General features: G+C 62.3%; 61 protein-coding genes and 1 riboswitch (1 of these 62 running past the window's edge). Of the genes, 23 read left to right on the top strand and 38 right to left on the bottom strand.

Translation table 11 applies throughout. The annotated features are described in order from the left end of the window. The 15 genes from IE126_RS22585 to IE126_RS22520 form a co-directional block, all read right to left on the bottom strand. On the bottom strand, positions 1–1398 hold the 5' portion of the coding sequence (locus IE126_RS22585) for a hypothetical protein (protein ID WP_189382391.1). It extends 600 nt beyond the left edge of the window; only the first 1398 of its 1998 coding nucleotides appear in the window; the start codon lies at positions 1396–1398; its stop codon lies off the left edge, out of view. 270 nt (positions 1399–1668) lie between these two features. Then, complete coding sequence (locus IE126_RS22580; protein ID WP_189382389.1) at positions 1669–2655, bottom strand: ATPase, T2SS/T4P/T4SS family; 987 nt, start codon at positions 2653–2655, stop codon at positions 1669–1671. Beyond that, a complete protein-coding gene (locus tag IE126_RS22575; RefSeq protein WP_189382387.1) occupies positions 2655–3974 on the bottom strand; it encodes a TrbI/VirB10 family protein in 1320 nt (439 codons plus the stop codon). Before IE126_RS22575 ends, IE126_RS22580 begins: the two co-directional genes overlap by 1 nt. After that, the gene (locus IE126_RS22570; RefSeq protein WP_189382385.1) at positions 3971–4687 is read right to left on the bottom strand and encodes a TrbG/VirB9 family P-type conjugative transfer protein; all 717 of its coding nucleotides are present in this window, start codon (positions 4685–4687) and stop codon (positions 3971–3973) included. The genes IE126_RS22575 and IE126_RS22570 overlap by 4 nt, the downstream gene beginning before the upstream one ends. Position 4688: 1 nt before the next feature. Continuing rightward, positions 4689–5369, bottom strand: coding sequence for a virB8 family protein (locus IE126_RS22565; protein ID WP_189382383.1), 681 nt, complete (start codon positions 5367–5369; stop codon positions 4689–4691). 47 nt (positions 5370–5416) lie between these two features. After that, on the bottom strand, positions 5417–6433 hold the full coding sequence (locus IE126_RS22560; protein WP_189382381.1) for a type IV secretion system protein: 1017 nt from the start codon (positions 6431–6433) through the stop codon (positions 5417–5419). After that, positions 6415–6900, bottom strand: coding sequence for a hypothetical protein (locus IE126_RS22555; RefSeq protein ID WP_194678740.1), 486 nt, complete (start codon positions 6898–6900; stop codon positions 6415–6417). The genes IE126_RS22560 and IE126_RS22555 overlap by 19 nt, the downstream gene beginning before the upstream one ends. Further along, a complete protein-coding gene (locus tag IE126_RS22550; protein WP_189382377.1) occupies positions 6897–7694 on the bottom strand; it encodes a type IV secretion system protein in 798 nt (265 codons plus the stop codon). Before IE126_RS22550 ends, IE126_RS22555 begins: the two co-directional genes overlap by 4 nt. Next, positions 7691–8782 carry a lytic transglycosylase domain-containing protein gene (locus IE126_RS26350; RefSeq protein ID WP_308430001.1) on the bottom strand — a complete coding sequence of 364 codons (1092 nt, stop codon included), beginning with the start codon at positions 8780–8782 and terminating at the stop codon, positions 7691–7693. The genes IE126_RS22550 and IE126_RS26350 overlap by 4 nt, the downstream gene beginning before the upstream one ends. 31 nt (positions 8783–8813) lie before the next feature. After that, positions 8814–8948 carry a hypothetical protein gene (locus IE126_RS26305; RefSeq protein ID WP_268245842.1) on the bottom strand — a complete coding sequence of 45 codons (135 nt, stop codon included), beginning with the start codon at positions 8946–8948 and terminating at the stop codon, positions 8814–8816. A gap of 76 nt (positions 8949–9024) precedes the next feature. Beyond that, on the bottom strand, positions 9025–11367 hold the full coding sequence (locus IE126_RS22540; protein ID WP_189382373.1) for a VirB4 family type IV secretion/conjugal transfer ATPase: 2343 nt from the start codon (positions 11365–11367) through the stop codon (positions 9025–9027). Continuing rightward, positions 11357–11623: a VirB3 family type IV secretion system protein gene (locus IE126_RS22535; RefSeq protein ID WP_149143161.1), complete on the bottom strand. Its 267-nt coding sequence runs from the start codon at positions 11621–11623 to the stop codon at positions 11357–11359. Before IE126_RS22535 ends, IE126_RS22540 begins: the two co-directional genes overlap by 11 nt. A gap of 15 nt (positions 11624–11638) precedes the next feature. Continuing rightward, positions 11639–11938: a TrbC/VirB2 family protein gene (locus IE126_RS22530; protein ID WP_189382255.1), complete on the bottom strand. Its 300-nt coding sequence runs from the start codon at positions 11936–11938 to the stop codon at positions 11639–11641. A 21-nt stretch (positions 11939–11959) separates the two neighbouring features. Next, complete coding sequence (locus IE126_RS22525; RefSeq protein WP_229825826.1) at positions 11960–12574, bottom strand: lytic transglycosylase domain-containing protein; 615 nt, start codon at positions 12572–12574, stop codon at positions 11960–11962. Beyond that, the gene (locus tag IE126_RS22520) at positions 12558–12896 is read right to left on the bottom strand and encodes a hypothetical protein (RefSeq protein WP_141135736.1); all 339 of its coding nucleotides are present in this window, start codon (positions 12894–12896) and stop codon (positions 12558–12560) included. Before IE126_RS22520 ends, IE126_RS22525 begins: the two co-directional genes overlap by 17 nt. Positions 12897–13087: 191 nt before the next feature. On the opposite strand from IE126_RS22520, the gene IE126_RS22515 reads away from it, so the two are divergent. The 3 genes from IE126_RS22515 (at position 13088) to IE126_RS22505 (ending at position 15186) form a co-directional block, all read left to right on the top strand. Beyond that, positions 13088–13498: a hypothetical protein gene (locus tag IE126_RS22515; RefSeq protein WP_149143159.1), complete on the top strand. Its 411-nt coding sequence runs from the start codon at positions 13088–13090 to the stop codon at positions 13496–13498. Beyond that, complete coding sequence (locus IE126_RS22510; RefSeq protein ID WP_229825825.1) at positions 13495–14127, top strand: hypothetical protein; 633 nt, start codon at positions 13495–13497, stop codon at positions 14125–14127. Before IE126_RS22515 ends, IE126_RS22510 begins: the two co-directional genes overlap by 4 nt. A 216-nt stretch (positions 14128–14343) precedes the next feature. Next, positions 14344–15186: a hypothetical protein gene (locus IE126_RS22505; protein ID WP_189382371.1), complete on the top strand. Its 843-nt coding sequence runs from the start codon at positions 14344–14346 to the stop codon at positions 15184–15186. A 399-nt stretch (positions 15187–15585) separates the two neighbouring features. On the opposite strand, the gene IE126_RS22500 is transcribed toward IE126_RS22505, so the two are convergent. Next, a complete protein-coding gene (locus IE126_RS22500; RefSeq protein WP_089258439.1) occupies positions 15586–16023 on the bottom strand; it encodes a MerR family transcriptional regulator in 438 nt (145 codons plus the stop codon). Between the two features lie 89 nt (positions 16024–16112). Between IE126_RS22500 and IE126_RS22495 the strand changes: the two genes are divergently transcribed. The 5 genes from IE126_RS22495 to IE126_RS22475 are packed head-to-tail and all read left to right on the top strand — an operon-like array spanning position 16113 to position 20612. Beyond that, on the top strand, positions 16113–18422 hold the full coding sequence (locus IE126_RS22495) for a heavy metal translocating P-type ATPase (RefSeq protein ID WP_089258545.1): 2310 nt from the start codon (positions 16113–16115) through the stop codon (positions 18420–18422). Between the two features lie 4 nt (positions 18423–18426). Next, entirely contained in the window at positions 18427–19050 is a 624-nt protein-coding gene (locus tag IE126_RS22490) for a methyltransferase family protein (protein ID WP_089258441.1), read from the top strand. Beyond that, positions 19047–19532, top strand: coding sequence for a signal peptidase II (gene lspA / locus IE126_RS22485; RefSeq protein WP_089258443.1), 486 nt, complete (start codon positions 19047–19049; stop codon positions 19530–19532). The genes IE126_RS22490 and lspA overlap by 4 nt, the downstream gene beginning before the upstream one ends. Continuing rightward, positions 19519–19956, top strand: coding sequence for a disulfide bond formation protein B (locus tag IE126_RS22480; RefSeq protein ID WP_089258445.1), 438 nt, complete (start codon positions 19519–19521; stop codon positions 19954–19956). Before lspA ends, IE126_RS22480 begins: the two co-directional genes overlap by 14 nt. After that, positions 19953–20612, top strand: coding sequence for a DsbA family protein (locus IE126_RS22475; protein ID WP_089258447.1), 660 nt, complete (start codon positions 19953–19955; stop codon positions 20610–20612). The genes IE126_RS22480 and IE126_RS22475 overlap by 4 nt, the downstream gene beginning before the upstream one ends. Before the next feature lie 6 nt (positions 20613–20618). Here the strand turns inward: IE126_RS22475 and mntR are convergent, their stop codons facing one another. Continuing rightward, positions 20619–21071 (bottom strand): manganese-binding transcriptional regulator MntR, encoded by a 453-nt coding sequence (gene mntR / locus IE126_RS22470; RefSeq protein ID WP_089258449.1) that lies wholly within the window; start codon positions 21069–21071, stop codon positions 20619–20621. Between the two features lie 118 nt (positions 21072–21189). Here mntR and IE126_RS22465 point away from each other — a divergent pair, with 118 nt between their 5' ends. Beyond that, the gene (locus tag IE126_RS22465) at positions 21190–22515 is read left to right on the top strand and encodes an Nramp family divalent metal transporter (protein WP_089258451.1); all 1326 of its coding nucleotides are present in this window, start codon (positions 21190–21192) and stop codon (positions 22513–22515) included. Between the two features lie 83 nt (positions 22516–22598). Here the strand turns inward: IE126_RS22465 and IE126_RS22460 are convergent, their stop codons facing one another. Continuing rightward, positions 22599–23192, bottom strand: coding sequence for a L,D-transpeptidase (locus IE126_RS22460; protein WP_089258453.1), 594 nt, complete (start codon positions 23190–23192; stop codon positions 22599–22601). Between the two features lie 418 nt (positions 23193–23610). Here IE126_RS22460 and lnt point away from each other — a divergent pair, with 418 nt between their 5' ends. From lnt to IE126_RS22430, 6 genes are all read left to right on the top strand, one after another. Further along, on the top strand, positions 23611–25098 hold the full coding sequence (gene lnt / locus IE126_RS22455; RefSeq protein WP_229825823.1) for an apolipoprotein N-acyltransferase: 1488 nt from the start codon (positions 23611–23613) through the stop codon (positions 25096–25098). A gap of 274 nt (positions 25099–25372) precedes the next feature. Continuing rightward, positions 25373–25966 carry an SCO family protein gene (locus tag IE126_RS22450; protein ID WP_089258457.1) on the top strand — a complete coding sequence of 198 codons (594 nt, stop codon included), beginning with the start codon at positions 25373–25375 and terminating at the stop codon, positions 25964–25966. Between the two features lie 3 nt (positions 25967–25969). After that, positions 25970–26443, top strand: a complete 474-nt coding sequence (locus IE126_RS22445) for a copper chaperone PCu(A)C (protein ID WP_089258459.1) — start codon at positions 25970–25972, stop codon at positions 26441–26443. 38 nt (positions 26444–26481) lie between these two features. Continuing rightward, positions 26482–27024 carry an SCO family protein gene (locus tag IE126_RS22440; RefSeq protein WP_189382369.1) on the top strand — a complete coding sequence of 181 codons (543 nt, stop codon included), beginning with the start codon at positions 26482–26484 and terminating at the stop codon, positions 27022–27024. 16 nt (positions 27025–27040) lie between these two features. Further along, a complete protein-coding gene (locus IE126_RS22435) occupies positions 27041–28204 on the top strand; it encodes a M23 family metallopeptidase (protein WP_157791948.1) in 1164 nt (387 codons plus the stop codon). Further along, a complete protein-coding gene (locus IE126_RS22430; protein WP_089258465.1) occupies positions 28201–28671 on the top strand; it encodes a DUF411 domain-containing protein in 471 nt (156 codons plus the stop codon). The genes IE126_RS22435 and IE126_RS22430 overlap by 4 nt, the downstream gene beginning before the upstream one ends. Before the next feature lie 307 nt (positions 28672–28978). On the opposite strand, the gene IE126_RS22425 is transcribed toward IE126_RS22430, so the two are convergent. The 5 genes from IE126_RS22425 to IE126_RS22405 all read right to left on the bottom strand — a co-directional run bounded on the left by IE126_RS22425 (position 28979) and on the right by IE126_RS22405 (position 33299). Further along, positions 28979–30126 (bottom strand): IS3 family transposase gene (locus IE126_RS22425; protein WP_407646079.1). Its coding sequence is split into 2 segments (ribosomal slippage): positions 28979–29871 and positions 29871–30126, totalling 1149 coding nucleotides; the frame shifts between segments, so codons are not numbered across the junction. 566 nt (positions 30127–30692) lie between these two features. Beyond that, positions 30693–30830: a hypothetical protein gene (locus tag IE126_RS22420; RefSeq protein WP_189382367.1), complete on the bottom strand. Its 138-nt coding sequence runs from the start codon at positions 30828–30830 to the stop codon at positions 30693–30695. A gap of 11 nt (positions 30831–30841) precedes the next feature. Beyond that, a complete protein-coding gene (locus IE126_RS22415) occupies positions 30842–31363 on the bottom strand; it encodes a TlpA family protein disulfide reductase (RefSeq protein WP_229825821.1) in 522 nt (173 codons plus the stop codon). Positions 31364–31424: 61 nt separating this feature from the next. Beyond that, complete coding sequence (locus tag IE126_RS22410) at positions 31425–32900, bottom strand: multicopper oxidase family protein (protein WP_189382364.1); 1476 nt, start codon at positions 32898–32900, stop codon at positions 31425–31427. A 66-nt stretch (positions 32901–32966) separates the two neighbouring features. Then, positions 32967–33299 carry a hypothetical protein gene (locus IE126_RS22405; RefSeq protein ID WP_189382362.1) on the bottom strand — a complete coding sequence of 111 codons (333 nt, stop codon included), beginning with the start codon at positions 33297–33299 and terminating at the stop codon, positions 32967–32969. Positions 33300–33507: 208 nt separating this feature from the next. Here IE126_RS22405 and IE126_RS22400 point away from each other — a divergent pair, with 208 nt between their 5' ends. Together IE126_RS22400 and IE126_RS22395 are read left to right on the top strand one after the other, a co-directional pair. Continuing rightward, a complete protein-coding gene (locus IE126_RS22400) occupies positions 33508–34119 on the top strand; it encodes a hypothetical protein (RefSeq protein WP_149143153.1) in 612 nt (203 codons plus the stop codon). 98 nt (positions 34120–34217) lie between these two features. Further along, positions 34218–34685, top strand: a complete 468-nt coding sequence (locus IE126_RS22395) for a DUF411 domain-containing protein (RefSeq protein WP_149143152.1) — start codon at positions 34218–34220, stop codon at positions 34683–34685. 62 nt (positions 34686–34747) lie between these two features. Here IE126_RS22395 and IE126_RS22390 read toward each other — a convergent pair whose 3' ends face one another. The 11 genes from IE126_RS22390 to IE126_RS22340 all read right to left on the bottom strand — a co-directional run bounded on the left by IE126_RS22390 (position 34748) and on the right by IE126_RS22340 (position 43024). Next, complete coding sequence (locus tag IE126_RS22390) at positions 34748–35287, bottom strand: hypothetical protein (RefSeq protein WP_189382360.1); 540 nt, start codon at positions 35285–35287, stop codon at positions 34748–34750. Between the two features lie 113 nt (positions 35288–35400). Beyond that, complete coding sequence (locus tag IE126_RS22385) at positions 35401–36126, bottom strand: DsbA family protein (RefSeq protein WP_100196062.1); 726 nt, start codon at positions 36124–36126, stop codon at positions 35401–35403. 110 nt (positions 36127–36236) lie between these two features. Next, positions 36237–36662, bottom strand: coding sequence for a c-type cytochrome (locus IE126_RS22380; protein WP_229825819.1), 426 nt, complete (start codon positions 36660–36662; stop codon positions 36237–36239). 47 nt (positions 36663–36709) lie between these two features. Then, positions 36710–38662: a penicillin-binding protein 2 gene (mrdA, locus tag IE126_RS22375; protein ID WP_189382358.1), complete on the bottom strand. Its 1953-nt coding sequence runs from the start codon at positions 38660–38662 to the stop codon at positions 36710–36712. After that, positions 38655–39338 (bottom strand): ferric reductase-like transmembrane domain-containing protein, encoded by a 684-nt coding sequence (locus IE126_RS22370; RefSeq protein WP_229825818.1) that lies wholly within the window; start codon positions 39336–39338, stop codon positions 38655–38657. Before IE126_RS22370 ends, mrdA begins: the two co-directional genes overlap by 8 nt. 50 nt (positions 39339–39388) lie before the next feature. Beyond that, positions 39389–39880 carry a hypothetical protein gene (locus IE126_RS22365; protein ID WP_051294564.1) on the bottom strand — a complete coding sequence of 164 codons (492 nt, stop codon included), beginning with the start codon at positions 39878–39880 and terminating at the stop codon, positions 39389–39391. Further along, a complete protein-coding gene (locus IE126_RS22360) occupies positions 39870–40286 on the bottom strand; it encodes a FixH family protein (protein ID WP_161768477.1) in 417 nt (138 codons plus the stop codon). Before IE126_RS22360 ends, IE126_RS22365 begins: the two co-directional genes overlap by 11 nt. Before the next feature lies 1 nt (position 40287). Continuing rightward, positions 40288–41271 carry a cytochrome c gene (locus tag IE126_RS22355; RefSeq protein WP_229825811.1) on the bottom strand — a complete coding sequence of 328 codons (984 nt, stop codon included), beginning with the start codon at positions 41269–41271 and terminating at the stop codon, positions 40288–40290. 2 nt (positions 41272–41273) lie between these two features. Next, positions 41274–41918: a c-type cytochrome gene (locus IE126_RS22350; RefSeq protein ID WP_189382357.1), complete on the bottom strand. Its 645-nt coding sequence runs from the start codon at positions 41916–41918 to the stop codon at positions 41274–41276. 166 nt (positions 41919–42084) lie between these two features. Continuing rightward, positions 42085–42459 (bottom strand): hypothetical protein, encoded by a 375-nt coding sequence (locus tag IE126_RS22345; RefSeq protein WP_189382355.1) that lies wholly within the window; start codon positions 42457–42459, stop codon positions 42085–42087. 4 nt (positions 42460–42463) lie between these two features. Continuing rightward, on the bottom strand, positions 42464–43024 hold the full coding sequence (locus IE126_RS22340) for a L,D-transpeptidase (RefSeq protein WP_189382353.1): 561 nt from the start codon (positions 43022–43024) through the stop codon (positions 42464–42466). A 521-nt stretch (positions 43025–43545) separates the two neighbouring features. On the opposite strand from IE126_RS22340, the gene IE126_RS22335 reads away from it, so the two are divergent. From IE126_RS22335 to IE126_RS22325, 3 genes are all read left to right on the top strand, one after another. Next, on the top strand, positions 43546–44109 hold the full coding sequence (locus IE126_RS22335) for a L,D-transpeptidase (RefSeq protein ID WP_189382351.1): 564 nt from the start codon (positions 43546–43548) through the stop codon (positions 44107–44109). A gap of 2 nt (positions 44110–44111) precedes the next feature. Further along, a complete protein-coding gene (locus IE126_RS22330) occupies positions 44112–44873 on the top strand; it encodes a DsbA family protein (RefSeq protein ID WP_189382349.1) in 762 nt (253 codons plus the stop codon). Positions 44874–44985: 112 nt separating this feature from the next. Further along, positions 44986–45462 (top strand): cobalamin biosynthesis protein CobQ, encoded by a 477-nt coding sequence (locus tag IE126_RS22325; RefSeq protein WP_189382347.1) that lies wholly within the window; start codon positions 44986–44988, stop codon positions 45460–45462. Between the two features lie 8 nt (positions 45463–45470). Here IE126_RS22325 and IE126_RS22320 read toward each other — a convergent pair whose 3' ends face one another. The 3 genes from IE126_RS22320 to IE126_RS22310 all read right to left on the bottom strand — a co-directional run bounded on the left by IE126_RS22320 (position 45471) and on the right by IE126_RS22310 (position 48303). Beyond that, positions 45471–47417, bottom strand: coding sequence for a copper-translocating P-type ATPase (locus tag IE126_RS22320; protein WP_229825809.1), 1947 nt, complete (start codon positions 47415–47417; stop codon positions 45471–45473). 250 nt (positions 47418–47667) lie between these two features. Further along, entirely contained in the window at positions 47668–48084 is a 417-nt protein-coding gene (gene copM / locus IE126_RS22315) for a CopM family metallochaperone (RefSeq protein ID WP_189382344.1), read from the bottom strand. 30 nt (positions 48085–48114) lie between these two features. Continuing rightward, positions 48115–48303 (bottom strand): heavy-metal-associated domain-containing protein, encoded by a 189-nt coding sequence (locus tag IE126_RS22310; protein WP_112312896.1) that lies wholly within the window; start codon positions 48301–48303, stop codon positions 48115–48117. A 213-nt stretch (positions 48304–48516) separates the two neighbouring features. Here IE126_RS22310 and IE126_RS22305 point away from each other — a divergent pair, with 213 nt between their 5' ends. After that, the gene (locus IE126_RS22305; RefSeq protein ID WP_308430002.1) at positions 48517–50949 is read left to right on the top strand and encodes a heavy metal translocating P-type ATPase; all 2433 of its coding nucleotides are present in this window, start codon (positions 48517–48519) and stop codon (positions 50947–50949) included. Between the two features lie 13 nt (positions 50950–50962). Further along, positions 50963–51433 (top strand): Cu(I)-responsive transcriptional regulator, encoded by a 471-nt coding sequence (cueR, locus tag IE126_RS22300; protein ID WP_189382342.1) that lies wholly within the window; start codon positions 50963–50965, stop codon positions 51431–51433. A gap of 17 nt (positions 51434–51450) precedes the next feature. Further along, positions 51451–51659: riboswitch (cobalamin riboswitch) on the top strand. Here the strand turns inward: cueR and IE126_RS22295 are convergent. Next, the gene (locus IE126_RS22295; protein WP_456071389.1) at positions 51655–53016 is read right to left on the bottom strand and encodes an ISKra4 family transposase; all 1362 of its coding nucleotides are present in this window, start codon (positions 53014–53016) and stop codon (positions 51655–51657) included. (Overlaps the previous riboswitch by 5 nt.) Positions 53017–53159: 143 nt before the next feature. Here IE126_RS22295 and IE126_RS22290 point away from each other — a divergent pair, with 143 nt between their 5' ends. Further along, the gene (locus IE126_RS22290) at positions 53160–54440 is read left to right on the top strand and encodes a cbb3-type cytochrome c oxidase subunit I (protein WP_407646081.1); all 1281 of its coding nucleotides are present in this window, start codon (positions 53160–53162) and stop codon (positions 54438–54440) included. Positions 54441–54599 lie beyond the last annotated feature (159 nt).

The following is a 54599-nucleotide window of genomic DNA, read 5'->3' as shown; positions in this document are numbered from 1 at the left end:
CGCGAGATTTGCCGTTAAGCTCAGGACTGCATGAAGCGTCTCGCCGTGACCTTTTTCGAGTTTGGTCTCTTCATCACCGACGACCACCGCATTCGGTCTGATCGCCGTGCTGTAGAGCGTCGAACGGGGAGGGGCCTCGCGCCCGGCGTGATCTCTGTCGAGACCAAAGGCTGCCGCGGCTTCCTTGGCGATACCCAGCATTTCTGATCGAAGCTCTTCCTGTTGCTCGGACGGCAGTCGGTCGATCCGGGCATCCGACTGCGCCACCCAGGCGGAGATCGCCCGCGCGGGATCAGCCGTGAAGTCGCTGCGCAACCTTTCTTCTTCGACATAGGCCGCAAGAACCGGGCTTTCAGCCAAATGCCTGGCCAGCGTCTCACTCAGCGGCCCTTCATCCGGGAACTTGGCCAGAACCTCAGCGCTGCCATCACGGCCGTAAGAGGTGACGGCCAGAAGTTCCTCGGGCAGAAACCCTGCGGAGCCTTCGCCGTCGACAAACCGGCCAGTGCCAAGCGTGGCTTCGGCATCGGGGATATGCTCGGCCACCACCTTCCGAAACGCGGGATCGGCAACCAGCCGTTCGGCAAGATCACGGCTCGCTTCCGTGTCTCGGCCAAGGGTCAGGACCAGTTGGGCTTCTTCGCCCGCGTAGATCGCGGTTTCCGGGCGGGGGAATTCCGGCTGTTCGCGATGTTCGAGCACGAGGCCCGACGGCCTGCGGTCAGCATCGTCGCCCGTGTCGCGATCCATGGCCGCGGCCCGGCTGACGGCAATCTCGAGCCCCTCTTCGCCGCCTTCGTAGAAATCCCAGGCGTGACGCAGGGCATCCAGGCTGGTGGCAAAGGTCCGGTCCGAGAAGCTGATCTCCGCCTCTCCTTCCGGCAACCTTGCCTCGAACCCGGCATGCAACCCCCTGTCGGTCGCGACAGCCACCGGGCGCAATTCGACACTCTGGTCCGTGGTCACCCAATCTCCGGTCGCAACCACCTGCGGCTTCTCCGCCGTGACGACCTGACCAACCTGCGCTTCCGCTTCCACAACTCCTTCCCGGGCCTTCACCGCCGCCTGCAAAATGGGTCCCGGTGCAGGTTCCTCTGTCCGATCGGACCAAAGGCTTGCTGCCTTCTCGGGTTCGCGGCGCGCGAAGGCCTCGAGGTCGTCTTTCAGCCCGGCATCCAGCCGCTCGACGACATTTGCGCCATCGCGGCCATCTGCGACTCTCCCCAATCGCTCAGAGATCGAAGCCTCCATCGCTGCCAAAAACCCGGCCCGGAATTCCGCATCGGGGGCGTGCGAGTCCGGCAGCGACTTGAAGTACCGCGTCTCTCCCCCCTCTTGGACCCCATGGAGTTCCGTGCGGGCCATGGTCCGGGCGGTGTTGCCGTCGACATGGGTCACCGAAGGCCTCTCAGCCGGATCGGCCCGGAAGAAAGCCTCGCCTGCGAGACGCGGATCTTCGAACTCCTGCGCAGACCCGGAGAAGGTCAAACGGACGGAGAAATATTCCTTCTTCCGCTCCGTGGCCGCACCTGCCTCGGGCTCCGTGGCTACGTCATGCCGTGCGGGCCCGTTCCTCTGCAGGCCGTCAATGTCCTGATCCATGAATGCAACCTTTTGGCCCGCTGGCCGATCAAAAAGTGGGAAAGGAGGAGTGGAAACCGCAGCCCGTCAGTCCTCGAGGCCGGGGAAATACATCTCCATGATCCCGCGGCGGTCGCCCTGGCGGCCCATCTGCAGGATCACGTCGATCGAGGTCTCGAGGTAACGGATGACCTCAGCGAAGCTGAGCTTTGTGCCCTGTGCCATGACGAGAAGCGCCAGCCGGTCCATCGCCTTCCTCGCCGAATGGGCGTGGAGCGTGGTGAAGGAGCCGGAATGGCCTGTGTTGATCGCATCGAGAAACGTCGCGGCCTCGGACCCGCGCAATTCGCCGAGGATGATCCGGTCGGGCCGAAGCCGCAGGGTCGCTTGCAGAAGCTTGTCGGCCGAGCGGGGCGAGGCCTCGTCGCGCTGCGCGATCAGGCTCACGGTGTTCGACTGACCGGGCAGGAGTTCGAGGGAATCCTCGATGGTGATGATGCGCTCGTCTGGGTCGACCATTTCCAGAAGCTTGCGGCCAAGCTCGGTCTTGCCGGTCGAGGTACCCCCCGAGACGATGACGTTCAGCCGCTCGGAGACAAGACGCCCGAGGAAGGCTTCGACATCCGCCCCCTCGGACCGGGCGCGGATTTCCGCGACCATGACCCGCCGCTCCTCTTCCAGGGACTTCTCCTGTCCTCGCAGGAAGCTGAAGGATCGCGGTGCGCGCCTCTGATCCCCCTGCCGGGATCGAAACACCCGGATGCCAATCACCGTGCCGCCGGAAACGGCGGGCGTGCCAACCACCTGACAGCGCAGCATCAGGTCGCGGTAGCGGACTGCCGCCGAGACAAGGGGTGCGGCTTCCGTGAAGGTGTTCGCGGTCGAATTGGCGATCTGGGCCGCAAGGTCGCGCACCGACCGGGCGGGCAGGGGTGCAAGCCCGCTTGGCCCCATGTGGATCTGCCCCGACCGCTCCACCCAAATTGCGCCATCAGCATTGATTGCAAGCTCCATGACGCTAGTGTCAAAGAGCGCCGCGTCGAGCTGCCCGAGATAGGTGTCGAGGTAGCTCATCAGTAGAACTCGATATCGGCATCGACCCGGACCATGACGACAGCTCCCTGATTGACGCTGATCGTCGGCGGGATGCGCAGGTAATCGGCCATGACATCATTCACCGTCTCGCCAAGGTCATTGCCGACATTCTCGGCAGTGTCGGATGCCACCTCGTCGCCTTCGTATCGGCTGGCCGCGATCGCGGGGACAGCCCCGATCACCGAGATGAGGGCGGCGGTGCCGAAGCGCTGCAGGAAGTGGTTGCGCACCTTGCCGGGCAGGCCGGAGCGCCCGATCCGGTCTGTTCCATAGGCCGCGAGGTCCACAGATTGGCCATCGGTGGTCACAATCCGGTCCCAGGCGATCAGCACCCGGCGTTGACCGGCATCGACCTCGGAATCGTAGCGGCCAAAGAGGCGGGAGCCGCGTGGGATGAGGACGCGGGACATGTCAAAAGACCAGACATCGTGGCTGACGATGGCGGCGACATTGCCGGAGAGATCGGTGCTGACGGCAGTATCGAGCGAGGCCTCGATCAGGGTGCCCTGCATTACGGTATAGGCAGGGTTGGCGATCACCTCCGCTTGGCGGACCTCGGCCGACTTTGCGCCCGCGCGCCGGAAGGCCTCATCGCCAGTGGCAGCGGCACCTCCACCTCCTGGACCGGTCGGGGCTGCACCACCCGTCTCCCCGCCCATATCCATGGAAGAGCGCATCGCGACCATGTCGGAATGGATCTGGGCTTCCTTCAGCATTTCGGCTTCCTGGCGCTTGCGGGCCAGTTCCTCTTCGCGGGCCCGTGCCGCCTCGGCCGCTGCGTCGCCCTCGACGAGCGCCTTGGTTTCAAGCTCGGTCTGGAGCCGGATGTTCTCGCGTTCGAGGTCGGAGAGGGCGGCTTCCTGTGCCTTGGCATCCGCATCGAGGGCCGCGACCTGCGCTTTCAGATCCGCGAGCGCCGCCTCATCGGTGACGGTCACTGGATTGGCTTTCAGATCGGCGATCTGGGCGTTCAACGCCTCGATCTCGGCCATGAGCCGGTCCGCTTCGGAAGTGTCCGGGACGGCAGGGACGATCTGCGGCTTTTCCTTCGTGATCGAAAACCCGTCTGCCCCACCCGCACCCTGGAAATCACTGACCGAGGCGGTTTCCAGCGCGGGTGCCGGGGCAGGGGCATCCGGAGCGGCAAGGACAAGCCATGCCCCGACGCCGACGCCCGCCACAGCAGTCACGGCCGAAAGCGCGTAAGGGTTGACGCCGCGGCGGCGTTTCGGCGCCTCGGCAGGTTTCATGCGGGCCATGCGCGCGGCGAGTTTGCCGTCCTGATCTTCCTCGCTCATTGGCCGCCCCCCGTTTCCGCGGTTACGCAGGCATATTCATCGCCGTAGCGCAGAACCCAGCGTTCCGAGCGGGTGCTGACAGTGATCCTCGTGCCGCGTACGGCGGAGTTGACCGAATACTCCTGCCCCTTGGCATCAGCCCGGAAGATCGTTGGCATCGGCGCGCCGGGCGGGATGACAAAGGTGGTCTTCCGCCCGTCGTCAGAGATCGACACCGGCGTGAAGTCGGGGAGCCGCTTGCCCTTTTTCATCACCTTGTAGGTCATCGGCAGGGCCGCCGGAATGTCGGTCCCAGGCGAGGAACCGCGGGAACTGCCCGGTACGGTGAACTTCACCGAATAGTTCGGACTGCCCTTGGCGCTTTCCGTCACTTGCAGGAAGTAAATGTTCTTCTGGGTCTCGACCGTCAGGTTGGTTGTGGCACCCGCCACCACCGGCTTGACGATGAAGAGGTTCGACCGCTCGAGCTTGTCGATCTTGAAACTTTCGAGATCGCCGATGGCGATGGACTGGATTTTCTCGCCGTCGCCCAGCTCGACGAGGGTCACTGTCCTGAGCCGCGTGGAGATCCGGTAGACTTGGCCCTCCTGCCAGGTGGCATAGGTCACCCTTGCGTCGCGGCTGCCGGATTTCGGGGAGGTCTCCGCAAGAGCGGGCAGGGCTGTGAGGGTAGCCACGAGACCCATCGCGAAAATTGTCAAACCTGGGGTCATATCAGCCTCCCGAAGGGGTGAGGGCCTCGGATGTGAGGCGATAGTCGGTCACGACGAACCCGGTCGGGTTCTGCCAGACGAGATTGAGCGCAGTTTCTCTGGTTGGCTCGAACCGGTAGGTGACCGTCGCCGTGAACTTGCCTTCCCGGTCCGGAATGCCCTCGCCATCCGCGACCCAGGTCTTGGTGAAACGCACCTGAGCTGTCGTCTCAGTCACCGGTGTGATCGAGAGGATATCGACCCGGACCCTGGAACTTTCGCCATAAAGCTTCGGCGGATAGTTCGGGTGCCCCTCGGTCCAGAGCGCCACGAGGGACGACTTTGCGTTGGCCTCGGACCAGGTATAGGCGCGGAGGATCCGGGCCTCGTTGTCATGCTGGTCATAGGTTTCACGGTCGGTGACATAGGCGAAGAGAAGGCTTTGCCGGATGGCTTCGGCTTGCTCCATTCCGGCCTTCTCGACGGCGACCACCCGCTCAGCCACGCCGGTGTCCTTGTCGACGATGGCGAGGAAGGCCTCGGTCTCCTTCAGGGGCAGGAGGGTGACGACGGCGATCATCCCCATGACGCCGATGGCGAGACCGCCGCCTGCCACCGCATAGGCGATGCGTTCGCGTTTCTTCACGCCGAAGAACATCTCGGCCTCGAGAAAACTTCTCAATTCAGGGGGTGAACCTGTCATGGTATTGCTCCGGAAAATGGGTTTTGGCGCGGCTGGCGTTGGCTGGATCAGCTGTCGCGGATGAACTGGCCGAGCCGCATACGCGCCGCGTGGCCCCGTTCGGCATCCGACCGCGCCTGATCGCGCAAATGGTGGTGTTCGGTCTTGCCGGTCATGAATCCAGAGCGGAACTCGTTCATGCGCCGGGCCGAATAGTCGCTGGCTTTTTCCAAAGGTTTGCCCGCAACCCGGAGGGCCTGGGGCGCGATGCTGGCGAGGCTGATCTGGCCTGTGATATGCGTCACGGCATTCGGGATGGCCATCAGGGCGAAGATGCCGACGAAGACGATAACGAAGAAACCGAGGATGGAGCCAAGATCGGTGACATCTTCCGTTTCGCGGAAAACATCATGGGCCACCGTGACCACGGCAACGATGATTCCTGCGGAGGCGACCGGGTACATCAGATAGCCGATCATCGCCGAAAGCCAGGCCTCGAAGATGCCCTTGGTTTTCTCGAAGATCGTGGCGCCGATGGCAAGCGGGGCGACGCCCAGGAGGAAGGCGATCATCAGCTTCGCAAAGCCGACAATAAAGACATAGACCGCCATCAGGATACCGAGGACGACATAGAGGATCGCGGCAACGAACCCACGCATGATCGAGGACATGGCAGAGGAAACGCTATCGACGTTGCCGGCCATCATGTTGGCCATGTCATCCATGGCTGCTGTGGCGGAAGTTGCGACACCGCTGCCGCCAAGGCGGAAGTATTCCAGTGCCAGATCGCTCAGCCCGTTGCTCGCTGCCTGATAGATCTGGTTGAAATTCGACCACGTCAGACCGAACATCAGCACCATCACGATGCGGAAGGCGAGTTGCACTGCATCGCGCATGGCGATGCGGTAGACATTGAGGGCGGCATTGATCCCGACCATGACGAGGAGGAGCGCGAGAAGGCTCGAATAGATCGGGCCGACGGCGCTGGCCGTTGCTTCGAAAAACCGTTGGCCCGCCGCCGTGATCGCTGCATCCAAAGTCGTCAGAATGGTCGAGACGCTGTCCATCAGAAGGAGCCGCCGCACATGGTCTCAGCAACAGCGATAAGCTTTCGAGCCTCAGTCGAGATAGCCGCTGTATGTTGCCAGGACAGTCGTTCAACCTTTTGACTTTCGCGCAAGGCAGCGGCGACCGCCTCTACATCGTCCCAGTTCGCTACTTTACCAGCGCAGCCACAATCAGCAGTTGCGATGACGTTCCGCGCCCTGACAAAGCTGTAGATGTCCCGAAGCGCGCGGGCCTCGGCCCCGGATTGCGCTTCCCGATACTGCGGCGGCCACTGGGCCTCACAGTTTCGGAACTCTTCGTTCACCGCGCCCGGGATCGGCTGGACGTCGTCCGGCACATCGATCTTCGGCAGGACGTCGAGGAAGGTCTCTTCTTGCGCCAGATCGGCCGGGGCAGGGGTCTCGGCCGAGGCCATCCCCGTCCACAGGGTCGCCAGGATCAGGGCCGCACTGAACGGCTTCTGTTGGAGCTTGCCCATTTTCATTCCTTCCGGATCACTTTGATGAACTTCTCTTCCTCGGCAGCCGTCGCGGCATCCATGACGCCGGCTTCCCCCATGCCCATGAGCTGCGCAGATTCCATGTTCCAGATATTGGCCATGGCGATGGACAGCTCGGCCGTGACCCTCGTGTTGAGGTCGATGGCTTCCTTCAGCCCCTCGGTGTCCGGGATCTCCTGGACAAGTTCGTGCACCCGTTCGAGGCTTTCGGACGCCTTGACCGAGGATGTTTCCGCCGCGGCCGACAGGAAGGCGGCCGTGTTGGCCTGCGTGCCGATCCGCGCCGCGCCCGGATCCTCGCTTTTCGAAAGCGTGTCGACGGTGGCGGTGTCCAAACCGACCGAGGCGAAGAAATCCGACACATATTGCCCGGCCGGCTTGTCGCCGACCTTGCCCGAAGTCGTCATCAGCGAATACTTCCCGTCCTTCGCCGCGATGAGACCGCCGGTCAGGTCAGCGACATCTGGCAGGATGTCGTCAAAGAACGTGTCAGGGTCCGGAATGCCCAAGGCCTCCAGCGTCAGCCCGTTCCGGAGCGCATCGAGCTGTGCCTTCAGTGTGGCTATCTGTTCGATCTGCTTCAGGATCTGCTCGTCGAGCTTCAGGTTCGAGGCGATCATCTCGCGCACCTGCAGCTTGGCCTCGGTCAGCACCTCTCCGATCTTGGCGATGCTGGTGAGGTCGATGGTGGGCACGCCTTGGCCTGCCACTGGGAGCGGTAGCGCCAGTGCTGCGGTGAAGAGAAAGGGGCCGATGCCCCGGATGCGCTTGGGGATCATTCCGAACCAGCCTTTACCTTGATGAATGTTGCGTCGCGGGCGTAAGCTTCGATCCAGAGCGCGTAGCGTGCCTGGTCGACCTTGACCCTTGCGGCCTTGACCCGGTCTACCATCAGCGCGATCCGCACGGCCTCGGCCCGGGCATAGGTATTGAGATCCAGCGCTTCCTTGGCCGACTTGGTGGTCGGGATCTTCTCGATGAGGACGCGGAGCCGTTTCAGCGAAGCCTCGATCTCGAGGCTTGCTTCCATGCCATAGTGCAACCCTGCGTCCGAGACATTGGAGGCCGTGGCGATTGCCATGTCGCGCGGATCGAAGGTGCCGACCTGATCGATGCCGCTGATCTTTGCTGCATAGGCGTTGAAGAACCCGGTAATGCGGACCACGTAGTCCTGAGTTTCCTTGAAGGGCGGGATGCCACCGTATTTCGAGACATTGCCGGGACCGGCGTTGTAGGCGGCGAGCGCCAGCGGGACTGAGCCAAACTTGTTGAGCTGTGTCAGGAAATACCGGGCACCCCCATCAAGCTGCAGCATCGGGTCGTCATAGTAGGCCGGATAGATGCCGAGATCCTTGGCAGTATCCGGCATCACCTGCGTCAGGCCGAAGGCACCGACGGGTGACCGTGCCCCGATGGAAAACCCGGATTCCTGCTTCACAAGGCTCTGGAACCAGATGCGGAACTCGACCGGGTTGAGACCAGCGCGCGCGAGGCCCGGATGGCCCGCGTATTTCTTCGCGGTAGTGACGATCATCTCCTCGATGCCAGTCTTGCCGTCGCCAAAGAGCCGCGCCGCATAGGGGCTGTCGTCCTCGACGTCATAGAGGACTTCTGCCTCGGCTCCCGGGAACACTTCCAGATCGCCGATCCAAGGCGTATTGCCCGTCATCATCGCCAGTGTGGCGTCGAGCGCAGCAAGTTGTTCCTGATGCAACTCGGCAATCCGCGCCTTCTTGTCCGCCTCAAGCTCCCGCGCGCCGGTCAGATAGGACATCTGCGCGATCTCGAGGCTGTGCTGGATGATCGATTTGCCGTCGGCAATCGGCACGCCTTGTGCGAAGGCCGCCAGCGGCAGCGCTGTCGCCATCAGGACGAGCGCCCTGACAGAACGGGAAGATTTAGCGGCAGGGATTGACATCGACGGGCGAGGTATGGCCGCGCGAGACAAGGCCCGCATCCGGGCTTGCGCCCTTGGTGGAAGTCGTCACAGTGGACCCAGCGGTGGCCCAGCAATTGGTCTTGGCGATCGGCATTTCGGCGCAGCCCGCGAGGCCGGAACATCCGAGTCCGATAATCATTGTTATGTAAAGTATTGATTTCATTGAGTAATCATTCCTTCCAGAATTTTGGCCGTTGGGCATAGTCGGCACCGAAAGCGTTGAGGCCGGCCTGACCGCCGCCAAGAGCCGTCAGCAAAGGCCCGAGTGCCTTCAGATCGACGTTGAGAACGGTTGAGCCGCGCGGAGAACGTGACAGGACCAGCCGCTGACCCGGAATCGGGTTCAGCACGAAATCCAGCTCGCCATCGGTCAGCCGGAAGCTGTCGTAGTCGGCCGAGGCCGCTTCACCGTTCGGGAGGAGAAGCTGGTTCGGCAGTGCTTCCAAGATTGATCGGGCTTTCGATCCCCGGATCTGGCTTGGGAACTGGGTCATCATGACGACGACCACATTCTTCTTCCGGGCCGTCACCAGCCATTCGGCGAGCTTCTTCGCGAAGTATTCGTCGTCGAGGACCTTCCAGGCCTCGTCGATCAGGATCAGCGTCGGGCGCTTTTCCTCGATCAGCATTTCGATGCGGCGGAAGAGATAGCCGAGGATCGCGGTGCGCTCGGTGCCGAGATCGAGGATCTCGGTGAGATCGACGGCAGTTACGTCATGGCTGGCGAAATCCACCACCGGTTCTTTGGCCTCGCCGAAGACCCAGCCATAGCGGCCATCCGGTCCCCATTCGCGCAGGCGCTGCGCGAGATCGAGGCCGTCGCCCACATCGCCGAAGAGTTCCTGGAAGGACTGAAAGTTCCTTAGACCCTCGCGCGCCTTGCCGTTCTGGGCGATGGCGGACTTGAGAGCTTCGGACTGTAGCGGTGTCATTGGCCCGGAGCGGGATTCGAGAAGTGCCACCAGCCAATCGAGAAGCCAGGCTTCCCCGCGTTCTCCGGCTTCCGTGGCGAGCGGGTTCAGCCCTGTCGGGCGTCCCGCGCGGACCTCGGCATAGCGACCGCCCAAGGCGTGCACGGCCATCTTGAGACCAGCTTCCTTGTCGAAGATGATCGTTCGGCCCCCTGCCCTTTGCGCTTGGGCGGCAAGGAAGGCGACGGTCGTGGTCTTGCCTCCGCCGGATTTTCCGAGGACGAGAGTATGCCCGTTGGTCGGCTCCGCGGCCGGATCGCCCGGCTCATGGAAGCTGAAGCGGTGGAGCGAGCCCTGCAGCGTCTGAAAGGCCGTAATCGGCGTCGCCCAAGGAAGGCGTGATTTCTCCGTCCCGGTATCGGCGGCATGGAGCGCTGCCATGTCTGAGAAGTTGATCGACGACACTGTCATGTCGCGCGCCCGATAGTCCATGTTGCCGGGATGCATGGCAAAGAAGGCGGCCTCGAGCGCTGTGACTTCGCGCACAAGCCGCATGCCATTCTGATGCGCGATTCCGCGGATGCGGGCGACCTCAGAGTCGAGCGCCGCTTCCGTTTCGGCAAAGACCGTGATCGTCATCTGGTGCACGCCGAAGCCGAGTGCGCCGCTCTCGGCCTTGTCCGCCGCTTCGAAAAGCTGAGCCTCCACCGTGGCGGCGATGTCTTCCGCGGACCGCATCTGGGCCACACGACGCTTCACCCGCTCTGCAATGCTGCCCCGTTCAATCGGCGTGTAGCTGTGTGTGATGATCGTATCCTGCGCGGCCCCGAGCGCATCGAGCATTCCGGGCCAGGTCGCGGTGGCATAGGATTTGACGTAGAGGACGGCGGCGAGTTTTGGGGTGGACGTCCCCTCCTCGATCTCGACCACGCCTTTGCCAAACTGCACGGAAGCCCCGGCGGCATCCTCCGCGAGGAGGCAGTACGGGCTGCGCGGGTGCGCCCGCAACTCACCAGTCAGAAGCGAGGCGTAGAAGCCAACCAGACTGCCGTCACTGATCTTCATCCGGTGGGTTTTGATGCCGAGACCGGTCTCGAGGATGGAGGCCACCTCGCGCAATTCTTCGAGACGGCGGGCGGTGTCTTCGCCCCAGACCCGGGCCGCGGCCTTGCCGAACAGTGGCACGGCCAGCGGCGCCACTTGCCGCCGGACGACCGTCAGGATCAGCACGGAATCCTGCAGATTGCGGCGTGTAAGCTCCTTGCCCCAGGCCTTGTCGATGTCGGCCGCAAAGCTCGTCCCATGGATCGGCACGATGCCGGTGTCCGCTGGTCGCATCATCCGATGCAGATAGAAGGTGAACCGCTCGTCGAACGTGTCGAGGAGATGCGCGAAGCCTGCCCGAAGGGTTGAGACCGTAGCCGCACCCGATGTGACCCCGTCGATGCCCGTCACTTCAAGTGACAGCATCAGCGCATTGTCCCTTGTGCGGACGACCTCGTCATCAAGCTCGACGACGTAAGGCAGATGGGCGTAGATCTTCGGGCTGGCCGGGATCAACCGCCCTGCCCTGCCCTTTGTTATCGTACTCTCAAGAAACATGGCGCCGCCTCCGGTTCAAAATGGCGAGCGGCGTGGTTTCGATCATGACCGCAAGTACATGGTGGCCGTTCGGGTTGATTTTTGCGGCCGTGCGGGCAATGCCGTACCAGACCGGTGCCGTCAGGAACCACCAGACCGGTTTGAACAAGATGAAGGGCACCACGGTCATCGCTCCCACTGCCATGGCATAGGGCATCGGCAGGCCGAGAAACTTGGCTTGCCGCGAGAGCCCGAGGATGACCGCGCTTTTCTCCATGGGTCCGGCCTCGCCTCAGCTGAAGGATGAGCGCAGGTTGGCGACGATGGCGGGCCCCGCGAACACAAGGAAGGCTCCGACCACGACCAAGGCCACCCAGGCCCAGGAGATGCGGTTGAAGGCAGCAAGGAAGCCCGTGACCACGAAGGCGATGCCGAAGAAGGCAGTCGCGAGCGTACCCCGGAACGAGGCAAGGATGCCGGTCGCCACGGTCTCGGCTTTGGTGAAGACCACTTGTGCCAGAGCGGGCTCGGCTTGTGCCAACACCAGGGTGCAAAGAGTCAGGCCCAGAAGAGCCACTTGTTCGTTACGCATGTCTTGGATTTGTCCTTCTGGTCAGAGATCGGCGAGGATGCGGTCGTAAGCCGCCATCACCTTTACGATGTGGGATTGGGTCTCGTCGAAGGGCGGAATGCCGTCGTATTTGCGCACGGCTTCCGGCCCGGCGTTATAGGCGGCAAGCGCAAGCTCGAGGCTGCCGAACTCGGCCATCTGCTCGAGGAGATAGCGCGCACCACCGTCAAGGTTTTCGATCGGGTCGGCCGGATCGACGCGCAGATAGTCCGCTGTTCCGGGCATCAGTTGTGCGAGGCCAAGGGCGCCGGCATGACTGACTGCCCCTTGGGAGTAATTGCTCTCGACCTTGATCATCGCCTGGAAGAACGCGGCCCATTCAGCTGGTGAGAGATCCAGCGCCAAGAGAGCCGGATCATCCTGATAGCGGGCTGCAATCAGCCGGATCGCGGGTAGCACCTCAGCCGGTGCCGCAACGCCTTTGGAGCTGAAAGAGACGTCGACTGTCTCCCCCTCCCCTTCCCGGGCCTCTTCTTCCGGTTCTTGCCGCATCGGAGCAATCAGTTTGCCCTGTCCGTCATAGCGCAGGACGGATGTATCGAGTGCGGCAAGCTCGATCGCTGTCCCCTGCCCGCCCCTGTCATTCCACCGGATCACCTCGGCCTGCGAGGCTCCGCATGCCGCGCCGGACATCGCCAGCGACAGCAGGCACGTCGAGATGATCGAGGGCAAGTTTGCCGAAGGCGAGGCCGAACATCCCGATCGGCGAGTTGACGATCCGTTCCCGTGCAAGGGCCGTGACCAGCATGAAGCGTTCGCCTGAGGCGTTGACGACATAGAACAGCCACTCGCCGGAAAAGCGCCCCTCGGGGTCCGGAGCTGACACACACTCGATCTCAACCGTTGCTCCTTCCGTTGCCGCCATCTTGCGGAAATCGCGTTCCAGCAAGACGGGCAAAGCACGTCTTCTTGTCGTCATGGGTTCCCCTCGGGTTCGATCTGTCGGGGATCGTTGTAACGGAAAGTTTTCCGTGCGGCGATGCCTAACAGAAAGTCTGGCGCATACAACGTAAAAATGACAAACACTATAAAATAAGTCTTCGATGGCGTTCGACAAGGGTCGCTCCTGGTCGGCCAGACGCGAGATTGATGACTGGGGAAGGACCGAAGGTGTCGACGAATTCAGAAGATCAACAGACCTCGCGCGACCTACGGAACAAGGGAAATAGCGCCCCGCCTCCGGTGCCGATCAGCGCGATGCATTTACGTCAGATGGGCGTGCTGCGTGTCGCATACGCCGTAGCAACGAGCACCTTGCTCGGTGTGGCCCCCACCTCGGCACAACCTGAGGTGATTCGTTGCCTGCCCCCTGAAGCACCGAGTACCGAGCTGCCAGTCGACGTCCTGACCGAGTACCGCGCAGAAATTGCCGCAGAGTTCGAGACGTATTTCTCGTCGATCACGGAACACATCGCCTGCCTCGATGAAGAGCGCGCCCGCGTCATGGATGAGGCCCGGGCGGCGACCAAGGCCTACACCCGCCTCATCAACACCATCCCTGTGAGAAAGGATCTCCCGTGAAACGTCACCTCCATGCCCTGCTCCTTGGTCTTGGGCTTTCGACTGCCGTCGTCTCACCGGCCGCTGCCTATCCGGTCGACTGCGCGATCCTCCTCTGTCTCGCAGGGGGCTGGCCGGCCTCCGCCGAATGCGCCCACGCGCGGGCGGTCTTCATCCGGCGCATCACACCCTGGCCGATCGAACCGCCGCTGCAGATCTGGAACTGTCCAATGCGGGCGAGTTTCCATGGTGAGGCGCAACCGATCGAGCGCCTGTTCGACATCGCCGTTCGCGGTGAACCTCTCGTCTCGATCCCAGAAACGCCGTGGGCGCTTCAGCTCGTCCAGGACCGGGCAGATGTCGACATCTCCGATCCCGCGTTTGACTTCGTCCGCTCGATCCGCGTGTTCGAGATCACCTACCAGCAGCGACGCAATCAGCATGGCGACTGCAACAGCTGGGGCGTCGTGTACATGGGCACCTATGGCGATCAGGGCGACTACAGCCGTCGCCGGAGCAGTGTTTCTGCTGTTCCAGCTGCATCAGATCTCGCTGTTCCTGCGGATTGCCGCGACTATCGGCACCGGTCAGTCTTCGTCGAGTGGCGCGACTATGAAGGCAGCTACGGACACGAAGAGGTTCATTACTGAGCCCTGAACGACCCCCCTCTGACATAACGATCGGAAGACGTAGCACCGAGAAACAGAAACGACGCCAGACCATAGGCCCGACGCCGCACTGAATTCCCTCGTGGTAGTGGGAATCTAGCGCGAGCTTTGGGTCCGTTCAACCGGCAAATGCCTTTGCCGAAACGAAATTTTGCACGCCTCACGGTCTGGTGTCGCCCCAAGACGGAACGACACATCATGGAACTCACGACCGGTGCCATCCTGCGCCGTATCACCGAAACGCCGCTCTCCACGGCGGCGCACAAGCTCGCGACGATCATCCTCGACGGGATCGCCTGGAAGGATGGCTACAACGGCCTGGAGCGCGGAACAGCCGCGTTCACGCTGGCGCATCTCGCCGAGAAGATGGGAGTGTCGCGTCAGCACCTCACGGCACTGTTGGTCGAGCTTGCGGCTTCAGGATTGGCGCTGGTCCGGTGGAAGCCAAACGGTAAGTTCGCGCCGTGGCTCTTCAGGTTTGGGGGGCACGAGGCTGCCGATGCGCCGCCAGATGTCGTGTCAGCCTCAGGCGACACATCACTATCTAGAGACTCTAAGAACAAAACTATCTTTGCAGGCAGGATCGACATTGATGCAGGGAGCAACGTTTATCGCACACCTTGGGCGGATCTGATCAAGGCTGCGAAAGCGTCGCTCGCCTGCTGGAACGTCGATGCGCAGGTCATTTGGGAGCGCTTCGTTGCCTTCAACAGAGCGCGCGGGAATGCAGCTGTGCCCGCGGGGTTTCTTCTGGGCTTCATGCGGCGGTGGCGCGCCTTGCCAGAAACGAAAGTGAAAGGCGCTGTGCACGTAGAGCCGAAGCGCGCGGCAACCCTGAAGGAACAGGAACTGCAGCGGCTGATTTCGGCTGCTCCGAGCAAGAATTGGCAGTTTCACGCATCTGATCTCTGCAGGCTTATTGGCAAAGCGGCCTACGATGCCCGGGTTATTAGAGTCGCTGAACAATTCGGATGCGCAAGGTTCGCGGCCATCCTTGCGGTCCATGGCTACGCGGTCATCGCGTCTGAGATATCGCGATGAGAAGAGAAACTCCGAATTCTAATTCATCGTGGCCACGGTAAGCAGTCGTTGACCAGCTTTTTGGTTTGAGCGATTGCTTGTTACGTGACGTCTCGCGCCGGTCAGGAGGGAAAAAAGAACGACTGGTGCGTTAGTCAGACATGATTCGACCACTACTGCTCTGCACGCCAGGAACCGAAAGGAAATGATGTAGATCTCATCATTCACCGCACCCGACCTTCTTGCAAGATTCGAAAGTACCAAGGTTAACAGACTGGAGAAGATGGCAGGACTTGCCAAACCGGGAACCAGTCAAAGTTTTGTTGCGACTTGGCGCGTATATGTCCAATAGATGAAGCACACCGCGATCTCGCGCCGACGCCGCTCCGGCATCAACCGCACGCGCGCTTTTGGCGGCCGTCAATTCGGCTCAGGCTCGGGGTGGCGGTGATCAGCAGAGCATAGGGAATGGTCGCCCAGCACTTCGATCACCCGGCAATCGGCGATTTTCCCGCCTGCGCATTGCACGACCATGCGTTCCAGTTCACTTTTCAACGCCGTCAGCCTCGCAAGACGGCTTTCGACCTCAGCCAGTTGCGCCTTGGCGATGGCATCGGCGCCGGCACAGGATTGGTCGGGCTTGTCCGACAGGCTGAGGAGGTCGCGGATTGCCTCGAGGCTGAAGCCCAGGTCTCGGGCGTGGCGGATGAAGGCCAGCCGTTCCAGCGCTTTGCGGCTGTAAAGCCGCTGGTTACCTGAGCTACGCTCCGCTTCGGGCAAAAGGCCGATCTGCTCGTAGTAGCGAATCGTCGGAACCTTCACCCCGGCGGCTTCGCCCAATTTTCCGATGGTCAGCATCAGATTCCTCTTGAAGCTATAGTTGCTAGAGACATTAAGTTACTGATTCGATGAAATCAACTGCCCGCCCTGCGGCAGGAGGAATGACGATGCCAGAAGCTGCACGCGAAACGTCCTGCGACTGGACAGTGACAGGCATGGACTGCGGGTCCTGCGCAACTAAAATCAAAGATGCTGTCGCGCGTCTGCCGGGAGTAAGCGGCGTTGAGGTCGGGATCATGTCGGAGCGCCTGCGACTGACGCTCGATGAAACACAGACCGGGAAAGACAGGATCGAGAAGACTGTCCGCGCACTTGGCTACGAGATTGCGCCACGCACGGCATCGGCGAAGAAAGAGTTCGTTTTGCCCGGACAAGCTGCAGTCGAAAAGACTGACGCGGATGCGGATGTCAATCACGCCAAACACGATCATGCCAGTCACAATCATGCCGGTCACGATCACGGCCTAAAGGCAGCCGGCACCAAGCAGGACGAGTCCAGCCACGGTAGCGCCGGCCATATCCATGACGACCCTGCTGACCGGAGCAAGCGGTGGTTTCAAACGGCCAAGGGTAGGCTGGTGATCTTCACTGCCTTTTTGCTGGGTGCCGCCTGGATCATCGAATATCTTGCGCCCGAGATCGGCAAATGGGCCTTCGTCGCGGCCTGTCTGATCGGCGTGGCCCCGGTGGCGCAGCGTGCCTTTGCGGCATTGCGGATGGGGCAACCATTTACCATCGAAAGCCTGATGACCATCGCTGCCATCGGCGCGCTGTTCATCAATGCGGCCGAAGAGGCGGCGTTGGTCGTTTTCCTCTTCGCCGTGGGCGAAGTTTTGGAAGGCGTCGCGGCAGGCAAAGCGCGCGACGGGATCCGGGCGCTGGCAAATCTTGTCCCGAAGACCGCGCAACTCGTCACCGGCGACACCACGCGCGAGGTGCCTGCCGCAAGCCTGAACGTGGGCCAGACCGTGCTGGTCCGCCCCGGCGACCGGATTCCGGCGGATGGCGAGATCGTGGACGGCACGTCGGGCGTCGATGAAAGCCCGGTCACTGGCGAAAGCGTGCCCAAGACGCGCGGGCCGGGGGATGCGGTCTTCGCAGGCGCAATCAACACCGAGGCAGCGCTGCGGGTAAAAGTCACTAAGGGCGCGGAAGACAACACCATCGCCCGCATCATCCGTCTGGTCGAAGAGGCCGAGGAGGCCCGCGCGCCGACCGAGCGCTTCATCGACCGCTTCAGCCGCTGGTATATGCCCGCCATCGTTGCCGTGGCGGCGCTGGTGGCGCTGGTGCCGCCGCTGGCGTTCGACCAGCCTTGGGACACCTGGGTTTACCGCGGTCTTGCCCTACTGCTGATCGGTTGCCCTTGCGCGCTGGTCATTTCGGTCCCCGCTTCCATTGCCTCGGCTATGTCCACGGGCGCGCGGCGCGGCCTCTTGATGAAAGGCGGTGCCGTGATCGAGGCGGCGGCGAAGGTTGATGTCGTGACCTTCGACAAGACCGGGACGTTGACACATGGTCGTCCACAGGTGACGGACGTCGTGCCGTTCGGGGCCACCACCAAAGCCGAGCTTCTGGCCGTTGCGGCCGGGGTCGAGACGGGGTCGAGCCACCCGCTGGCCATCGCCATCCTGAACAAGGCAAAGGACGCAGGCGTGGCCGCGCTGTCGTCGCAGGATGCAAAGGCGTTGATGGGGAAAGGCGTGGTCGCGACGGTGGGTGGTGCGCCTGCATGGGTCACCTCTCCGCGTTACGCGATGGAACATGGTGGGCTTGAAGCCCTTGGTTTGCGACAGGCCACAATCTTCGAAGAGGATGGCAAGACCGCTGTTGCGGTGTTCCGGGAGAAGACCCCACTTGGGTTGATCGCCATGCGAGACGAGCCACGGGCGGACGCCAAGGATGCTGTGCGCCAGCTGACGGCCATGGGGGTGACCTCTGTGATCCTGACCGGGGATAACCCCCGCACAGCCTCCGCGATTGCCGGAAGCCTCGGCCTGCGGTTCGAGGCCGACATGCTACCCGAAGACAAGCTCGCCTATATCCGCGAGATTGGCTCCAAGGGTGGCGTCATGATGATTGGCGACGGTATCAACGATGCGCCGGCGCTGAAGCAGGCGTCGGTCGGCGTGGCGATGGGCTCGGGCACCGATGTGGCGCTGGAAACCGCCGATGCGGCAATCCTGCGCGACCGGGTGACAGACATCCCCGCCACGATCCGCCTGTCGCGTGTAGCGATGGCCAACATCCGCCAGAACGTGACCATCGCATTGGGGCTGAAAGCCGTGTTTCTGGTGACCTCGGTTTTCGGTCTGACCGGCCTGTGGATTGCGATCCTGGCCGATACCGGGGCGACAGTGCTTGTGACCCTGAACGCCCTGCGCCTGCTTCGGTTCAACCCTGAGCGTGAGAGCTGACATCATGATCTCAGGTTTTGGCTGGGCCGCGTTGGCCCTTCTGTTCGGCTATCTGGCTCTGTTCTTCTGGGGTAGTGCGCTGGCGGCGCAAGCGGCGGGTCGGCCTGTCTGGCTGTTTTCGCGCGCCACGGGACGCGACCGTCTGGCTGCGATGGGCTTCCGTCTCGCCTTCGTACTTGCCTTTTTCGGGCCACTCCTCTGGCTCGCCATGCCTGCCCTGCACAAGGTCGATCCCCTCTGGACCGAGGGGGGTGCCGTGGTCCTCGGCCTGATCGGAGTATTTGTCGCCGGACTTGGCGCGATGGTCGCCTTTGCAGCACAGATGTCGATGGGATCGTCGTGGCGCGTCGGCGTGGCAGGCGGCGAGACCGGCGATCTGGTCTCGAACGGGCTCTACCGCTTTAGCCGCAACCCAACCTTTGTCGGTCAGTTTGCCCTGCTGGCAGGTGTTGCGATGGCGGTTCCGGCAGTCCCGACAGTCCTCGCGCCAATCCTGTTTCTCTGGTCGGCCAGCACGCAAGTCCGGTCGGAAGAGGCCGCCCTGCATGACGCAATCGGGTCTGACTATGACCGTTACGCCGCATCGGTCCCGCGCTGGATCGGCATAAACCGAAAGGCTGCACGATGACCCGAGCGGTGCTGATCTGCCTGATCGCTGCCACAGTGGTGGCAGACCAATTGACCAAGGCAGCGGCCCTGTCTGCGCTGTCGCAGGGGATTGCGGTCCCGGTTTTTCCGGGCTTCAACCTCACCCTTGGCTTCAACGAGGGTGCGAGTTTTGGTATGATGGGTGGCGTCATGGCGGGCAAGCCGCTCCTGATGGCGGCGCTGACGGGCGCGCTGACGCTTGCCTTCGCCGTCATGGCTTTTCGGGCGCAGCACCCGCTGGAACGAATAGGTTATGGCCTGGTTGTGGGTGGGGCGCTTGGCAACATCATCGACCGCCTGCGACAGGGTGCCGTGACCGATTTTCTTGATTTCTATTGGCGCGACTGGCATTGGCCCACGTTCAACGTCGCCGATATTGCGATCACTCTGGGCGCGGTCTTGATCCTTGCCGCCTCTCTTCCCCTTCGACGCCGCAAGGAGCCTGTTCTTGACCAAAGCTGACCCGCAGAGTCTGTCGCGCGACGATCTCTCACTGATCGCCGCCTTCCTGATTGCATTGGCGGCGACGCTTGGCGCGCTCTTTATCGGCGAAGTGTTGGGACAGATGCCCTGTACGCTCTGCTGGTATCAGCGCATCGCCATGTTCCCGCTCGTGCCAATCCTTGGTCTGTCGCTCTGGCGTGCAGACGGCATAGCGCGCACATACGCCTTGCCGTTGGCCTTGGCCGGGCTGGCGCTAGCGGCCTGGCATTCGGGCCTATACGCCGGCCTCTTGCCCGCGCCTATCGTGCCTTGCACTGAGAATGGCCCATCCTGCACCGGCGAGGCGCAGATGATCCTCGGCCTGCCCATCCCCTATCTTTCAGCGGTCGCCTTCGCGGCGATCCTTGTTTGTCTCCTCTTGCCGAAAGGGCACCGCCCATGAATCGCCGCAACCTCCTGATCGGAGCATCCGCAGTCGGGCTTGCCGCCTTTGCAGCTGGCACCATCATCCTGAACCGTCGCCGTGAAGCCGAGGCCGAGGCACTGGCAGCCGCCACGCCCACCGCAGATCAGGCGCTTTTGGTCCGAGAGTATTCCCCCAGCTTCGGTCCCGCCGATGCGCCCGTCACATTGGTCGAGTTCTTCGATCCCTCTTGCGAGGCCTGCCGCGCTTACCACCCGGTGGTGCAGGAAATCCGACGGCAGTTTCCGACGCAGGTCCGCGTTGTGCTGCGCTACACCGTCTTCCACGAAGGCTCGGACGAGGCCGTGCGCATCCTCGAGGCCGCGCGGATGCAGGACAAGTTCGAGCCGGTGCTGGACGCACTTCTCGAGCAGCAGCCCGGTTGGGCCGTTCACGGCTCGCCAGAGATGGATGTCGCTTGGGAAATCGCTGGTGCGGCAGGTCTCGATCTCGAGAAGGCAGAAACCGACCAGTTCTTCCCGGGGATCACCGGAATTCTGAACCAGGACGCGGCCGATGTCGAAGCCCTGGGCATCCGCCAGACACCGACGTTTTTCTTGAACGGAAAGCGGCTGGAAAACTTCAGCGCCGACAGCCTGATCGCCGATGTGCGGTTCGCGGTCCAGAATAGCTGACGGCGTTCAGGACCGGCTAGCGAAGGCCGAAAACAGGGCCAGCGTCCGCTCGCTGACGTGATGCTCGATGCCCTCGGCATCGCGCTCCGCCGTTACGGGGTCGAGACCTAGACTGATGAGAAAGCGCAGCACGATCTCGTGCCGCCGCCGGCATTCCTTTGCCAGCGAACGCCCGTCATCTGTCAGAAAGACCGACCGATACTTCGCGCGCGTGATCAGCCCCTCCCGCGCCAGGCGGTCGAGCGTCTTGCTCACCGTCGGCACTTTCACGCCAAGCCGCGCGGCGATGTCCACGGGCCGCGCCTCACCTTGGTCGTGGATCAACTCCGCAATCAGTTCGACGTAATCCTCGGCCAGCTCATTGCGCCGGGCTTCGCGCACGCCCTGAAACGCTCCGGCGCGCAGGTCCGCAGGCCGGTCATCCGATGTGGCGTGGGGTGCAGGATCAAACTCTGTCATCGCGTCAGTGTCGCATGGGATGGATTGACAAGTAAAGGCATAGGGCAGATTGTTAGCCCTGTCTAACTTTGTGCGCCAAGACTTTGGCGCGACCATATGACTGCAGAAAGCAAAATCCATGTCCGCGAACGCTTGGCGTCGAGAGAGCGAGACACCCTCCCTTTCGGAAGTCTTCCGCACTATCGCGGTCGGCAATGGCGGCACCAGCAGGTTCAGGCGCTTCCTTGCTTTCATCGGCCCCGGATACCTAGTGGCCGTGGGCTACATGGACCCCGGCAACTGGGCGACCTCGCTCGCGGGTGGTGCGGCCTTTGGCTACACGCTGTTGTTCGTCGCGCTGCTGTCGAACATCATGGCGATCCTCCTGCAATCTCTCTGCGCGCGCCTGGCGGTCGCGTCGGGCCGCGATTTGGCACAAGCCTGCCGCGACGCCTTTCCGAAGTGGATGTCCATTCCCCTCTGGATCTTTGCCGAACTGGCCATCATCGCCACCGACCTGGCTGAGGTGATCGGCACCGCCATCGGCCTAAATCTGCTCTTCGGCATTCCGCTGGAGATTGGCATCTTCATCACCGCTGCTGACGTGTTCCTGATCCTGTGGCTCCAGAACAAGGGCTTCCGCTGGATCGAGGCTCTGATCATCTCGCTTATGGCGCTAATCGCCGCCTGTTTCGTCGTGCTCATCGCGCAGGCTGATCCGGTGTGGGGTGAGGTCATCGCCGGGTTTGCCCCCAGCCGCGAGATCTTGGGCAACCCGACCATGCTCTATTTGGCGCTCGGGATCATCGGTGCGACCGTGATGCCCCACAATCTTTACTTACATTCCGGCATCGTGCAGACCCGCGCCTTCGGCCTTGACTTGCCCGCCAAGCGCGAGGCGCTGCGACTGGCGACCTGGGACAGCACCATCGCGCTGATGTTCGCTCTGACAATCAATGCCTCTATCCTGATCCTCGCGGCCGCCACCTTCTACACTGCGGGCGAAAACGACGTGGCCGAGATCGACAAGGCGCATTTGCTCCTAGAGCCCTTGCTGGGATCATCGCTGGCGCCGATCCTGTTCGGCGTGGCGCTGTTGTGTGCGGGCCTCAATTCCACAGTGACCGCTACCATGGCAGGCCAGATCGTGATGGAAGGGTTCATCAATTTGCGCATCGCCCCCTGGGCGCGGCGGCTCATCACCCGCTGCCTTGCGATCGTGCCCGCGATCTTCGTGATCCTGCTTTATGGCACCGAAGGCGTGGGGCAGCTTCTGATCCTCAGTCAGGTCGTGCTGTCATTCCAGCTGCCTTTTGCCATCGTGCCTTTGGTCATGTTCACCGCCAGCCGCGCCAAGATGGGCGAACTGGTGGCTCCATGGTGGTTGACTGCCGTGTGCTGGTTGATCGCGACGGTGATCATCGTGCTAAACGTGAATCTGCTGTCGACTGTTGTGCTGGGCTAACGCCTGCTTGTTCCTTCTGGATTCCAAGGGTGAAACCCGTCACGGAAACCCGCTTGGGTCAAAGAGTGTGGCGGTACAAGAAATCAGATCAGCAGCACCTGAGTGCCAACTTGTGCGATGTCGTAGAGTTCTATGACATGCTCATTGTATAGACCGATGCATCCATTCGATGATCTGCGTCCGATCTTTCGGGTGTCGTGAGTACCGTGGATCAAGTAGGCTGGCCATGACAGATACAATCCCCGAACACCCAGTGGGTTGTCAGGTGCACCGCCCTCCACCATCTTCGGCCAATCTGGGTTTCGCTCGAGCATGGAAGCCGTCGGGCGCCACGGCGGGTTCACGGCCTTGCGGACAACCTCGGTTCGCCCGAGCCGGGTCAGTTCCTCGGACAGAGGGACGGACGATGGATAGAGAAGGTAGATCGATTGATCTTCTGACCAAAAGTGCAGTGCACGTGACTTGGTGTCCGCAAGGATCGCGCCACCGCGGGTGTTCTCAAAGTAATCCTGCCACTGAGGCATCCGGAAGCTGGACACGTTGTTCCGCACGCTGCTGGAGACGGGAGCTTGAAACTCCGTGCTGCCTTCCTGCGCCCAGGCTGGCAGGGATGCAAAACTGGCCACCCCGATTGCGCCCCTCAGCAAAGCCCGCCGCTTCATCAAATCGCTGGTCATGGAACACTCCTCCAAGCGCTTTTCGAGTGTGAGTATCGTTCGCTCGTGGACGAGGCAAATCAAACAGCCGTTAGCACGCGGCACTCGGGGCGATGAGCGCGACCATCCTTTCTCCCCGCAACCGCACACTAGTTTATCTGGCGGCTTGCAAGCGACGAAGATGTCCCACCAACTCTTGGTCGTTTTGTTCTAAGCGGAAGATCCTTCCACAGTTTCAAGCCCACGTCGAAAATCGACCGCTGCGCCACCAATCTGACAATGCCGTGATCTTCGAACATATGCGTTGCACCTCAAGCTACTAGAGCAGCTATCTATCCCTCCCATTTTAGGGGTTGTGGCAAGAATGTACGTTTCAAGCGCACACCAGTTCTCGAGCCGGAAGCCTGTCCAAAGCTGGGCCAGTTTGGGGGCCGCCATCGTGGCAGGTGTCCTTTTCGTCTTGGCTCTGCAGCCATACTCGATCTTGCCACTTGCGCTGATCGCCTTTGCTCTGCTGGCAGTGTTGGTGCGTCGCGCATCCGGTTTCATCGCGTTCAGGCTGGGATACTTCTTCGGCCTCGGTCAATTCGTGCCCGGGCTTTTCTGGATCACCGAAAGTTTTCAGGTTGAGGCGGACCGGTTCGGTTGGCTGGCTCTGCCGGCGGTTCTTGGTCTTTCGGCGCTTCTGTCGGTCTTTCCTGCCCTGGCCTGCGCTCTGGCGGCACGGATGGAACGCGCCGGGTTGCCGTTGGCACTCTCGATGGCGACAAGCTGGACCGCCACGGAGTGGCTGCGAGGCCATGTTCTCACCGGGTTTCCCTGGAACCTGGCTGCCTACACACTCTCTGACTGGCCGGTCGCTGCGCAGGCTTCCTCTGTCTTCGGAAGCTACGGCCTGGGATTTCTTCTGGTGCTCTGCGCCGCGCTGGCCGGACTGGCTTTTGTCTCGGCCGCCGACGGGAAACGCATCAGCCGCCTCGCCACTGCGGGCGCGATCGCCTTGTCGGTGACCGCATTTGGTGCAATGCGCTTGCTGTTCGCCGATGTGCCGTCAGAGCGCGGCGCGCAAATCCGTGTCGTCCAGCCGAACATCGCACAGAGTGCCAAATGGGATGATGCCACCCGAAACTCAAACATCCTGAAACTCATCGCGCTTTCGGCCCAGCCCGGCGACTTCGACATTCTGCTCTGGCCGGAAACCGCTTGGCCAGGGTTCCTGGCAGAGGATGCCGGTGCCCGGGCAATGTTGGGCTGGCTCTTGCCCGAGACCGGCGTCTTGCTGACAGGCAGCCCGGAACGGGAGGAAACCGGGGCCGGGACAGTCTACCGGAATGCCGTGCTTGCTATCTCTCGTGACGGCACCATCCTGACCCGCTATGCCAAACATCATCTCGTCCCGTTCGGTGAATACGTTCCGTGGCGGAGCCTTTTGCCCCTTCAGCGTCTGGTTCAATCGCTCGGAGACTTCACGCCGGGGCCAGGGCCCCGGACACTGGCGTTCGGCCCACACCCCTATGCAGGGATCGCAATCTGCTATGAGATCATTTTTCCCGGACACGTGGTCGATGATGCGATCAGACCGGACTGGATCTTCAACGCGACAAACGACGCTTGGTTCGGTGCCTCGATCGGGCCATGGCAGCATTTGGCATCGGCCCGGATGCGGGCCATTGAAGAGGGCCTGCCTCTCGTCCGGGCCGCCAACACGGGAATTTCGGCAGTGGTTGATTCCTACGGGGCAACATTGGCCATGCTCGAAATCGACACGTCAGGCGTGATCGACATCCGCTTGCCCCGCCCATTGCCCGCAACCATCTACGCCCGCTTCGGAGACTGGGCGCTTCTCTTTCTCATGCTCACTTCGTGGGCGATCAGTGGCTATTGGGCCCGGCAGCAACAGGCAAACCTGAAAGGTGCATCGAAATGATCGGGCCGCTCTTCGCAATCATCGGGTTCCTTTGGGGTTACCTCGTTGCACGGCGGCGGGGCGGAAAGACCGTCGACCGCCTGCAGTACGGCGCAGGCTTCGCCATCGCCTTCGGGCTGCTCGGCACTCTCCTTGGAATCGCTCTCGCAAGGTATCTTGGGGCAGCCTGATCGGCGAAACATCGCCGATCCTGAAATCCTCACTTTTTCGTCGGTTGAACCTCTAGTTGCTCGAGGTTCTAGACGACAGGCTGATCTCGCCTTCCGGACTGTTCATGCGTCTTCGTTCTCTTCAGATTATCCTTTGGATCGCCGCCACTGCGGCGGTCATCACGTTTTTGGCGGTGCGGTGGTGGCCTGCAACGGACGACACCGCAACAGCTGATTCAGCCTTTATGCCTACCTTCGCGCTTGCAGACAGCGAAGGCCGTATGCGCACGACTGCCGAATTTCGCGGAAAGTTCCTGTTGGTGTTCTTCGGCTTTACAAGCTGCCCGGATGTCTGTCCGACGACGCTCTCCGAAGTCGCTCAGGTCATGGATGATCTTGGATCTGCCGCGGGATCGGTGCAGCCGATTTTCATTTCAATCGATCCAGAACGGGACAGGCGTTTAGGGCTGGATGACTACACAAAGGCCTTTCATCCAGCGATCCTTGCTTTGGCAGGAAGCGAAGAGGATACAAAGTCTGCGGCCGCAAGCTTCAAGATCTTCTACGAGCAGGAGGCCGACACTTCGTCGCCGGACGGATACACGATGGCGCACAGCCCTAGCCTTTATCTCATCGGCCCAGACGGGGAGTGGCTGCGTCAATTCACCTACGGTACATCTGCTGCCGAAATCGTTTCCGACCTTCTAACAAGGCTCTGACCCATGAAACACTTCCTTCTCGCCACAACACTGATCTTCTCCGCACCTGCAGCAATGGCCTGTGAGACCGTGACAATCGGCGATCTTACCGTTGAACACGCTTGGTCCAAGGCGACAATCGGCGCGGGACGGCCCGGAGTGTTCTATGTCGAGATCAAGAACTCCGGGACGACCGACGATGCGCTCGTTGGCATCACGACGCCAGCAGCCGGAATGCCGATGTTGCACGAGACTGTCGTACAGGATGGCATCGCATCGATGCCGCATGCGATGTCAGTCCCGGTCCCTGCCGGTCAGAGTGTCCAGCTCGCGCCGGGTGGCTACCACGGCATGCTGATGGAGCTGACGACGGCCCTCAAGGAGGGCGACAGCTTTCCGGTTACCCTTTCCTTCGAAAAGTCTGGCGAGGTTACCGTGAATGTCGACGTCCTCTCGTTGCGCGCGGAGGGTCCGGATTGCGCCGACGCAGGGCAATAATCCTGGGTGCGGGAGGGGCAGTCGGAGCCGTCGCCTTCATGCTGGGCGTCGGGGCCTATCGCACGCGCAATCGGCCAGCCCGCAGCGAGGTCCTGCCCGTGCCGATCGGTCAGATGACCTGGACATTGACCGACCACCAGGGTCGCTTGGTCCGACCTTCTGACTGGGCCGGTCGCCCTGTCATGGTATTTTTCGGCTTCACCTGGTGCCCGGACGTCTGCCCGACCACATTGAGCGACATATCGCTCTGGCTCGAGGAGCTGGGTGCCGACGCGGATCGTTTGATCGTGGCGTTGATTTCGGTCGATCCGGAGCGCGACACGCCCGATGCCCTAGCCGGTTACGTCAGCAACTTCGATCCACGCATCATTGGGCTGACGGGCCCTGCTGACGAGGTCGCTCAGGCGGCCGCGGATTTTCGCGCAACCTATCGCCGCGTCGATAAGGAGGGCGGCGACTACACGATGGACCACACCGCCGGTGTATTTCTTTTCCACCCCGATGGGCGCTTTGCCAGCATCATAGACTTCCATGAAGACCGGCGTTTCGCCGTCCCCAAACTCCGCCGAACCCTCAGTTGAAAGGTCATTCTGCCAGATGATCCGCTCCGCATTTCTGATCCTTGCTATCGCGGCTTTCGCCCCGCTCCAGGCAGTGGCCGATCCTCCGACGGCGCATTTGCCCGTGGCATTCGAAGCCACAATCGCCCCCGGTGACACCCTGGACAGCGTCCTTGGTCACGCAGGAATCCCCGGGACGGTCCGGGCAGAAGCAGCCCTTGCGCTCTCAGGTGTCTACGACCTGACGGACCTGCGACCTGGCCACCGGATCGAATGGACTACGGCGTCCTGGGATCCGGCATCGCTGACACGCCTATCGCTCTTCGTGGAAGATGGTGTGGAGATCGCTCTCTCGTTCGACGGGCCGATCGCGGCACAGCGTCTTGACCCGCCGGTTCGTGAGACAGACCGGCGAGAGACCTTGACCCTCAACGGAACTCTCTATGACGCCCTGATGGCACGAAATGCACCCGAACGATTTGCTGTTGATTTGACCGCACTGCTTGCGGGTCAGGTCGATTTCAGGCGCGATCTCAAAGGCGGAGAAACCTTCGCGCTGGTCTGGCAGGAAGATCAGCTTCCCGATGGCAGCATCGCGGGAGAGCCTCGCCTGAGTTACGCCAGACTTGAACTTGCGGATCGCGTGCTCGAACTCGTTGCGACCGAAGCCGCGGGTCCAGTCATAGTCTTCGAAGACGGTGAAGCCGTGCAGCGTTCAGCGGCGCCCATACTTGGCGCACGACTGTCATCCGTTTTCGGCCGCCGAAACCATCCGGTGTTGGGCGGCGTGCGCATGCATACCGGGATCGATTATGCGGCACCTGTGGGGACCGACGTCTCGGCAACTGGTGCCGGGCGGGTGATCTTTGCGGGAACGATCCGCGGCTACGGCACCACGATCGACATCGATCACGGCGGCGGGGTTGTGACGCGATATGCGCATCTCTCTGAAATTGCCGAAGACGTTCGCGTGGGCACACGGGTCAAGGCTGGAGACGAGATTGGTGCCGTCGGCGCGACCGGGCTCGTGAGCGGCCCCAACCTTCACTACGAAGTTCGTGTCGACGGCCGACCGGTTGACCCGAAAGATCAGGATGCCCTGCCGGAACAAGAGATTGCTTCGGCAGAAGATCTCGATACCCTCGCCACCTGGCGCAGCGAAACCGGCTTCATGACGGCGATCGATGGAGAACGTGGATGACGGACTATCGCATCGGCCGCCGCGAGGTCATTCTGGCAGCGACCGCCTTGGCCATAGCCCCTGCTGCAAGGGCACAGGAAGAACCGCCGATCCATGTCGTAAAGGGGCGTGGCTGCGAATGTTGCGATGCATGGGTGGACTATCTGCGCGAACAGGGGTTCACGGTTACGGATGAGGTGTCGATGGGAACCTTGTTAATCCGCTTCAAGATGGATCAGGGCATACCAGCAAAGGCGTTTTCCTGTCACACGGGCACTGTTGACGGCTATGCGCTAGACGGCCATGTCCCGGCTGCGGATATCCGCAGGCTTCTTGACGAGCGTCCTGACGCAGTTGGCCTCGCCGTGCCCGGCATGCCTTACGGCTCGCCGGGCATGGGATCAGAAGACGGTCGGGACGCCTATGACGTTCTGCTGGTTCGCCGGGATGGAAGCCTGGAAGTTTTTTCAAGCTATCCGGCCGCCTGACATGAACTGTAATTATATCGGATCAGCCAGACTGCCTGTGCGTCTTTTGGTGCTCACGCAGAAAATGGTGTCCGGTCATGTTATTTTGACTAACCGAGGTTTCAGCACAACGTCGGATTATCGACGTCAATTTTTGCCGTAGGCGCTGTACAGCAGCCGAATACGGCGGGACAGTTCTGACGACCTGAATAATGAGGTGTCGGCAGACTATCCCGCTTAGTACCCGTCAAGAATCAGCTCGCGGCTGGTTTGGCGACTTTGAGGAGAGTGAGCTACTCCCCAACTTTTGGACAGTTTTCCGGCTGATTTAAGCTACTGCCTGCACCTGCTGATCGGTTTGGGTTGCGGTAAAGTAGACCACGGCGGGCGGCTGTCCGCCATGGGCAGTGTGTGGGCGATGGTGGTTGTAGAAGATGATCCAGCGCCCAATGCCGGCCTTGGCCTGCGATCCGGTCTCCCAAGCATGCAGGTAGACGCATTCATACTTCAGGGACCGCCAGAGACGCTCGATGAAGATATTGTCCAGGCAGCGCCCCTTACCGTCCATCGAGATCCGGGTGCCGATACGCTTTAGCCGGTCGGTCCAGGCGAAGGATGTGAACTGGCTGCCCTGATCCGTGTTCATGATCTCGGGCGTGCCGAACTTGTGAACTGCTTCGTTCAGCGCCTCGACGCAGAAGTCGGCTTCCAGCGTGTTGGAGATGCGCCAGGCCAGAACCTTTCGGGTGAACCAGTCCATGATGGCGACCAGATACAGGAAGCCCTTTCTCATCGGCAGATAGGTGATGTCGGCGCACCAGACCTGATTGGGTCGGTCGATCCGCAGCCCGCCCAGCAGATAGGGGTAGGTCTTGTGCCCCTTCGCGGGCTTGCTAGTGTCGGGCTTCTGGTAGATCGGCATCAGGCGCATGAGACGCATCAGCCGCCGGATGCGTTTCTGGTTCACGGCATGGCCCTCGTTCTGCAAGTGCCAAGTCATCTGCCGCACGCCGTAGAACGGGGTGTCCAGGAACTGCTTGTCGATCAGCAGCATGAAGTCGAGGTTCATCGCCGTCTCGCCCTGCGGCGCGTAGTAGAACGACGACCGCGAGATCGACAGCAGGCGGCACTGCTCACCGACCGACAGCTTTGGGTGGGTCCGTTCGATCATGCTACGCCTCACTTCCCGGTCCAGGGCTTGAGCTTTCTGGACAAAAAATCATTGGCGACGGCCAGTTCCCCGATCTTGGCATGCAACGCCCGCACCGTGTCTTCATCGACCTCAGGGGCCTTCTTGCCGCCGCCACGTTCGAAAATGTCAGCTGCCCCCTCCAGCAGAGCCTTCTTCCACTGGTGGATCATCGTCGGATGCACACCGTATTCGGCAGCCAACTCCGAAACCGTGCGTTCGCCCTTCACGGCTTCCAGCGCCACGCGGGCTTTGAACCCAGCGTCATGGTTCCTACGTTTCTTCATATCCTGATCTCCTCGTTCTTAGAGACCAGCAGACGTCAGATCATAGCTTCCGTAACTGTCCGATTTTCGGGGAGTAGCTCACAAGACAGGATACACCTTTTTGAGAATGCAGGACCCTCGGAAGCCCAAACGATGGGTTTCAGTTATGGCAGGGGGGATTTTCCTTAGGTGAGAGTGTATTGACGGGCGTTCTGTGACATACTTTTCAACTTGGTTGTGTTGAATCTCACAAAGGTTTTTTTGGACGCTTCAATTCCAGAATCTGATTGCGCACCAAGAGTAAGTCAGAGCGCGAAGTTTCCGCTCTCGAAACTGCCGGGCCTGGAAGAATAGCCCACGACCAGTCGGCGCAAGATCGATGCCCGTCGCGGACTCTCCGCGACGGGATTCTCATCTTTTTCGTTATTGCTTAGCTTCATCATTGACTGATCAGCCCTGTGACCTCGTCTCACGTATAGAGGAGAGAATGCTGCACTAAGGTAGAATGTTGCAACTGAGCGACGCTTGACCGTTGATCCTTTCGAGTTGCCAGCGTCGCGTTCAAACGCGACCCGAGACCCATTGGGTCAGAAGAAAACTGCGATGCCGATGACATGGTACTGATCCGGCGCGATGGCGAGCTTGAGGTCTATACCAACTATCCGGCGGCCTGAAATCACATCCGCCCGGAGTCCGATCTTTGGCTGATGGTCTTCGACCAACACCGACTTATCCCTCAGAAGGCACCAACGATCTGGGCAACGGCGTCCTCGCTGTCCCACGCAAACGGGCCTTGAAGACGTCCGATCTCCCGGCTCTTCCGGTCAATCAGAAGGGTTGTCGGCAGGCCGATGAAGGCAAGGGCAAGCTGAACCCGAAGGGCTTCAGCCCAATAGAGCGGCAGATCGAAGATGCCGATCTCGTCGTAGAAGCGCCGCCCCCTTCCGATGCCCGCGTCGTTGATGCAGAGCGGAAGCACCGCGAAATCGGCGCCGCCCAGCCGGGACTGGAGCCGGTCAAGTGTCGGCATTTCTTCCCTGCAGGGCGGGCACCAGGTCGCCCAGATGTTCAAGAGGATCACCCGGCCGGCGAAATCGTCGAGTTTCCGCGTTGTGCCTGCTTCGTCGAGGATCGGCGGGGACAGCAGCGGTTGCGGGTCCTCGCGCAGCCGGAAGGGCGGGCGCGCCTCGGCGGACCCTGCAAGGAAGGGCGCGGCGAGGGCACCAAGGACGGCACGGCGTCCGATGAGTGTTGGCATGGGTCCGCTCTCTCCGGGAAAGGGCCCGGACCCGCAGGCAGGCTGCGGGTCCGGCCGTGCGTCAGGCCGACACTGCGAACTCGGTCATCATGCCGGTCGAAAGGTGCGGCATGTGGTGGCAATGCAGCATCCACCGCGCCGCCTCGCCCGCGTCCACCGCGACCGTCACCATGCCCATCGGCGGCACATGCACGGTGTCGCGGACCGCGCCTGCGATCCGGTCCATGCCGACACCCACTACCTGGAAGGCGTGGCCGTGCAGGTGCATCGGATGCGCCATCATCGACATGTTGTGGAACATGATCTCGACTCGGTCGCCGGATTTCGCAGTCACCGGCACATGGGACCCCCAAGTCTGGCCGTTGATCGTCCAGACATAGGGCATCATGGTGCCGCCCAGCATCAGCATCGGCTGCGAGGCTGGCGCGCGTTCGGGCAGCGGGGTGACGGCGCGCAGAGCACCCTCCTGCGCCAGATCACCGCTGAAGGCCGGATGGTCGGCCTCCGACATCTCGGCGATCCTGGTCACCGCCGCGCCCGGCGTGGCAAGGATGACACCCGTCCTTTCCTTGGCACCTTCGCGCAGGGCAAGGATCGGGAAGGCCCCGCCCTCGCCCGGCACATCCAGTTCGATATCCAGCCGCTGGCCCATTGCGACGCCAAAGCGGCTGCCGGGCAAAGGCCGCACCGGCTCGCCGTCCACCGCGACCAGCCGTCCCGGCAGCGCGCCAGTGTCGATCCAAAACACGGTGGCGGCCGCAGCGTTGATGACGCGGACGAGAACGCGGCCGCCCTTGTCGATCGGAACCACTTCGGGGTCGTCCAGCGTGCGATCATTGGCGAGATAGGCGTCGAAGTTGTAGTCGTTCAGGTCCATCGCCATGCCATCCATCCCCGGCATCGCCATCATGTCCCCCTGACCCATGCCACCCATGTCCATTCCGGAATGGTCCATGCCGCCCTGCCCCATCTGGCCATGATCCATCCCGGCCATCGAAGCGCCGCCGGTGATCTCGGCCAGCACCTCGGCAGGTGGCTTGAAGGAAAAGTCGTGCAGGAACAGCGTCACTTCCTTCCGGTCTGCCGCCACATCCTCGGCTCGCCGCACCACCAGAGGCGCGGCCAGCAGCATCATTTCATGCTCGGGGATATGGGCGTGCATCCAGTGTGTTCCGGGCCGTGCCGCGAAATCGTAGGCGCGGGATTCACCGGGTTGCAGCATCGGCATCGGCAGGTCGGGCACTCCATCCTGCGCGTTGTCGGGGATCTGACCATGCCAGTGAATAATCGTTGGCTCGGCCAGCGCGTTTGTCAAATCGACCGCGAACGCCTGGTCCGGATCGAGGACAAGGCCGGACCGGCCAGCGCCGTCCAGAAGCCCCCAGACGGTTGCGGCTTTGCCCCGCACGTCAATGGTGCGGGTGGCGGCGGTCAGCGACATTCGGCCGGACTGGGCCCGGACCCGTGCGGGAAGCATCAGTGAAGCGGCCGTGGCCGCAGAAGCGGCCAGAAAGCCGCGGCGAGAAAAGGGCGACATGCGAATTCTCCTGTATCGCGTCGTGAATTGGACAAGCGGTCCCCGGCGAATGCCGCAGCCGCAGGCTCAGATCACGGCGATCTTCGGAGGCGGACCTGGGGGCGGAATGGCCAGCGAGGCGGCAAGGATGTCGACACTAGCCTCCACATCGGAGGACCGCGCGACAGTTTCCGCAACCCGGTCCGGCGCAGGAAAGGTCGCCGCTGCGAAAAGGCAGTGCTGTTGGCAGATCAGCTGCTGTGTCAGGTCCTTCGGGCCGTCAGTCGCGGGCATGTGCGCCAGATGGCCGGCCATCGCCATCATCTGTGCATGGTCAGCCTGAGCTTGCTGCCGTTCGCCGAGAGCCAATACGGGAATGATCGCCGCAAAGACGTAGGCGGCGAGGATCAGGACATGCATGCGAAATGTGAGGAACGCCATGCTTGGGACAATTATCAGGATAGCCTGCTTCCGTCACCTGACAGTTTGGTGTCCCTGAGGGGCACTCTGATCTCTAAAGCTGCGGCATCAATGCCGAGTTTCCGAATTCCCTGCCCCACTATCGCAGAGTTTACTGGAATCCGTCGCGATTGCGCAGAACCTGCGCAAAACGCGGGACAGTGAATCGATGTGGAAACTTCTGTTCGCCATGGCGGCAATCCTTGGCCTGGCATCCTGCGGTGCCGAACCGATCTGGGCACCCGAGGAGGCCGTGGCCGCCGCCCGCTACGAGCATCCCGGCCCGACCTCGGTCACGCTCTTCACGGTCCTCTCGACACGCAGCGGAGCGGGAGCGCATGCGGGCCTGCTCATCAACGGATCGCAGCGCGTGCTGTTCGATCCGGCTGGCACCTGGCGGCATCCCCGGCTGCCCGAGCGCAACGACGTGCACTTCGGGGTCACCCCGAAGATGGTGGATTTCTACATCGACTACCATGCCCGCGAGACCTACGACGTGGTTGAACAGACTATCGAGGTATCGCCCGAGGTTGCGGCACTGATCATGCAGCGGGCAATGGCCTATGGCGCGGTGCCGAAAGCAAACTGCACCATCGCGCTGTCGCGGGTGCTGGAAGGGGTGCCCGGATTTGAAAGCCTGCCGATGACCTGGTTTCCGAAACGGATGATGGAGGGGTTTGCCGACTTGCCGGGCGTCTCCACACGGACGATCACCGACGACGACGCCGACGAGAACCACGGGGTTCTGCTGGTTCAAGCCGGGGACCCAAGGCTGGAGTAGCATTTCGGTGATCTGTCGCCGGGTTCATCAGACTTTGCTCGCCGATCCCCGCACTTGCAGCTATGTTTCCCGTAAAGTTCCAACGAAAGGCCGACATCATGACACTGTCCCGGCGCAAGGTTCTCGCCGCCGTTCCTTGGCTGGCCGCCATTGCGGCTACCCCAGCACTTGCCGAGGGCGACGAAGCCATCCACGTCGTCAAGGACCCCGGCTGCCCCTGCTGCAACGGGTGGATCGGACATCTGCGCGACAGCGGCTTTCGGGTATCCTTCGAGGAACGCAGCATCGAAGAGCTTGCGGCGTTCAAGCGCGAGCGTGGCATTCCGGAAGACCTCGCGTCCTGCCACACCGCCACCATCGGCGACTATACTGTCGAGGGGCACGTTCCCGCCGCCGACATCCGCCGTCTTTTGGCTGAACGACCCGTCGCCGTCGGTCTCTCCGTGCCTGGCATGCCCTACGGGTCACCCGGCATGGGACCCGAGACCGAGCGCGAAGCCTATGACGTCATCCTTGTCGGGTTGGACGGCAGCAGTAGCGTCTTCACGAGCTACCCTGCAGCCTGATCCCGTTCAGTCGTGCAAGGACTGCCCAGAACCAATGACGCCTTGCGCCATTGGTTCCCGGGTCACCAGGACAGACCGGATTCGGTTGACCTCCAGGCGTTTAGCAGTGCTTCCTTGGGTACCACACCGTCCAACGGTCTGACTGCGGCGTCGAGCCTGCGAGCCGAATGATAGGCCGTCCCCGCCATTACGCCGGGCGCTGCGCCATAGGCGAGCCGGTAACGCGACACAAAACCGTCGGTTCCGTCTGCGCTGTCCCACCCATCCGGCAGTACGAACTGCCGCAAGACCGTGCTTGCCGAGGCATACGCGCGCGCGGCGTCGCTGGCCGCGGGTTCGGCGCCAATGACAATGACGACATCGGTCGGCTCGTCGGGCGTACCGAACAGTCCTTCGACCAGCCCCGCCGCATCTCGTGGCAGCGGCAGCAGTTGCACATCAACCCCACCGAGATGTCCGTCCGATGTTTCGTTGGCGTGCCCGTCCCGTTCGTCGGCCGCTAGGAGGAAACCGCGAACCGCTTCTGCCAGACTTGCGTCAACGTCCTCGCCGACGACCAGAAGGCCGACGGTGAATGAATGCGCCGAAGCAATCCCTGTCAAGGCGATCTACAAAGTGGCTGCCACGACGGAATGCCTGATCCGGCCCAAGACCGTCTCGGTGATCGTGAAAGGCCGCTGAAGTCGGAAACCGAAAAGACGCGTAAGACGGATACTCATTCGGCGGCCCGCGCGGCGGCTACCACCTCGGCAAGCTGAGCCTTCTCAACAAAGCCCGGAATCAGTTGATCACCCACCACGAATGACGGTGTGCCGTTGAAGCCGAGAGCCTCGGCCAGACGTAGCGACGTGGCGATATGTTCCTCGACTTCGGGCGATTGCATGTCGACCTTGAGCTGCTCGACATCGAGTCCGACCTCGCCCGCGATCCGCAGCACCGACTGCTCGTCCAACTTCGCCCGCGCACCCATCAGTGCATTGTGCAGTTCAGCATACTTGTTCTGCTTCCGTGCAGCCAAAGCGGCCCGCGCCGCGATCGCTGATCCTTCGCTGAGGATTGGCCATTCTCTCAGAACAAGACGGATGTTTCCGTCCTCGGCCAGCAGGGCGTCGATTTCAGGCATCGCGCGTTTGCAATAGGGACAGTTGTAATCGAAGAACTCCACCACCGTCACGTCGCCTTCCGGGTTGCCGAGGACCGGAGCGTTGGGGTCGCGCTCCAGCAGGGCGCGCTCGTCGGCCAGGGTCGCGGCAACGGCGGCAGCTTGGGCCTCTGCCTGGCGCGCCTCCAGCGTCTGGAGAGCCTCGAGCACAAGCTCCGGGTTCTCGCGCAAGGTTTCGGCGACCAGTTCCTTGATCCGATCTTCCGTAATCTCCTGCGCCAGGGTGAGGCCGGGAGCGAAAACGAGCGTGATAGCAAACAGGATTGACGTGACGCGCATGGGAAGAGCCTTGTGTGACGGATGAAGATTTTGAGTTTCAGGCGGTCTGCACCCTCTAGTCCCTGGAGAGGCAAGCGGGAATTGGGAGGTCGGTGGCCTTACTTGCGGCTTCAAGGCGAACCTGCTTCCATCTGGCTGCGTTCAGCCTGTGCGGCACGAATGCGGTCGGGCCAGGTCGACCGGATATAAGCGAGGACGGCCTCGATGTCGTCCTCGGTCAGCTCACCGCCAAACCCGGGCATGCCGGAGGTGAAGTCGACCCCCATATCGTCCAGCACCGCCTGCCCGCCGCGACGGATGTAGTCCCGCAGCATCGCGTCCCCATGGTGCCAGGTGTGGCCCGTCTCGTCGTGGGGCGGCGCGGGATAGGTGCCGTCCTCCCTCGCCGACTGCCAGTCCGGCTGCCCTTCCAGGTTGGCACCGTGACAGGACGCGCACTTGGCCGCGTAAATGACTCGCCCGTCTTCGATGTCGGGCGCATCATGGAAGAACGCTCGCGCGGGAACCGGCGGAAGAACTAGGGCGACTCCGGTCATGGCGACCCCAAGAAAGCTTCGGCAGGACACCCTTCTGAGACGGTGCATCATGTCCGGCTCACCGTGGCGGTGATGCCGTCCGGCGGCAGGATGCGTTCGGACAGCAGGGCGAGGTCCTCCCGTATGCGCGCCCTCTGCGATGCCGGATAGGCGTCCTCAGGCGGCAGGCCGCCATGCTGTGCAAACAGCATGATGTCGCGCGCAATTGGCGCCGCTGCCGTTGACCCGCCACCGCCGTGTTCCACCACGATCGTGACAGCAAAGCGGGGCGCGTCAAAGGGTGCAAAGGCCACGAACAGCGCGTGATCGCGCCGGTTCCACGGCAGCTCGTCCTGCGAGCGGACGCCTGCCGCCCGCTCGGCAGCGGTGATCGAGAAGACCTGGCTCGTTCCCGTCTTGCCGGCCATCGCCAATGTCGGATCGGCGATCCGCGAGGAATAGGCCGTCCCGCGCTCGTGGTTCGAGACCTCGAACATGCCCTGTCGCACAATGGCCAGTGCATCGGCCGACAGACCGAGCGGGGCCGGAGCAGCCGTATCCTGGTCCTGCCCGGTACGCGGTCGCACCAGTCGGGGCAACACGGCGGTCCCCGAAGCCAGTCGCGCCGTCATGGTGGCAAGCTGGATCGGCGAGGCGAGCGTGAAGCCTTGCCCAATCGAGGCATTGATGGTGTCCCCGATCAGCCAGTCCTGCCCGTACCGTTCCTGCTTCCAAGCACGCGATGGATTGTTGCCGTGCGCCATGCCGGACAGCGGAAGGTCGTACTTCTGGCCAAGCCCCAGCCGGTCGTTCATCGCGAAGATGCCGTCAATGCCGATGCGCTGCGCGACCTCGTAGAAGTAGACGTCGCAAGACTCGCGCAGCGCGCCGACCATGTTCACTCGGCCATGACCACCGCGCTTCCAGCAGTGGAACCTTCGGCCGGAGATCTCGACATAGCCATTGCAGGCGACAGTCTCTTCCGGGTCCATCAGCTCGGTTTCCAGCGCGGCCAGCGCATTCGACATCTTGATCGTCGATCCAGGTGGATACGCGCCCTGCACCGACTTGTCGGCGAGCGGCCGATACTCGCTGTCTCGGAGCGCATTGTAGTCTCGGCTGGAAATCCCACGCACGAAAAGGTTCGGATCAAACGAGGGGGCGGACGTGCAGCCGAGCAGATCGCCGTTCGTCACATCCATCACGATCGCGGCCGCGCTTTGGCCTTCCAGCCGGACGCGCATGAAGTTCTGCAAGTGGTGGTCGAGCGTGATCTGCATGTCCGGGCCCGGGGTGGCCGGATCGAGAGCGAGTTCGCGCATTGTGCGGCCGGACACGTTGACCTCGACGCGGCGCGTGCCTGGCAAGCCGCGCAAGGTGCGTTCGTGGCTTCGTTCAACTCCTGTCTTGCCGACTTCAAAATCGGGCAGGCGGAGCAACGGCTCATTGTCAGCCGCTTCGTTTTCCAGATCGCTGTCGCTGACTGGCCCGACATAACCGACCTGATGCGCGAAATCCGGCCCGAAAGGATAGACGCGCGACAGGACCATCTCGGGCTGCACACCGGGAAGGACAGGTGAGTTCAGTGCCACGATCGACAATTCTTCCCACGTGACGCGGTCTTTCACCGTTACCGGCACGAAGGCTCGAACACGGTCGATCTGCTCCTTGACCTTGGAGACAGTCTCTGCGTCCAGGCCGAGCAGCACCTGCAGCTTTTCCAGAACGTCGTCGACATCGCGGGCTTCTTCCTTCACCAGCGTGATGCGATATGCCTGCTCATTGTCCGCAACGATTTTTCCAGCCCGATCAAGGATGCGCCCCCTGTCCGGTCGCACCAGCCGCAGGCTGATCCGGTTTTCCTCGGCCAGCAGGTAGTATTGCTCGGCATCACGGACGCTCAGTTGCCACATCCGGACACCAAGGACGCCCACCACTGACGTCATCGCACCACCAACGATCAGTGCCCGGCGGGTTGTCTTTTTCGCCGCCTGCACGAGGTCACGTTCCGATCTACGCATGGCTTCCCTGCTCTCTTTGCGGCTCAAGAGCAGCCTTGGCGCGAATCGTACGCAGGTAGGCCCCGGTGCGGAGCCCAAGGACGATCACAACCAGCCCGACAAACCAGTACTGCAGGGGGTTCGGCTCTGGTGTCGCCCGGTGGAAGCTCAGGAAATGCATGAACAGGAAATAGGCAACATGGACCACGGTCAGCCACCACATCGGCAGAACACCCATCTGCAGGAACTTCCATCCCGAGACGCCAAGACGGCGCATCGCGAAATCGCTGGAGGTTGCCGCCAGCAGTGCCGCGAGGACCAGCGCAGCGATGCCGATGGCATTGGCGAGACCGAAGCCATGCTGGTACATGACATAGGCCAGAAGTTCGGGATGCCATTCGAACCCTAAGAGCCGCATCAGATCCCATTGGACCCAGCCGACGAGGATGATTGATGCATGCACAAGTACTAGAAGGCAGCCGTAAATGCCCATCTCTCGGCGGAAGGGCAGAAGCGGAACCGCCACCCGCAGGAAGCGTGTCAGCGGCCCTAAACCCATCGACAGGGCAATCAAGACGAGCGAGGCATCACCGAACGCGCGGTTCCAGCGGTGCATCGGGCTCCATTCCGCATGAACCGAAGCAAAGCCGATCAAGAGACCCGTCGCGACCATGGCCACAAGCGCGTGTCGGACCATCACCTTCCGCACAAGTCGGCGCATCCCAGAAAGCGAACCTGTTGAAGTATTCACTTTAGCCCTCCCATGGGAGGATTTTCGCTGCTGACGACGACGGCGGCACCTGCCCTGTCATCGCGAAACGCACGCCACGTCCTGAGCGCCGCCATGCTCATGATGATGACCCCGGCCGCGGCGAGCCAGGGCCTTACCGGGTCGAACCAAGCAAGCAACGCCGGTCCGCCGAAGATCAGCATCAGGATCTTGTTGCAGGTCGGACAGGCAATCCCGAGGAAACTCGCAAGACCGCCTGCCCCGGACGTCCGCAGTCTGCATCTGGGAACCCAGAGCGCGACTGTCACTCCAGCCAAGAGTGCCGTCAGGACGGTGGCCCCGAACTCCCACGGGCCGACCGGGGTCATGCGGACAAAGAGGGGGTTCGCCCACACTGCGGTCACCGTCCCGAGGACGGCGAACAGCGCGACACCGACGGCGGTGCCGCGAAGCCCCCTGCGCAGGGTGTCGTCCTGCTTTGCCTGTTGTGTCGCTCCGTCACTGTGCATCAAATTCAACCTCTGCACGATCCTCGCCAAAGCCAACACTGACCACCCAACGTCCAGCCATTGGCAACTTGAGATTTGCTCGCCAGACCCCGGCCTCGACTAACTGAAGCGGCGGATCAAAGCCGTCCATATGCATCTCCAACATCGCGAAGTTCACGTCCGGCCTCATGGCAGCAGATTCGATGGCATCGGCATCCGGTGTGAACTGGATCTCGAGGCGGACATCCCGGTTTCCGAGCGCATAGACCTGGACGTCGATCCGACCATCCGGAAGGACTTCCGACACTTCGGCTGTCGGCACGCTCTGATCCGCAACGGTGTCTCGCGGATCGAGTGTGCGCACCGTTGCCCAGATGAACGCGGCAACAAGGGCAAAGACGCACAGAGCAAGCGCCACTGCGAGCACTCTAGTTCTCATTGCCCATCTCCATTTGCGAGTGGTCCATCCCCGCCATCGGGGTCTCCGTGGCAGGAGGCGCGGGTTCCGGGATGTCCCCGCTGCCGTCGGGGTCGAGCAGGTAGGTCGCGATTGCCTCGCGGTCGGCGTCGGTGAGGTACGAGGTGCCCTCAGCCACGACCTCGGCCATGCTGCCGCCGAAAGCATCCCCATTGGGCAGCAGCCCCGACTGGAGCGCATAGGCGAGGTTCGCGACCGTCCAGCCGCCTTCCAGAAGGTCGGCTGTCAGGATCGACGGTGCCTTGCTGCCGCCGGGAAGGCTGTCGTTTCCGGCGAACCGGGCAGAAGCGTTCAGGCCGCCCGCAAGCGTTCGGCCGGTATGACAGGCTGCACAATGCGCCGCCCCTTCGACGAGCAAACGCCCGCGGTTCCAGGGCGATGATGTGCCCATCAGCGCATCCGTCTCCGGCGCGTCGAGGTAGGCAGCGCGCCAGAGCTTCAGCCCCGAGCGAAAGCTGAACGGAAACCCGACATCATGCGTCGGGGCAGCATCCGCAACCGGCGGAACGGTGCGGAATGCTTCCCACAGGTCGGCGATCTCTTGATCGGTGAAGCCTGCGTAGAACGAATAGGTGAAGACCGGATAGTAGGGGTCACCCTCCGGAGAGACTCCCTGGCGAACAGCCTTGGCGAAATCCTGAATGGTCCATGCACCGATCCCCGCAGTGGTGTGCGGGGTGATGTTCGGGGGCACGAAAGTGCCAAAGGGTGTGTCGAGCGGGGCACCTCCAGCGAGCGCCAGCCCCTTGGCGGTCGCGTTGGTGTGACAGGACACGCAACCGCTGGCGCGGGCCAAATAGGCGCCGCGTTCCGCATCCCCCGGCGGGAATGCGGCGGGCTCTGGCGCGCCGATGGGCCATAGCGCCAGGACACCGGCCCCGAGGCTCGCCGCCACGGCCGGGAAAATGACGGAAGCGCGGATCAAACCCCGCATGGTCAGTTCCGGCCCGCACGGTACTGCGAATGGCAGGACGAACAGGTGGCGCTGATCCGGGTGAAGAGGTCGTCAGCGGCCAACGTCGTCAGATCGAACGCCAGCGTCGCCGGGTCCGATGTGCCGCGCGCGACCTGGACCTCTTGGGTTCTTTCGCCGTAGCCCATCAGCTCCGCTACTGTGAAACCCTCCTTGACTTCCGGAGCCGGGGTCATCGTCATTGCCGAATGATCCATCCCGGCCATATCGTCGGCGGGCGGAAGCGCCTTTTCCAGCCCGTTCGGAGCCGCCACGGCGAGAGCGTCGGCGTAGGTCTTCAATTCCTCGGCAAGCGCTGCGAAGTCCTGCCAGTCGGACCAGATTTCCGGCTTGGCATAGGTCACCCCTTCGAGGCTGCCTTCCGGGAACAGCGACAGCATCGTCTCGCCCGCGTGACCAGCGATGACGCTCGCACCCTCCGACACGATAAATGTGTCGTAGGGGATCGTGCCTTGCATCATCGGCGCCAGCTCCGCCACCGTGTCCCGCATCGCCGTCATACCGTTCATCCGTTCCAGGACGACACCCGTCGCCCCGTTATGTGCCAGCGCCACTGCCGCAACTGCGGAAGCGGCAAGCGCCAAAGCGCCTGTCCATTGTGGTTTCATCTGCCTGACTGCCCTTGGTTTCTTGTTGTTGACCGATCCCGCGACCCGCCCTTCCGGCGGATCGTGCGGCTTGCACAACTGTCTGGTGTCAGGCTGACAGAGATTGAACTGTCGACAGAGCTGCGGAGAGCCTATCGAACCGTCAGACGCACGTCCGGCCTGACTGTCAGATCCGGGTTCGGGGGGGAGGCAGGGTGACGGACGGGCCGCCAAAGCGGCGTTGCGACTGTGTCAGGTCCGGTCGCAGAGTGATCACGATTGACAACGACAGTGCTGTGACCGGCCCATCGGGCAGCACGAAAACAGTGCAGGCGAGGCCCGGGTGGCATGCAGGTGCCGGCGTGGTCTCTTGCCCTAAGTTACTCGCGATCTCGATTGACGTCTCGGGATGATGATCCTCGACAGGGCCCGCCTCTGCGGTCTGTCCCAGGATCAGGCCAAGCGCCAGGACCAGGGACAACAGCCACATCGACACCAACCGCAAGAACCTGTGCGAAAACAGGTTCTTGAGTGCGTTCGGTGAGGTCGAAGATGGTTTCATCCGTCTAGATCACCTTCACTTGCGTCCCGACCGGCGTCCGGTCGAAAACTTCCTCGATATGTTCGTTGTAAAGCCCGATGCAGCCGTTCGACGAGCGGCGACCGATCTTGCGCGTGTCGTGTGTACCATGGATACGGTAGTATTGCCACGACAGGTAAAGGGCGCGGGTGCCGAGCGGGTTGGCCGGGTCGCCGCCGGGCACGAAGGCCGGCCATTCCGGGTTCCTTTCCCGCATCGACGGTGTCGGGGCCCAACTCGGGTTCACCCGTTTCTCGACGACCTCGGTATAGCCCCGGCGGGTCAGCTCGTCCGACAGCGGGACCGAGGTCGGGTAGAGGTACATTTGACCGTCGCTCGTCCAGTGCTGGAGGACCTTGGCCGTCGTGTCAGAGATGATGATCCCGACGCCCAGAGCATCGAAGTGATCCTGCCACTCGTGGGTGCGAAAAGCCGAGATGTTGTTACGGACCGGGCCAGGCGTGTCTTCCGACGCGCTGGCGGCGCGACCGGTCACGAAAGGCGCGGCAAGTGCTCCGGCAACAAAAAGCCGTCGAGTGAATCGCATGTTCTGCTCCTTTTTGGGCAAGGTTTGCTTCCTTCCAACGTGGGAAGGTCAAACGGCTTTGCATCGCGGCCGGGTCACAAACAGGTGAATGCGTTGCGTTTTCGCCAACCCTGCAAGGAATTTGGCACCTCACTCCGATGTGATCAGTCGGCGCTTAGGTGAGAGGGTGTATGCTCCAACCATGCGATTGATTACCGCCCTTCTGTGCAGCTTCTTCCTGCTCGCCATCCTTTTCGGACTGGCGCATTCAGAACGATCGCCGAACGGAGCGCATGCTGACACACTTCACGCCCAGCCCCTGATACAGGATGCTCTCTGCGGCGAGGGATCAGGCCACGGGACATGTCAGCTTGTTTTCCCCAGCGAGCCAGTGCTCGTCACTCTGATGGCGGTGGCCGGATCGTCGCATTTCGAGATTACGCCGGTCATGGGCTCCAGCCGTAGTTTGGGTCCCCGCACCCCTCCGCCGCGACACCTCTCCTGAACAAATACGGTCCTTCTCGTTCCTCTCAGGAGATAGCATGATTTCCCGACGCTTCCTCATTGGCGGGGCCGCACTTGCAGCGCTGTCCTCGCCCAACATCCTTCGGGCCCATACCGCAGAGCCGTTTGTGCTGGCCGACGAGTTCCAGCCGCGCGAGGTGCGCGTCCGCGAGCAGCACGCGCCCGGACAGATCCTCGTGTTCCCGCGAAGCTTCTTTCTGTACCACGTCTTCGATACCGAGCGGGCGATCCGCTACGGAGTCGGTGTCGGCAAGGCCGGGCTTGCCTTCAGGGGGGCCGCGATCATCGAGCGCAAGGCCGAATGGCCGTCCTGGCGTCCGACGAACGACATGATCCGCCGCAATCCTGACCGTTATGCCCAGTTCGCCGATGGTGTCCCCGGCGGGCCGAACAACCCCCTTGGGGCGCGCGCGCTCTACCTTTACCGGGAAGGGCGCGATACCTACTATCGTATCCATGGCACGACCGAGCCGTGGTCAATCGGTCAGTCCGTCTCGAACGGTTGTATCCGGATGCTGAACGAGCATGTGATCCAGCTCTACGAACAGGTGCCGGTTGGAACACCGGTGACTGTGATGTGAACGTGAGGCGCCGCGACCTTCTCGTCTTCGGCGGGATCGTTGCCCTTATCTATGGTCTGCGTGCCCTTCCCTGGGACCGGCTCCCGGGCCGCGGGCCGCGCTATGCCGACATTGCGGATCTGCCGCCGTTTCGCCGACTTGACGGGGTTGGCCAGACCTCCGGAACACCGCTGGCCCTTGTCGGACTCGATGCGCCGCCTCAGGATGCAGACCAGCGCCGCGCGCGTGCCGAAGCGGTACGTGCTGACCCCTGCCTTGCCCTCTTTGGCAACAGCGGTTCTGAGGGGGTCATTCCCATTGCCTATTTCAGCGAGTTCCGCTGTCCCTACTGCCGGGCGCTGGAGCGAGACCTCGACACGCTGATGGCCGATCATCCTGCTTCCTTCTGGCTGGTTCAGCATGAACTTCCGATCTTCGGACCCGCTTCCGAGCTTGCAGCGCGGGCGTCGGTCGCTGCCGCGAAGCAAGGCAAACAACCAGAACTTCGGCGTCGGTTCATGCGAACACCTCTGGTCGCCGAAGAAGCCTCAGTCCTCAGGGTGGCGGCGGATATCGGCCTCGATGTCGATCGGCTGGCCAAAGACATGGCATCTGCAGAGGTGCAGGAAGAGATGAACCGAACACGAGCGCTCGCCGATATCTTTGGCTTCATCGGCACGCCAGGTCTTGTAATCGGGCGGACCGTCCTGAATGGCGCAATCCCTTACGCGCTCCTTCGCCAGATTGTGGAAGACGAGGCTGCCCAGGCAGCGCCAGTTTGCTGACCCGATGAACACGCCGTCCCACATGCTGCTCGGGGCTGCAATCTTCGCACGACCCCTCTGCGTCGCAACCCTGGTGGCCGCGCTCGCAGGTGGGCTCGCTCCGGACCTTCCGATGTTTGCAATGGTCCTTTGCTCAACCCGCGTTTCGGGCATTCCGGAACATGAGGTCTTCAGCACACTGTTCTTTTCGGAGAGCTGGCAGGCTGTCTTCGCCGTGGACCACAGCTTTTTCGTCTGGGGAAGTCTTCTCGGGTTGGCACTCTGGCGCAGACGGCTGATCCTGCGCGCCTTCGCGGGCGCCGGTCTTCTGCATGCCCTTGCGGACTTTCTGACACATCACGATGATGCCCGCCGCCAGCTCTGGCCTGTCTCGGACTGGGTTTTCCGCAGTCCGGTCAGTTATTGGAATCCGCAGTTCTACGGCGAGGCCTTCGGGATGTTCGAAGTTGCGCTGGTCGTGGGGCTGACCAGCTTTCTTTGCTGGCGTCTGGAAAGATGGCGCGACCGTGCACTGGTCCTTGCCGTTGCGGCGCCCCTGCTGGTGCCGGTCCTGCTGACCGGCAGCCTGCACGGCCTGCATGGCATGTGACCGGAGCGTCAGCCTCGATAGCGCCGCAAAAGCTGGGCGTTGATAGCGACGATAATGGTGGACGCCGACATGAACACGGCCCCGACGGCCGGCGTCATTAGAAATCCTGTGCCGAATGTGATCCCCGCGGCCATCGGAATTGCAAACGCATTGTATCCTGTGGCCCAGATCAGGTTCTGCACCATCTTGTTGTAGGTCGCCCGCGACAGGCCGAGAATGGCCTCGACATCACGCGGGTCGGAGCGGACGAGTACGACATCGGCTGATTCTACCGCCACATCCGTGCCCGCGCCGATGGCGATGCCAAGATCGGCCTCGACCAGCGCCGGGGCGTCGTTGACACCGTCACCGACCATAGCAACCTTCAGTCCCCGGGCACGCAATTCCTTGACCCGGGCCGCCTTCTGATCGGGCAGGACCTGAGAGAAGTATTCGTCCAGCCCCAGCTCGGTTGCGACCGACCGGGCTACGCCTTCCGCATCACCCGTCATCATGATCGACTGCACACCCCTGGCTTTGAGGCGCGCCACAACATCGCGAGATTCCGACCGCACGATGTCGGCCAACGCGAAGAGTGCTTGCGGCTTGCCGCCCCTCACAAGGACAACAACTGTCTTGCCCGCCTCCTCCAGTGCCGCAAGGCGCGGATCTGTCACAGGGGTGTTCTGCCGACGCAGGTGGCCGGGGCTGACGATGGCCACGTCCTCTCCGTCCACCCGAGCGGTGACGCCGGCGCCAGTAATGCTGTGCAGCCCCTCCGGGGCGGGAAAGTCGATCCCCCTGGCCTTGGCATCGGCCACGATGCCTTGCGCGATCGGGTGCTGCGACTGGCTTTCGACCGAAGCTGCCATGCGTAGCGCCACTGCTGCATCGCCACCGTCGAGCATGACGATATCGCTGACGCCGAACCGCCCCTCGGTCAGTGTACCTGTCTTGTCGAACACCACAGCGTTCAGGTCGCGCGCCCGCTCAAAGGCTGCGCGGTCGCGGATCAGGAGGCCGTTTTTGGCCGCCAGCGACGTCGAGACTGCCACCACCAGCGGCACGGCAAGGCCAAGCGCGTGGGGGCAGGCAATGACCATCACCGTCACCATCCGCTCCAGTGCGAAGGTGACGCTTTCGCCCGCCCAGATCCACCAGACGAACGAACCCAGGCCGACGGTGATGGCGACCCAGGTCAGAACTGTGGCCGCGCGGGTGGCAAGGTCCTGGGTGCGCGACCGGCTGTTCTGCGCGGCCTTTACCATGGCGATGACCTGCGAAAGGTAGGTCGCCTCCCCAGTTGCCTTGACCTCGATGGTGACCGCGCCCTCGCCGTTGACCGCCCCGCCGATAACGGTCTCGCCGGCCGTGCGCGTTACGGGCTTCGACTCGCCCGTCAGCATCGCCTCATTGAACGATGAGACGCCGTCGGTGATCACGCCGTCCACTGGCACCTTCGCGCCCGGGCGGATCACAACCCGGTCGCCGGCGATCAGCGCCGCCACCGCCACCTCCTCGGTGCCGCCATCGGCCGTCACCCGCAGCGCGGTGTCGGGCAAGAGGCGCACCAGCTCCTCCAGCGCCCGCGATGCGCCGAGAACCGACCGCATTTCCAGCCAGTGACCCAGCAGCATGATGGTCACCAGCGTGGCCAGTTCCCAATAGAACGGCTCACCACCGGGCAGGCCCAGCGTGACGGCGGCGGAATAGAAATACGCGGTCGAGATCGCCAGTGCGACCAGCGTCATCATCCCAGGACGGCCCGTCCGGATCTCCGGAAGCGCGCCAGTCAGGAAAGGCCAACCGCCCCAGAAGTAAATGATGGAGGACAGGGCAAGTGCGACCCACTCCTCAGCGGCAAACAGCGGCGTCATCCCCTGCCCCGCAAAGTCGCGCACCATGGGCGAAAGGATCAGAACAGGGATCGTGAGTACCAGCGAGACCCAGAACCTGCGCTGATAGTCGGCGACCATGTCGCCATGCCCGCCATGATGTCCTGCATGTGCAGTTGCAGGTCCCTCATCTGTGGCTGCCGAAGCGCCCGACTGAACGTCGGCGGGCCGAGAGCCCGCTGCGATCCCATGTCCATGCTGATGATGCTTGTTCTGGTGTGGATCCGACATAGCTGCGCTCCTTTCCCGTTGCCAGGGTGGATCAAAACCCCCTGCCAGTCGGGCGGCGGGATGGCCGGGAGCAAGCCACCCCGCACGCCACTGAAGAGCCCTACAGGCCGCGGGCGGCGAGCCAGGCCTTCATCTCGGCAATCTCGGCTTCCTGAGCCGCGATCACCTCTTCCGCGAGCTTGCGGATTTCAGGGTCGGTTCCATGTTCCAGCTGGATCTGCGCCATGGCGACTGCGGCTTCGTGGTGCGGGATCATGCCTCGCACAAAGTCGACGTCGGCATCACCCGTATAGGGGACCATCATGTCGGCCATCATCTTGTCCATGGCGGCGGCATAGGCCTGTGCAGACGGATTGTCGGCGAGTTCCGGCGGGATTAGCGACGTGTGGCTCATCATGCCCATGTCTCCCATTCCGCCCATGTTGGAATGGTCCATCCCTTCCATGGTCTGGGCGATGGCGAGGCCGCCAACAAGGGCAATGGCTGCTGCGGAGAGCACTACTGTGCGTTTTTTCATTTTCGGGTGTCCTGTAATGTTTTGGATGCTTCAGGCCGGGGCGTAGCCGACCTCGGTCAGGGCCGCGACCAGCCGATCACGCGCAACTGCGGACGTGACTTCGACCTTGTGCGTGCTCGGGTCCGCCTTGACGTCGGCGGCCGGATCCACCGACTGGATCGCCTTCGTCACACTGCGGGCGCAACCGCCGCAGGTCATGTTCTCGATATGGAACTGCATGAGTTTCTCCTTTGGGGTTTTGCCTCATGCGCCATCAGATAGGGGTTCCCACGGTTGTAAGGTCAAGCCCACAAAGCCGTGATGACGAATCTCAGGTTACCCCTTGACCTTACCATGATGGGAAGCCCTATCTCATATAGCAGAGGCATCCTTGGAAGGAGTTCCGTGATGAACATGCTCGCAAAGCAGTCGTCTCGACTTGATACCGATCTTATGATGATCGACGTCGACGGGATGACTTGCGCGTCCTGCGTCGCACATGTCGAACGGGCTTTGAAGGCTGTGCCGGGGGTGACGACGGCATCAGTTAACCTTGCCACGGAGCGAGCCGAGGTTACGGGCGTGGCGCTCGATCGCGCTGCATTGGTGAAGGCCGTCGAAGATGCGGGCTACGATGTGCCAGCAAAGCCCATCGACCTAGCAATCGAAGGGATGACCTGTGCCTCTTGCGTGGCGAGGGTCGAACGGGCGTTGGCATCAGTGCCGGGGGTAGCGTCTGCCACCGTCAATCTGGCTACCGAGCGGGCAACAGTGCGAGGATCGGCCGATGTGGCGGCGCTGACCCGAGCGGTAGCAGACGCGGGATATGACGCCCGCCCCGCAGCCCCAGCTATGGCTGCGCATGATGGCGCGACAGCGAAAAAGGCCGCAGAAGAAGCGTTGCTGAAGCGAGATTTTGTAATCGCTGCCGCCCTTTCGTTGCCGGTCTTCGTTCTGGAAATGGGGTCGCACCTGTTCATGTCGGTCCACATGGCCATAATGAACACGATCGAGATGCAGAACAGTTGGTATCTGCAGTTCGCCCTGACCTCGGCCGTCCTCTTCGGCCCCGGCTTGCGCTTCTTCCGCAAGGGCCTGCCTGCGCTTGCCCGCTTCACCCCCGACATGAACAGCCTGGTCGCCGTCGGCACCTCGGCCGCCTACGGCTATTCGCTGGTCGCCACCTTCGCCCCAGGGTTCCTGCCTGCCGGGACAACGTATGTCTACTACGAGGCGGCGGCGGTGATCGTCACGCTGATCCTGCTCGGTCGCTACCTCGAAGCGCGCGCCAAGGGTCGCACGTCCGAGGCGATCAAGCGGCTGGTTGGCCTACAGGCCAAGACAGCCCGGGTGATCCGCAGCGGCGGGGTGGTCGAGGTGCCTGTTTCCGAGGTGCGCCCGGGAGATGTCGTCGAGGTCCGCCCCGGTGAGCGGGTGCCAGTCGATGGTGAGGTAATGACTGGCGCAAGCTGGATCGACGAGAGCATGATTTCGGGCGAGCCGCTGCCGGTGGAGAAGACCGCTGGGAATGGGGTAACCGGCGGAACTGTAAACCAGACAGGTGCCTTTACGTTCCGCGCCACCGCGGTGGGCGAGGCGACGATGCTCGCTCAAATCATTCGCATGGTCGAGGCGGCACAGGGCGGCAAGCTGCCGATCCAGGCACTCGTCGACAAGGTCACGATGTGGTTCGTCCCGGTAGTGATGGCGCTTGCAGCACTGACCTTTGCCGTCTGGCTGATCTTCGGCCCCGACCCCGCGCTGACCTTCGGTCTTGTCAATGCCGTAGCCGTGCTGATCATCGCTTGCCCCTGCGCCATGGGCCTCGCCACGCCGACCTCGATCATGGTGGGCACCGGGCGCGGGGCCGAAATGGGGGTGCTGTTCCGCAAGGGCGAGGCGCTCCAGTCTCTTCAGGGGGTGAAGGTCGTGGCACTCGACAAGACCGGCACGCTAACCGAGGGCAGGCCGAGCCTCACCGACCTCGATCTTGCACCAGGTTTCGATCGCGCCGCCGTTCTGTCACTCTTGGCAGCCGTCGAAGCGAAGTCCGAGCACCCGATCGCCCGCGCCATCGTAAAGGCCGCAGAAGACGAAGGTTTGTCCCTGCCCGCCGTCACAGCCTTCGACTCCGTTACCGGCTTCGGCGTCACTGCACAGGCGGGCGGGCAGCGGATCGAGATCGGCGCTGATCGCTACATGGCCCGACTGGGGATTGACGTATCGCCCTTTGGGAATACTGCCGCTCGATTGGGAGACGAAGGCAAGTCGCCGCTCTATGCCGCCATCGACGGCAAACTCGCTGCCATCCTTGCTGTCGCGGACCCGATCAAGGAGACCACGCCAACGGCAATCCGCGCCCTGCACACTATGGGGCTGAAAGTTGCGATGATCACTGGCGACAACGCCCGCACCGCAGGCGCCATCGCCCGCCAACTCGGCATCGACGAGATCGTGGCCGAAGTGCTGCCGGACGGCAAGGTCGCCGCAGTCAAGCGACTGAAGGCGTTGGGACAGCTCGCCTATGTCGGCGACGGCATCAATGATGCCCCGGCCCTGGCCGAGGCTGACGTTGGCCTTGCTGTCGGAACGGGGACCGACGTAGCAATCGAGGCGGCGGATGTTGTGCTCATGACCGGTCGCCTGACGGCGGTATCGGACGCCATCTCGCTGTCCAAGGCCGTGATGCGCAACATCCGGCAGAACCTCTTCTGGGCCTTTGCCTATAACGCTGCCTTGATCCCGGTAGCCGCGGGCGTGCTGTGGCCGAGCTTCGGCGTTCTTCTGTCACCGATCTTCGCTGCCGCCGCGATGGCCTTGTCGTCGGTCTTTGTTCTTGGAAACGCGCTCCGGTTGCGGCGGTTCCGGGCCGCAGTTATGCATTGAAGGAGGCATGATCATGAATATTGGTGAGGCGGCAAAGGCCTCGGGCGTGTCGGCCAAGATGATCCGCTACTACGAATCCATTCGCCTTATTCCGACCGCAGGGCGGACCGGATCAGGCTACCGCGTCTACTCTCCGACTGAAGTGCAGATGCTGCGGTTCATTCGTCGGTCCCGCGACCTTGGCTTTTCGGTCGAGAAGATAGAAGAGCTTCTGGCACTCTGGCGCGACCGGACCCGTCAAAGCGCGGATGTGAAACGCCTTGCGACGGACCAGATCGACGGCCTCGAACGGAAGGTGCGCGAGATGCAGGCCATGATCGACACGCTGCGCCAGCTAGCCGACGCATGCTGCGGCGATCACCGGCCCGACTGCCCGATCCTGGCTGACCTCGGGCACGGGGTGGAGCATGGATCTGATTGCACGACACAGCAGAGCGGCAAAGCAGTACCGGTGCAGCATTCTCACTCCCGGGTAGTTAGTTGACTTCGCGGGGGTTCGGCGCGAAGCTCTCATTGTTTGGTGTTCAAGGGGCGCAGAGTCCCGGAACTCAATCGGGAATGAGGAAGGGCGGACCCAATTGCGGCGCTCGAGGCCTCAGCCGCCCCCGCGACTGTATGCGGTAGCGGTCCTTCATCGTGCCACTGGGCCAATGCCCGGGAAGGCGAAGGACTGTGTTAATCCGGGGAGTGGACAGAACATGGGGGTCATGCGGGGCGTTTTCTGTTTGCGACGGTCAGCCGACCATCGAGAACTGCGGCCCTTGTGACGGCTACTCGGTGAGCCCCTTGGGGCGACCAACGCATCCTCCTGCGCTTTCCCATGCGGGCATTGGCAATGTCATCAACTGATCCTTCGGCACGAGAAGACGAGATGGGCAGCCCGTTACGGTACCGTCGGCCATAGTCGACAAGGGCTTCCATGTTGTTCGCGAGATAGGTGTACAGTGTCTCGCAGCGGGCCTGCACACGAGCGGCAGCGGTGCGGACAGCCAGAGGTTCTTCCCCGAGGCCGACGCAATCATGCATCAGCGCCTTCAGATATGTTTCCGCCACCCGTGCTCTGCCATGCCAAAGCCGCCAACGGAGGCTTTTCGCGGGGCGCTGGAACAGCACTGGAACTCCAGTGAACCCCGGTGTCTGGACCAGACCCTGAACGGCGGCCTCGATATGTTGAATGCGCATCGAGATGTGCCACCAGTCGAGGATATGTTTCACCTGACCGTCGCCACCCACGGCATTCCGTATGAGGTTCGGGAGAGCAAGCTCGCCATCAGAGATTACCGTCAACAGACGGCCTGGCTTCCATCCATAGTCGGACAGCTCTTCTCGCATGCGGCTGCTTGGCGATGCCGTCGCATTGGCGACCAAGCCAAATCGTCGGCACATATTGCGACTTTCAATCTTGCCGACCACAAGATCCAGGTGTCGCTGCTGATACTCCGGTCGACAGCGGATATGCGCACCGTCCAGAAAAACCGTCAAACCACCTTTGGGCGGGGCTTCAACGGGATCGCCTGATGCCCTTCGACTTTTCTCGAGCCCAGTGGCTACTCTTCCCAACCGGTCACGCACCGTGGTGTGATGGGGCGGATGGCAGGGGAGGAAGCTTTTCATCAGCCGCGCCGCTTCGCGAAAGGTATGCCAGGAACCAAGGTCCGCATGTAGCCGTTGCAGCTCCGGGGTAGCCCGGTCTGGAAAGAAATAGGCCAGCGGAGAAATAGGTCCACCGGGCATCGCCGCTGACCTGGCATCACACGAACAGCGGCGCATGCGCGCGGCTTTGACCCGAACCCGCCCAAAGAGCGTGTCGAGATCGCGCGTGCGATAGTCATGAATGGCACGAACCGAGGCGCAATCCGGGCATACGCGGCTTTCTCGAATGATCTCATCGACCTGATCGTAAAGGATTACCCTCTGGATCTGTTCGAGGATCCTTTTCCCATCCTCGAGGCGCAGCCCGATCCCGTCTGGGCAGGTCACCCGGTATGGTCGAGAAATGCCGTCAAGCTGATGAGTGCGCTTCTCCCCGTTGTCGAAGGTCGTTTCGATTGTAATCCGTACGTCCATGGCAGCCCCCCATACAAAGAGCTTACCTTAGCACAGGCCAGATCACCGACGACGACCCCCATGTTCTGTCCACTCCCTTGTTGGGTTTGTCATCTCGCCTTTAAGGGCAACGCGACACCTGGCCTGCGACCAGCTTCGGCCGCCTGCGCCCGGTCCACACCACCGGCATCATCTTCGGCTTCGGCGGCAATGCACTGATCGCGACCTCGTTCTGGGTCCTGCAACGCACCTCGCGCGCGCGTCCGGCGGATGCGTTGTCGCCCTGGGTCGTGCTGATCGGCTACAACCTGTTCTGCGCCTGGGCGGTCACCGGCTACCTGATGGGCGCGACCCAGTCGAAAGAGTATGCCGAGGCGGAATGGTATGCCGACCTCTGGCTGGTCGTGGTCTGGGTGATCTATTTCACCCTCTACCTCCGAACCCTCGCCCGGCGGGCCGAGCCGCATATCTACGTCGCGAACTGGTATTACATGGCCTTCATCCTGGTCGTGGCGATGCTGCACATCGTCAACAACATCGCCCTGCCAGTCAGCTGGGCGGGGGCGAAAAGCTATACCGTCTGGTCGGGCGTGCAGGATGTGATGATCCAGTGGTGGTACGGCCACAACGCCGTTGCCTTCTTCCTCACCGCGGGCTTTCTGGGGATGCTCTACTACTTCCTTCCCGTCCGGTCGGGGCGGCCGATCTGGTCCTACCGCCTGTCGATCCTGTCCTTCTGGGGGATCGTGTTCTTCTACATCTGGGTCGGCTCGCATCACCTGCACTATACCGCGCTGCCCTACTGGGTGCAGACGCTGGGGATGACCTTCTCGGTCATGCTGCTGGTGCCCAGCTGGGCCTCGGCCGGCAATGCCATCGCCACTCTGAACGGCGCATGGGGCCGCGTGCGCGACGACGCCACCCTGCGCTTCATGTTTGTAGCAGCCGTGTTCTACGGCCTGTCGACCTTCGAGGGGTCGTTCCTTGCCATCCGCCCGGTGAACTCGCTGTCGCATTACACGGACTGGACCGTGGGCCACGTCCATTCCGGCACCCTTGGCTGGGTTGCGATGATCATCTTCGGCGCTATCTACTCCATCGTCCCCCAGCTTGCGGGGCGCGAGGCGATGGCTTGGCCGAAAGCGGTCGAGTGGCACTTCTGGCTCGCCGTCGTGGGCACCCTCGTCTACGTCGTCGCGATGTGGAACGCGGGCATCACGCAGGGGCTGATGTGGCGGGCCTATGATGCGAACGGGGCGCTCTCCTACAGCTTCCTGCAATCGGTGCAGGCGATGGCGCCCTATTACCTGCTGCGGACCCTCGGCGGGGCGATGTTCCTGGGGGGCGCGGTGCTTTGTGCGCTGAACTGCCGCGCCACGCTGCACGAGTCCCGCACGCGCGATCTGGCCCATGACCGCCCGCTGGCGGTGCAACCGGCGGAGTAGCCCGATGGTCCTGCGCCTGCATTACAACCTGGAAAAGCTGTCGATGGGGCTGGTTGGCGCGATCATCGTCGCGGCGTCCATCGGGGGGCTGGTGGAAATCGCGCCGCTTTTCACCATCGACGAGACGGTGGAGATCCCGGCCGACCTGCGGCCCCTGAC

It is taken from the genome of Gemmobacter nanjingensis, assembly GCF_014652195.1.
Classification (GTDB): Bacteria; Pseudomonadota; Alphaproteobacteria; order Rhodobacterales; family Rhodobacteraceae; genus Gemmobacter; species Gemmobacter caeni.
The sequence above is the reverse complement of the archived record's forward strand: the minus strand, read 5'-3'. Positions and strand labels throughout refer to the sequence as shown.

What these genes read in the sequence shown, in the direction of transcription:
- IE126_RS22540 (WP_189382373.1), bottom strand. Translation starts at nt 11,367, where the DNA reads ATGTTTCTTGAGAGTACGATAACAAAGGGCAGGGCAGGGCGGTTGATC.
- mrdA (WP_189382358.1), bottom strand. Translation starts at nt 38,662, where the DNA reads ATGCGTAGATCGGAACGTGACCTCGTGCAGGCGGCGAAAAAGACAACC.
- IE126_RS22380 (WP_229825819.1), bottom strand. Translation starts at nt 36,662, where the DNA reads ATGACCGGAGTCGCCCTAGTTCTTCCGCCGGTTCCCGCGCGAGCGTTC.
- cueR (WP_189382342.1), top strand. Translation starts at nt 50,963, where the DNA reads ATGAATATTGGTGAGGCGGCAAAGGCCTCGGGCGTGTCGGCCAAGATG.
- IE126_RS22555 (WP_194678740.1), bottom strand. Translation starts at nt 6,900, where the DNA reads ATGAAAATGGGCAAGCTCCAACAGAAGCCGTTCAGTGCGGCCCTGATC.
- IE126_RS22365 (WP_051294564.1), bottom strand. Translation starts at nt 39,880, where the DNA reads ATGCACAGTGACGGAGCGACACAACAGGCAAAGCAGGACGACACCCTG.
- IE126_RS22535 (WP_149143161.1), bottom strand. Translation starts at nt 11,623, where the DNA reads ATGGAGAAAAGCGCGGTCATCCTCGGGCTCTCGCGGCAAGCCAAGTTT.
- IE126_RS22355 (WP_229825811.1), bottom strand. Translation starts at nt 41,271, where the DNA reads ATGCGGGGTTTGATCCGCGCTTCCGTCATTTTCCCGGCCGTGGCGGCG.
- IE126_RS22370 (WP_229825818.1), bottom strand. Translation starts at nt 39,338, where the DNA reads ATGGTCCGACACGCGCTTGTGGCCATGGTCGCGACGGGTCTCTTGATC.
- IE126_RS22460 (WP_089258453.1), bottom strand. Translation starts at nt 23,192, where the DNA reads ATGACCAGCGATTTGATGAAGCGGCGGGCTTTGCTGAGGGGCGCAATC.
- IE126_RS22395 (WP_149143152.1), top strand. Translation starts at nt 34,218, where the DNA reads ATGACACTGTCCCGGCGCAAGGTTCTCGCCGCCGTTCCTTGGCTGGCC.
- IE126_RS22550 (WP_189382377.1), bottom strand. Translation starts at nt 7,694, where the DNA reads ATGATCCCCAAGCGCATCCGGGGCATCGGCCCCTTTCTCTTCACCGCA.
- IE126_RS22565 (WP_189382383.1), bottom strand. Translation starts at nt 5,369, where the DNA reads ATGACAGGTTCACCCCCTGAATTGAGAAGTTTTCTCGAGGCCGAGATG.
- IE126_RS22475 (WP_089258447.1), top strand. Translation starts at nt 19,953, where the DNA reads ATGAATCGCCGCAACCTCCTGATCGGAGCATCCGCAGTCGGGCTTGCC.
- IE126_RS22295 (WP_456071389.1), bottom strand. Translation starts at nt 53,016, where the DNA reads ATGGACGTACGGATTACAATCGAAACGACCTTCGACAACGGGGAGAAG.
- IE126_RS26350 (WP_308430001.1), bottom strand. Translation starts at nt 8,782, where the DNA reads ATGGCGACAGCGCTGCCGCTGGCGGCCTTCGCACAAGGCGTGCCGATT.
- IE126_RS22450 (WP_089258457.1), top strand. Translation starts at nt 25,373, where the DNA reads ATGCGTCTTCGTTCTCTTCAGATTATCCTTTGGATCGCCGCCACTGCG.
- mntR (WP_089258449.1), bottom strand. Translation starts at nt 21,071, where the DNA reads ATGACAGAGTTTGATCCTGCACCCCACGCCACATCGGATGACCGGCCT.
- IE126_RS22500 (WP_089258439.1), bottom strand. Translation starts at nt 16,023, where the DNA reads ATGCTGACCATCGGAAAATTGGGCGAAGCCGCCGGGGTGAAGGTTCCG.
- IE126_RS22580 (WP_189382389.1), bottom strand. Translation starts at nt 2,655, where the DNA reads ATGAGCTACCTCGACACCTATCTCGGGCAGCTCGACGCGGCGCTCTTT.
- IE126_RS22490 (WP_089258441.1), top strand. Translation starts at nt 18,427, where the DNA reads ATGATCTCAGGTTTTGGCTGGGCCGCGTTGGCCCTTCTGTTCGGCTAT.
- IE126_RS22385 (WP_100196062.1), bottom strand. Translation starts at nt 36,126, where the DNA reads ATGCGCGTCACGTCAATCCTGTTTGCTATCACGCTCGTTTTCGCTCCC.
- IE126_RS22325 (WP_189382347.1), top strand. Translation starts at nt 44,986, where the DNA reads ATGTTTGCAATGGTCCTTTGCTCAACCCGCGTTTCGGGCATTCCGGAA.
- IE126_RS22570 (WP_189382385.1), bottom strand. Translation starts at nt 4,687, where the DNA reads ATGACCCCAGGTTTGACAATTTTCGCGATGGGTCTCGTGGCTACCCTC.
- IE126_RS22340 (WP_189382353.1), bottom strand. Translation starts at nt 43,024, where the DNA reads ATGCGATTCACTCGACGGCTTTTTGTTGCCGGAGCACTTGCCGCGCCT.
- IE126_RS22335 (WP_189382351.1), top strand. Translation starts at nt 43,546, where the DNA reads ATGATTTCCCGACGCTTCCTCATTGGCGGGGCCGCACTTGCAGCGCTG.
- IE126_RS22495 (WP_089258545.1), top strand. Translation starts at nt 16,113, where the DNA reads ATGCCAGAAGCTGCACGCGAAACGTCCTGCGACTGGACAGTGACAGGC.
- IE126_RS22400 (WP_149143153.1), top strand. Translation starts at nt 33,508, where the DNA reads ATGTGGAAACTTCTGTTCGCCATGGCGGCAATCCTTGGCCTGGCATCC.
- lspA (WP_089258443.1), top strand. Translation starts at nt 19,047, where the DNA reads ATGACCCGAGCGGTGCTGATCTGCCTGATCGCTGCCACAGTGGTGGCA.
- IE126_RS22575 (WP_189382387.1), bottom strand. Translation starts at nt 3,974, where the DNA reads ATGAGCGAGGAAGATCAGGACGGCAAACTCGCCGCGCGCATGGCCCGC.
- IE126_RS22410 (WP_189382364.1), bottom strand. Translation starts at nt 32,900, where the DNA reads ATGTCGCCCTTTTCTCGCCGCGGCTTTCTGGCCGCTTCTGCGGCCACG.
- IE126_RS22440 (WP_189382369.1), top strand. Translation starts at nt 26,482, where the DNA reads ATGCTGGGCGTCGGGGCCTATCGCACGCGCAATCGGCCAGCCCGCAGC.
- IE126_RS22505 (WP_189382371.1), top strand. Translation starts at nt 14,344, where the DNA reads ATGGAACTCACGACCGGTGCCATCCTGCGCCGTATCACCGAAACGCCG.
- IE126_RS22320 (WP_229825809.1), bottom strand. Translation starts at nt 47,417, where the DNA reads ATGGTCGCCGACTATCAGCGCAGGTTCTGGGTCTCGCTGGTACTCACG.
- IE126_RS22520 (WP_141135736.1), bottom strand. Translation starts at nt 12,896, where the DNA reads ATGACGACAAGAAGACGTGCTTTGCCCGTCTTGCTGGAACGCGATTTC.
- IE126_RS22465 (WP_089258451.1), top strand. Translation starts at nt 21,190, where the DNA reads ATGTCCGCGAACGCTTGGCGTCGAGAGAGCGAGACACCCTCCCTTTCG.
- IE126_RS22345 (WP_189382355.1), bottom strand. Translation starts at nt 42,459, where the DNA reads ATGAAACCATCTTCGACCTCACCGAACGCACTCAAGAACCTGTTTTCG.
- IE126_RS22305 (WP_308430002.1), top strand. Translation starts at nt 48,517, where the DNA reads ATGATGATCGACGTCGACGGGATGACTTGCGCGTCCTGCGTCGCACAT.
- IE126_RS22405 (WP_189382362.1), bottom strand. Translation starts at nt 33,299, where the DNA reads ATGCATGTCCTGATCCTCGCCGCCTACGTCTTTGCGGCGATCATTCCC.
- IE126_RS22430 (WP_089258465.1), top strand. Translation starts at nt 28,201, where the DNA reads ATGACGGACTATCGCATCGGCCGCCGCGAGGTCATTCTGGCAGCGACC.
- IE126_RS22350 (WP_189382357.1), bottom strand. Translation starts at nt 41,918, where the DNA reads ATGAAACCACAATGGACAGGCGCTTTGGCGCTTGCCGCTTCCGCAGTT.
- IE126_RS22530 (WP_189382255.1), bottom strand. Translation starts at nt 11,938, where the DNA reads ATGCGTAACGAACAAGTGGCTCTTCTGGGCCTGACTCTTTGCACCCTG.
- IE126_RS26305 (WP_268245842.1), bottom strand. Translation starts at nt 8,948, where the DNA reads ATGCCGATCGCCAAGACCAATTGCTGGGCCACCGCTGGGTCCACTGTG.
- IE126_RS22415 (WP_229825821.1), bottom strand. Translation starts at nt 31,363, where the DNA reads ATGCCAACACTCATCGGACGCCGTGCCGTCCTTGGTGCCCTCGCCGCG.
- copM (WP_189382344.1), bottom strand. Translation starts at nt 48,084, where the DNA reads ATGAAAAAACGCACAGTAGTGCTCTCCGCAGCAGCCATTGCCCTTGTT.
- IE126_RS22445 (WP_089258459.1), top strand. Translation starts at nt 25,970, where the DNA reads ATGAAACACTTCCTTCTCGCCACAACACTGATCTTCTCCGCACCTGCA.
- IE126_RS22435 (WP_157791948.1), top strand. Translation starts at nt 27,041, where the DNA reads ATGATCCGCTCCGCATTTCTGATCCTTGCTATCGCGGCTTTCGCCCCG.
- IE126_RS22310 (WP_112312896.1), bottom strand. Translation starts at nt 48,303, where the DNA reads ATGCAGTTCCATATCGAGAACATGACCTGCGGCGGTTGCGCCCGCAGT.